General features: G+C 66.7%; 56 protein-coding genes and 1 riboswitch (2 of these 57 cut by a window edge). Of the genes, 30 read left to right on the top strand and 26 right to left on the bottom strand.

The annotated features are described in order from the left end of the window. Positions 1 to 312, top strand: partial view of a M14 family murein peptide amidase A gene (locus HTY51_RS16095; protein ID WP_174253672.1) — the end only. The gene continues 537 nt to the left of window position 1, outside the view; the window shows 312 of its 849 coding nt (coding positions 538–849); its start codon lies beyond the left edge, outside the window; the stop codon is at positions 310 to 312. A gap of 78 nt (positions 313 to 390) precedes the next feature. Here the strand turns inward: HTY51_RS16095 and HTY51_RS16090 are convergent, their stop codons facing one another. Continuing rightward, positions 391 to 813: a universal stress protein gene (locus HTY51_RS16090; protein WP_174253671.1), complete on the bottom strand. Its 423-nt coding sequence runs from the start codon at positions 811 to 813 to the stop codon at positions 391 to 393. 84 nt (positions 814 to 897) lie between these two features. After that, positions 898 to 1,851, bottom strand: coding sequence for a LysR family transcriptional regulator (locus tag HTY51_RS16085; RefSeq protein ID WP_174253670.1), 954 nt, complete (start codon positions 1,849 to 1,851; stop codon positions 898 to 900). 118 nt (positions 1,852 to 1,969) lie between these two features. Between HTY51_RS16085 and HTY51_RS16080 the strand changes: the two genes are divergently transcribed. Next, positions 1,970 to 2,500 carry a hypothetical protein gene (locus HTY51_RS16080; RefSeq protein WP_174253669.1) on the top strand — a complete coding sequence of 177 codons (531 nt, stop codon included), beginning with the start codon at positions 1,970 to 1,972 and terminating at the stop codon, positions 2,498 to 2,500. A 247-nt stretch (positions 2,501 to 2,747) separates the two neighbouring features. Continuing rightward, positions 2,748 to 3,332, top strand: coding sequence for a DUF6776 family protein (locus HTY51_RS16075; protein ID WP_174253668.1), 585 nt, complete (start codon positions 2,748 to 2,750; stop codon positions 3,330 to 3,332). 86 nt (positions 3,333 to 3,418) lie between these two features. On the opposite strand, the gene HTY51_RS16070 is transcribed toward HTY51_RS16075, so the two are convergent. Further along, the gene (locus tag HTY51_RS16070) at positions 3,419 to 5,299 is read right to left on the bottom strand and encodes a phosphoenolpyruvate carboxykinase (GTP) (RefSeq protein WP_174253667.1); all 1,881 of its coding nucleotides are present in this window, start codon (positions 5,297 to 5,299) and stop codon (positions 3,419 to 3,421) included. Positions 5,300 to 5,572: 273 nt separating this feature from the next. Between HTY51_RS16070 and modA the strand changes: the two genes are divergently transcribed. Genes modA through HTY51_RS16055 form a run of 3 tightly spaced genes read left to right on the top strand, consistent with a single transcriptional unit; the run spans position 5,573 to position 8,175 of the window. Next, positions 5,573 to 6,307, top strand: coding sequence for a molybdate ABC transporter substrate-binding protein (modA, locus tag HTY51_RS16065; RefSeq protein ID WP_254606909.1), 735 nt, complete (start codon positions 5,573 to 5,575; stop codon positions 6,305 to 6,307). Positions 6,308 to 6,337: 30 nt separating this feature from the next. Then, a complete protein-coding gene (modB, locus tag HTY51_RS16060) occupies positions 6,338 to 7,018 on the top strand; it encodes a molybdate ABC transporter permease subunit (protein ID WP_174253665.1) in 681 nt (226 codons plus the stop codon). Next, entirely contained in the window at positions 7,018 to 8,175 is a 1,158-nt protein-coding gene (locus tag HTY51_RS16055; RefSeq protein WP_174253664.1) for an ABC transporter ATP-binding protein, read from the top strand. Before modB ends, HTY51_RS16055 begins: the two co-directional genes overlap by 1 nt. A gap of 25 nt (positions 8,176 to 8,200) precedes the next feature. Here HTY51_RS16055 and HTY51_RS18760 read toward each other — a convergent pair whose 3' ends face one another. Next, positions 8,201 to 8,329, bottom strand: coding sequence for a hypothetical protein (locus HTY51_RS18760; protein WP_256406031.1), 129 nt, complete (start codon positions 8,327 to 8,329; stop codon positions 8,201 to 8,203). Positions 8,330 to 8,543: 214 nt separating this feature from the next. Between HTY51_RS18760 and HTY51_RS16050 the strand changes: the two genes are divergently transcribed. Together HTY51_RS16050 and HTY51_RS16045 are read left to right on the top strand one after the other, a co-directional pair. Beyond that, positions 8,544 to 10,874 carry an ATP-binding protein gene (locus HTY51_RS16050; RefSeq protein ID WP_174253663.1) on the top strand — a complete coding sequence of 777 codons (2,331 nt, stop codon included), beginning with the start codon at positions 8,544 to 8,546 and terminating at the stop codon, positions 10,872 to 10,874. Between the two features lie 176 nt (positions 10,875 to 11,050). Continuing rightward, positions 11,051 to 11,353: a hypothetical protein gene (locus tag HTY51_RS16045; RefSeq protein WP_174253662.1), complete on the top strand. Its 303-nt coding sequence runs from the start codon at positions 11,051 to 11,053 to the stop codon at positions 11,351 to 11,353. A 31-nt stretch (positions 11,354 to 11,384) separates the two neighbouring features. On the opposite strand, the gene recQ is transcribed toward HTY51_RS16045, so the two are convergent. Together recQ and HTY51_RS16035 are read right to left on the bottom strand one after the other, a co-directional pair. Then, positions 11,385 to 13,244, bottom strand: coding sequence for a DNA helicase RecQ (recQ, locus tag HTY51_RS16040; RefSeq protein WP_371733842.1), 1,860 nt, complete (start codon positions 13,242 to 13,244; stop codon positions 11,385 to 11,387). 39 nt (positions 13,245 to 13,283) lie between these two features. Next, the gene (locus HTY51_RS16035) at positions 13,284 to 13,679 is read right to left on the bottom strand and encodes a rhodanese-like domain-containing protein (RefSeq protein WP_174253661.1); all 396 of its coding nucleotides are present in this window, start codon (positions 13,677 to 13,679) and stop codon (positions 13,284 to 13,286) included. 70 nt (positions 13,680 to 13,749) lie between these two features. On the opposite strand from HTY51_RS16035, the gene HTY51_RS16030 reads away from it, so the two are divergent. The 6 genes from HTY51_RS16030 to HTY51_RS16005 all read left to right on the top strand — a co-directional run bounded on the left by HTY51_RS16030 (position 13,750) and on the right by HTY51_RS16005 (position 21,594). Further along, positions 13,750 to 14,799: a homocysteine S-methyltransferase family protein gene (locus HTY51_RS16030; protein WP_174253660.1), complete on the top strand. Its 1,050-nt coding sequence runs from the start codon at positions 13,750 to 13,752 to the stop codon at positions 14,797 to 14,799. Between the two features lie 241 nt (positions 14,800 to 15,040). After that, positions 15,041 to 16,012: a TerC family protein gene (locus HTY51_RS16025; RefSeq protein WP_174253659.1), complete on the top strand. Its 972-nt coding sequence runs from the start codon at positions 15,041 to 15,043 to the stop codon at positions 16,010 to 16,012. 37 nt (positions 16,013 to 16,049) lie between these two features. Continuing rightward, entirely contained in the window at positions 16,050 to 17,096 is a 1,047-nt protein-coding gene (locus HTY51_RS16020) for an RNA methyltransferase (RefSeq protein ID WP_174253658.1), read from the top strand. Between the two features lie 140 nt (positions 17,097 to 17,236). Then, on the top strand, positions 17,237 to 17,842 hold the full coding sequence (locus HTY51_RS16015) for a hypothetical protein (protein ID WP_174253657.1): 606 nt from the start codon (positions 17,237 to 17,239) through the stop codon (positions 17,840 to 17,842). A gap of 131 nt (positions 17,843 to 17,973) precedes the next feature. Then, a riboswitch (S-adenosyl-L-homocysteine riboswitch) is annotated at positions 17,974 to 18,041 on the top strand. A gap of 21 nt (positions 18,042 to 18,062) precedes the next feature. After that, entirely contained in the window at positions 18,063 to 20,786 is a 2,724-nt protein-coding gene (gene metH, locus HTY51_RS16010) for a methionine synthase (protein WP_254606908.1), read from the top strand. 151 nt (positions 20,787 to 20,937) lie between these two features. Further along, positions 20,938 to 21,594, top strand: coding sequence for a glycine zipper 2TM domain-containing protein (locus HTY51_RS16005; RefSeq protein ID WP_174253656.1), 657 nt, complete (start codon positions 20,938 to 20,940; stop codon positions 21,592 to 21,594). Here the strand turns inward: HTY51_RS16005 and HTY51_RS16000 are convergent. Then, complete coding sequence (locus tag HTY51_RS16000) at positions 21,591 to 22,799, bottom strand: MFS transporter (protein ID WP_174253655.1); 1,209 nt, start codon at positions 22,797 to 22,799, stop codon at positions 21,591 to 21,593. The two genes, HTY51_RS16005 and HTY51_RS16000, sit on opposite strands and share 4 nt — an antisense overlap. 93 nt (positions 22,800 to 22,892) lie before the next feature. On the opposite strand from HTY51_RS16000, the gene HTY51_RS15995 reads away from it, so the two are divergent. Next, positions 22,893 to 24,113 carry an MFS transporter gene (locus HTY51_RS15995; RefSeq protein WP_174253654.1) on the top strand — a complete coding sequence of 407 codons (1,221 nt, stop codon included), beginning with the start codon at positions 22,893 to 22,895 and terminating at the stop codon, positions 24,111 to 24,113. Between the two features lie 12 nt (positions 24,114 to 24,125). On the opposite strand, the gene HTY51_RS15990 is transcribed toward HTY51_RS15995, so the two are convergent. Then, positions 24,126 to 25,646, bottom strand: coding sequence for a YifB family Mg chelatase-like AAA ATPase (locus HTY51_RS15990; RefSeq protein ID WP_174253653.1), 1,521 nt, complete (start codon positions 25,644 to 25,646; stop codon positions 24,126 to 24,128). Between the two features lie 204 nt (positions 25,647 to 25,850). Here HTY51_RS15990 and HTY51_RS15985 point away from each other — a divergent pair, with 204 nt between their 5' ends. The 5 genes from HTY51_RS15985 to glcF all read left to right on the top strand — a co-directional run bounded on the left by HTY51_RS15985 (position 25,851) and on the right by glcF (position 30,941). Beyond that, a complete protein-coding gene (locus HTY51_RS15985) occupies positions 25,851 to 26,585 on the top strand; it encodes a TorF family putative porin (protein WP_254606907.1) in 735 nt (244 codons plus the stop codon). 28 nt (positions 26,586 to 26,613) lie between these two features. Beyond that, on the top strand, positions 26,614 to 26,952 hold the full coding sequence (glnK, locus tag HTY51_RS15980) for a P-II family nitrogen regulator (RefSeq protein ID WP_174253652.1): 339 nt from the start codon (positions 26,614 to 26,616) through the stop codon (positions 26,950 to 26,952). Positions 26,953 to 26,979: 27 nt separating this feature from the next. Next, positions 26,980 to 28,482, top strand: coding sequence for an ammonium transporter (locus HTY51_RS15975; RefSeq protein ID WP_174253651.1), 1,503 nt, complete (start codon positions 26,980 to 26,982; stop codon positions 28,480 to 28,482). A gap of 146 nt (positions 28,483 to 28,628) precedes the next feature. After that, positions 28,629 to 29,708, top strand: coding sequence for a glycolate oxidase subunit GlcE (glcE, locus tag HTY51_RS15970; protein WP_174253650.1), 1,080 nt, complete (start codon positions 28,629 to 28,631; stop codon positions 29,706 to 29,708). A 6-nt stretch (positions 29,709 to 29,714) separates the two neighbouring features. Further along, positions 29,715 to 30,941, top strand: a complete 1,227-nt coding sequence (gene glcF / locus HTY51_RS15965; RefSeq protein ID WP_174253649.1) for a glycolate oxidase subunit GlcF — start codon at positions 29,715 to 29,717, stop codon at positions 30,939 to 30,941. Positions 30,942 to 30,955: 14 nt separating this feature from the next. Here the strand turns inward: glcF and HTY51_RS15960 are convergent, their stop codons facing one another. From HTY51_RS15960 to lplT, 3 genes are read right to left on the bottom strand one after another with little or no spacing between them, the layout of a single operon-like run. Further along, entirely contained in the window at positions 30,956 to 31,441 is a 486-nt protein-coding gene (locus HTY51_RS15960; RefSeq protein WP_174253648.1) for a glutathione peroxidase, read from the bottom strand. Positions 31,442 to 31,475: 34 nt separating this feature from the next. Next, positions 31,476 to 32,351 carry a DMT family transporter gene (locus tag HTY51_RS15955; protein WP_174253647.1) on the bottom strand — a complete coding sequence of 292 codons (876 nt, stop codon included), beginning with the start codon at positions 32,349 to 32,351 and terminating at the stop codon, positions 31,476 to 31,478. 38 nt (positions 32,352 to 32,389) lie between these two features. Further along, positions 32,390 to 33,673 carry a lysophospholipid transporter LplT gene (gene lplT / locus HTY51_RS15950; RefSeq protein WP_174253646.1) on the bottom strand — a complete coding sequence of 428 codons (1,284 nt, stop codon included), beginning with the start codon at positions 33,671 to 33,673 and terminating at the stop codon, positions 32,390 to 32,392. 132 nt (positions 33,674 to 33,805) lie between these two features. On the opposite strand from lplT, the gene alr reads away from it, so the two are divergent. The 3 genes from alr to HTY51_RS15935 all read left to right on the top strand — a co-directional run bounded on the left by alr (position 33,806) and on the right by HTY51_RS15935 (position 36,673). Continuing rightward, the gene (gene alr / locus HTY51_RS15945; protein WP_174253645.1) at positions 33,806 to 34,921 is read left to right on the top strand and encodes an alanine racemase; all 1,116 of its coding nucleotides are present in this window, start codon (positions 33,806 to 33,808) and stop codon (positions 34,919 to 34,921) included. Next, positions 34,918 to 36,129 carry an HD-GYP domain-containing protein gene (locus HTY51_RS15940; RefSeq protein ID WP_174253644.1) on the top strand — a complete coding sequence of 404 codons (1,212 nt, stop codon included), beginning with the start codon at positions 34,918 to 34,920 and terminating at the stop codon, positions 36,127 to 36,129. The genes alr and HTY51_RS15940 overlap by 4 nt, the downstream gene beginning before the upstream one ends. A gap of 163 nt (positions 36,130 to 36,292) precedes the next feature. Next, complete coding sequence (locus HTY51_RS15935; RefSeq protein ID WP_174253643.1) at positions 36,293 to 36,673, top strand: hypothetical protein; 381 nt, start codon at positions 36,293 to 36,295, stop codon at positions 36,671 to 36,673. Between the two features lie 45 nt (positions 36,674 to 36,718). Here HTY51_RS15935 and HTY51_RS15930 read toward each other — a convergent pair whose 3' ends face one another. From HTY51_RS15930 to hpaR, 11 genes are all read right to left on the bottom strand, one after another. Next, positions 36,719 to 37,624 (bottom strand): DMT family transporter, encoded by a 906-nt coding sequence (locus HTY51_RS15930; RefSeq protein ID WP_174253642.1) that lies wholly within the window; start codon positions 37,622 to 37,624, stop codon positions 36,719 to 36,721. Between the two features lie 8 nt (positions 37,625 to 37,632). Beyond that, positions 37,633 to 38,625, bottom strand: coding sequence for a 2-dehydropantoate 2-reductase (locus HTY51_RS15925; protein ID WP_174253641.1), 993 nt, complete (start codon positions 38,623 to 38,625; stop codon positions 37,633 to 37,635). A 23-nt stretch (positions 38,626 to 38,648) separates the two neighbouring features. Then, positions 38,649 to 39,428 (bottom strand): class II aldolase/adducin family protein, encoded by a 780-nt coding sequence (locus HTY51_RS15920; RefSeq protein WP_174253640.1) that lies wholly within the window; start codon positions 39,426 to 39,428, stop codon positions 38,649 to 38,651. Positions 39,429 to 39,439: 11 nt separating this feature from the next. Then, entirely contained in the window at positions 39,440 to 40,252 is an 813-nt protein-coding gene (locus tag HTY51_RS15915) for an HpcH/HpaI aldolase/citrate lyase family protein (RefSeq protein WP_174253639.1), read from the bottom strand. A 9-nt stretch (positions 40,253 to 40,261) separates the two neighbouring features. Beyond that, a complete protein-coding gene (gene hpaH / locus HTY51_RS15910) occupies positions 40,262 to 41,083 on the bottom strand; it encodes a 2-oxo-hept-4-ene-1,7-dioate hydratase (RefSeq protein WP_174253638.1) in 822 nt (273 codons plus the stop codon). After that, positions 41,080 to 41,505, bottom strand: coding sequence for a 5-carboxymethyl-2-hydroxymuconate Delta-isomerase (locus tag HTY51_RS15905; protein ID WP_174253637.1), 426 nt, complete (start codon positions 41,503 to 41,505; stop codon positions 41,080 to 41,082). The genes hpaH and HTY51_RS15905 overlap by 4 nt, the downstream gene beginning before the upstream one ends. A gap of 9 nt (positions 41,506 to 41,514) precedes the next feature. Beyond that, on the bottom strand, positions 41,515 to 42,438 hold the full coding sequence (gene hpaD, locus HTY51_RS15900; RefSeq protein WP_174253636.1) for a 3,4-dihydroxyphenylacetate 2,3-dioxygenase: 924 nt from the start codon (positions 42,436 to 42,438) through the stop codon (positions 41,515 to 41,517). 87 nt (positions 42,439 to 42,525) lie between these two features. Next, positions 42,526 to 44,004, bottom strand: a complete 1,479-nt coding sequence (gene hpaE, locus HTY51_RS15895) for a 5-carboxymethyl-2-hydroxymuconate semialdehyde dehydrogenase (RefSeq protein WP_174253635.1) — start codon at positions 44,002 to 44,004, stop codon at positions 42,526 to 42,528. Further along, complete coding sequence (locus HTY51_RS15890) at positions 44,001 to 44,753, bottom strand: fumarylacetoacetate hydrolase family protein (protein ID WP_174253634.1); 753 nt, start codon at positions 44,751 to 44,753, stop codon at positions 44,001 to 44,003. Before HTY51_RS15890 ends, hpaE begins: the two co-directional genes overlap by 4 nt. Then, positions 44,750 to 45,421, bottom strand: coding sequence for a fumarylacetoacetate hydrolase family protein (locus tag HTY51_RS15885; protein WP_174253633.1), 672 nt, complete (start codon positions 45,419 to 45,421; stop codon positions 44,750 to 44,752). Before HTY51_RS15885 ends, HTY51_RS15890 begins: the two co-directional genes overlap by 4 nt. Then, on the bottom strand, positions 45,418 to 45,852 hold the full coding sequence (gene hpaR, locus HTY51_RS15880) for a homoprotocatechuate degradation operon regulator HpaR (RefSeq protein ID WP_174253632.1): 435 nt from the start codon (positions 45,850 to 45,852) through the stop codon (positions 45,418 to 45,420). Before hpaR ends, HTY51_RS15885 begins: the two co-directional genes overlap by 4 nt. A 124-nt stretch (positions 45,853 to 45,976) precedes the next feature. Here hpaR and radA point away from each other — a divergent pair, with 124 nt between their 5' ends. The 7 genes from radA (at position 45,977) to waaF (ending at position 51,289) form a co-directional block, all read left to right on the top strand. Continuing rightward, positions 45,977 to 47,344 carry a DNA repair protein RadA gene (gene radA, locus HTY51_RS15875; RefSeq protein ID WP_174253631.1) on the top strand — a complete coding sequence of 456 codons (1,368 nt, stop codon included), beginning with the start codon at positions 45,977 to 45,979 and terminating at the stop codon, positions 47,342 to 47,344. A gap of 44 nt (positions 47,345 to 47,388) precedes the next feature. Next, positions 47,389 to 47,796, top strand: coding sequence for a heme-binding protein (locus HTY51_RS15870; RefSeq protein ID WP_174253630.1), 408 nt, complete (start codon positions 47,389 to 47,391; stop codon positions 47,794 to 47,796). Further along, positions 47,793 to 48,626: an aldo/keto reductase gene (locus HTY51_RS15865; RefSeq protein ID WP_174253629.1), complete on the top strand. Its 834-nt coding sequence runs from the start codon at positions 47,793 to 47,795 to the stop codon at positions 48,624 to 48,626. The genes HTY51_RS15870 and HTY51_RS15865 overlap by 4 nt, the downstream gene beginning before the upstream one ends. Positions 48,627 to 48,730: 104 nt before the next feature. Further along, positions 48,731 to 49,075 (top strand): glycerate kinase, encoded by a 345-nt coding sequence (locus HTY51_RS15860; protein ID WP_254606906.1) that lies wholly within the window; start codon positions 48,731 to 48,733, stop codon positions 49,073 to 49,075. A gap of 52 nt (positions 49,076 to 49,127) precedes the next feature. Then, the gene (locus HTY51_RS15855) at positions 49,128 to 50,066 is read left to right on the top strand and encodes a branched-chain amino acid transaminase (RefSeq protein WP_174253628.1); all 939 of its coding nucleotides are present in this window, start codon (positions 49,128 to 49,130) and stop codon (positions 50,064 to 50,066) included. Positions 50,067 to 50,076: 10 nt separating this feature from the next. Beyond that, complete coding sequence (locus tag HTY51_RS15850; RefSeq protein ID WP_174253627.1) at positions 50,077 to 50,283, top strand: zinc-finger domain-containing protein; 207 nt, start codon at positions 50,077 to 50,079, stop codon at positions 50,281 to 50,283. A gap of 76 nt (positions 50,284 to 50,359) precedes the next feature. Then, positions 50,360 to 51,289 (top strand): lipopolysaccharide heptosyltransferase II, encoded by a 930-nt coding sequence (gene waaF / locus HTY51_RS15845; RefSeq protein ID WP_254606905.1) that lies wholly within the window; start codon positions 50,360 to 50,362, stop codon positions 51,287 to 51,289. Between the two features lie 247 nt (positions 51,290 to 51,536). On the opposite strand, the gene HTY51_RS15840 is transcribed toward waaF, so the two are convergent. The 4 genes from HTY51_RS15840 to HTY51_RS15825 all read right to left on the bottom strand — a co-directional run. Further along, the gene (locus HTY51_RS15840; RefSeq protein WP_174253626.1) at positions 51,537 to 51,764 is read right to left on the bottom strand and encodes a hypothetical protein; all 228 of its coding nucleotides are present in this window, start codon (positions 51,762 to 51,764) and stop codon (positions 51,537 to 51,539) included. Between the two features lie 116 nt (positions 51,765 to 51,880). After that, the gene (locus HTY51_RS15835) at positions 51,881 to 53,065 is read right to left on the bottom strand and encodes an ATP-binding protein (protein ID WP_174253625.1); all 1,185 of its coding nucleotides are present in this window, start codon (positions 53,063 to 53,065) and stop codon (positions 51,881 to 51,883) included. A 1-nt stretch (position 53,066) separates the two neighbouring features. After that, positions 53,067 to 53,777, bottom strand: a complete 711-nt coding sequence (locus tag HTY51_RS15830; protein ID WP_174253624.1) for a response regulator — start codon at positions 53,775 to 53,777, stop codon at positions 53,067 to 53,069. An 84-nt stretch (positions 53,778 to 53,861) separates the two neighbouring features. Then, positions 53,862 to 54,942 carry the 3' portion of an AmpG family muropeptide MFS transporter gene (locus HTY51_RS15825; protein WP_174253623.1) on the bottom strand. It continues 251 nt past the right edge of the window, so the window shows 1,081 of its 1,332 coding nt (coding positions 252–1,332); the start codon falls outside the window, past its right edge; the stop codon is at positions 53,862 to 53,864.

Genomic DNA, 54,942 nt, shown 5'->3' with positions numbered 1-54,942 from the left:
CAGCGCTTCAAACCCAACCTGATCGTCAGCATCCACGCGCCCTATGGTGTGCTGGACTTCGACGGCCCGATCGAGCCACCGCGTCGCCTGGGGCGGCTCTACCTGGACCAGGTGGGTATTTTCCCGGGCTCGCTGGGCAACTACGGTGGCGTGCACAAGGGCATGCCGGTGGTGACGATCGAATTGCCCAGCGCGCTGCTGACGCCACGCAATGTGGAAATCCAGCGCATGTGGGCCGATCTGCAGAAGTGGATGGGCGTGACCCTGGCCGGTGTGGTGGCCGAGCCGCAGGGAGTGCCCCTGCAACGCTGAGGGGCCAGCCGGCGGACGCAAAAACGCCGTCAACCGCCGCATGGCAGTGGTGACGGCGCGCGTGAGGAAGCGTGTGGCTTAGCGGACCAGCAGCACCGGCACGCCGCAGTGGGCCAGCACCTGGGTGGCGACCGAGCCCATGACCAGATTGCCCAGGGAGCCGTGGCCGTGCGAGCCCATGACCAGCAGGTCGAACTTGCCGGCATCGGCGACCTTGGCGATGGTTTCACCGGCGTGGCCGACTTTCCAGTTGCTCTTGGCCTCGATGCCGTGGCGGGCCAGGAACTTGGAGACCGGGCCCAGCACCTTTTCGGCTTCTTCGCTGTAGTACTTGTCCACGATTTCCTTGCCGACGGCGGCGCGGGCGCGGGGCGGCAGGGCGGGTTGCACGGTGAAGATCGTGTAGCTGTTGTCGCCGCTGAACAGCCCTTCATGGGTGGTCAGGTAGGCCAGCATCTTCTTGGTGTACTCGCTGCCATCAACGGCCAGAAGAATTTTCATGGGGGTTTCCTTTCTTTTTTCGGTGAACCGGAGTGTATCGGCAGCATCGTAGATCCGATTGACCCGGGTCAATAAGAAGGGGTATTACTTATCCCGCTGCTGCGGCAGGCGTGCCAGCACTTCACGCAACCAGGTGTGCGCACCGCTGTGCTGCAGGCGCCGGTGCCACAGCGCATCCACGTGCACCGCGGGTACCACGAAGGGCAGTTCACGCAGCACCAGCTGGTCGGCGATGCCGGTGACGCTGACGAAGTGGCGCGGCAGCACGGTGAGCAGGTCGGAGGTGGCCACCACGCGGCCGGCGGTGAAGAACTGGTTGACTGTGAGCACGATATGGCGCCGCCGGCCCAATCCGGCCAGGGCCTCGTCGATGAAGCCGTAGGGCCGGCCCGAGAAGCTGACCAGCAGGTGGCGTGCCGCGCAGTACCGGTCCAGCGTCAGCTCTTCGCGGGCCAGGGGGTGGTCGCGTCGCATCACGCAGACGTAGTTGCTGAGGTACAGGCCCTGGTGGTCGAAGGCCACGGTTTCGCCGGCCTGGGCCTGGGCGGTGAGGGAGGCCAGCACGGCCGGAAAGTAGCCGATCGCCAGGTCGGCGGCTTCCTCGTCGAGCAGGCGGCGCGGGTCGCGCGTGGTCAGCGGCACGACCCGGATGGTCACGCCCGGCGCGTCCTGGTCGATGACCCTGATGAGGCCCGGGATCAGTTCGGCGGCCGTGGCGTCGGCCATGGCCAGCACGAAGGTGGTGGTGGCCTGTCCCGGCACGAAGCGCCCGGGCGCCAGCGTTTCCTCCAACTGGCGCAGGGCCTGCTGCACCGTGGGCCACAGGGCCAGGGCGCGCGGCGTGGGCTCCAGGCCCTGGCCTTTGCGGCGCAGCAGTTCGTCGCCCAGAGTCTCGCGCAGCCGCCGCAGGGCATTGCTCACGGCCGGCTGAGTGAGCGCAAGCTTGCCGGCGGCCTTCGTCAGGCTTCGCTCGGTCATGACCTCGTTGAAGACCCGCAACAGGTTCAGGTCCAGGGTGCGGAAGTTGAGTTCGGCCATGGAGCCATCATATATCACCAGTATGAATAGCAACCATCATGAAGATAAAGTTGAGTCGCAGTAGTGAAAACCCTAATATCACCCCATTGCAGCCAATACACCAAGCAGGAGGTCCACCATGAACAACAGCTTCATTCACCTTGATTACTCCACCACCCATCCGGGCGTGGACCGTTTCGAGCGCGTGATCAGCGCAGCCGACAGCCTGCGCAAGGGCCTGAATCCGACCCGCAGTCTGGCGGCCTTGCTGCTGGCTGCCATGGTGGCCACCCTGGTCGTGGTGGCCGACCAACTCATGGATACTTGGGCCGACGGGCATCTGCTGGCGGCATGGGTGCTGATGTGGGTGATCGGCTTCAGCGCGCTGGCCCTGCTGGCGCCGACGGCCCGCAACGTCGCGGGGCGTGTCATGGAAGGTCTGGACGGCTGGTCGCAAGGCGTGGCCCGTCGCCGTGCCGACGAGCGTCTGCTGGATCTGGCCCGCAAGGATTCCCGCGTGATGGCGGACATCCAGGCAGCCGCCAGCCGCGCTGAAAGCGATGTCACCGAAGTCGCTGATGCCGTGCTTGGCACGACGGCCGCCCCGGCACTGAATTACGCTGCCGCGGCCCGCGTTGCGCGTCTGACGCAGCGTGTCTGGAACGAATAATCCGGGCCGGGCTGACCGCGACGCCAGCGCCGCGCAGGAAAAAGCCACCGCTTGCGGTGGCTTTTTCACATGTGCGAGTGCAAGTCCCGGTTGATAATCGGACGGCAGTTGCAATCAGGGCGTGCATGGCATCATGCACAGGACATCCAGCTGCGGGTGTTTCGCCAGCGGAGCAAAGATTCAGAGACACATGGGCATGACTTTTTTTATCGGTCGGACTTTGTTTGCGCGGATGCCGCCAAGCATCGTGATCAACGAACCCTTGCCACGCTGGAAGGCCATCATGCAAAGCGGCTTCAGAGTCACGGGTGTGGCACTGGTGTGCGCGGGGCTGTTCTATGCGGGCATGCACTTCGAACGTTACCGGCTGGGGCTGGAGCGGCCGGCCCAGGCAATGCCCAGCCAGCCCGAACTGGCACTGCAGGCGCCGGAGATCCCGGAACCGGCAAGACAGGACCAGGACGTGATGGCCTTGCGCCAGGAAGAAGGCCTGGACATCCAGGCCCTGAGCGTCGTCCGTGACGGCGCCGCCCCCGGCCTGCTGCGTTATGAGTTTGCGATTTCGAACGAAGGGCGTCTTTATGAGGGGACGCTGGAATTCCTGGTGCAGGGGGTCCTGGAGGGGCGCCCGACGGTCTGGACGTATCCCCCGACAGGGCAAAGAGCCGAAGGCAAGTTCCGGATGCGGGTTGGCCGCTACCTGAAGACCGATGGCCGGATACAGATGCCGGCTGGCCTGGTGCCGGAAACCGTCGCGCTCAGGCTGCGGGAGAGCTCGGGCAACATCCGCGCCAGCCGGGGTGTCAGCGTGACACCCGCCGAGCAGAACTGAAGGCCGGTTGGCCAGCCGCTGGCTGGGCTGCCCAGCAAAAAAGCCACCGCATGCGGTGGCTTTTTTTCATGTCGGCAAGAGCAGGATCAGCCGGCGGTCAGCAGCTTTTCGATGCGCTGGCGGGTGTCGCGCAGCGCCTTGGGCAGGCGCGCGTCGATCTGCTCGAACAGCGTGTCGTGCAGCTTGAGTTCCTGCAGCCACAGGGCCTTGTCGATGCTGGTCACGGCGTGGAACTGCTCGGGCGTGAAGTCCAGGCCCTTCCAGTTGACTTCGTCATAGCTCGGGGTCAGGCCGTAGAAGTGCTCCTTGCCCTGGACCTCATCCTCGATGCGATCGATCATCCACTTGAGCACGCGCATGTTTTCGCCGTAACCGGGCCAGACGAACTTGCCGTCCTCGCCCTTGCGGAACCAGTTGGTCGTGAAGATGGACGGCAGGCGGCCACCCTGGGCGGCGACCTTCTCGCCCAGGTTGAGCCAGTGCTGGAAGTAGTCGCCCATGTGGTAGCCGGTGAAGGGCAGCATGGCGAAGGGGTCGCGGCGCACCACGCCCTGTTGGCCGATGATGGCGGCCGTGGTCTCGGAGCCCATGGTGGCGGCCATGTACACGCCCTCGACCCAGTTGCGGGCTTCGGTCACCAGCGGCACGGTGTTGGAGCGACGGCCACCGAAGATGAAGGCGTCGATGGTCACGCCCTTGGGGTTGTCCCATTCAGGGTCCAGGGCCGGGTTGTTGGTCGCCGCCACGGTGAAGCGCGAGTTCGGGTGGGCCGCCTTGGCGCCGGTTTCCTTGGCGATCTGCGGCGTCCAGTCCTTGCCCTGCCAGTCGATGGCGTGGGCCGGCGCGGCGCCGTCCATGCCTTCCCACCAGACGTCGCCGTCATCGGTCAGAGCGACGTTGGTGTAGATCACGTCGCTCTTGAGCGACTCCATGCAGTTCGGGTTGGTCTTGTAGTTGGTGCCGGGGGCCACGCCGAAGTAGCCGGCTTCCGGGTTGATGGCGTACATGCGGCCGTCCTTGCCCGGCTTGATCCAGGCAATGTCGTCGCCGATGGTGGTGACCTTCCAGCCTTCGAAGCCGGCAGGCGGGACCAGCATCGAGAAATTGGTCTTGCCGCAGGCGCTGGGGAAGGCGGCGGCCACGTGGTACTTCTTGCCCTTGGGGCTGGTCACACCCAGGATCAGCATGTGCTCGGCCAGCCAGCCCTCGTCGCGGCCCATGTTGGAGGCGATGCGCAGCGCGAAGCACTTCTTGCCCAGCAGGGCGTTGCCACCGTAGCCGGAACCGTAGGACCAGATCTCGCGCGTTTCGGGGTAGTGCACGATGTACTTGGTCTGGTTGCAGGGCCAGGGGCTGTCCTGCTGGCCAGCGGCCAGGGGGGCGCCCACGGTGTGCATGGCCGGCACGAAGTCGCCGTCGGTGCCCAGCACCTCGTAGACGGCCTTGCCCATGCGGGTCATGAGTTTCATGTTGACGGCCACATAGGCGCTGTCGGAGAGTTCGACGCCGATGTGGGCGATGTCACTGCCCAGCGGGCCCATGGAGAAGGGCACCACGTACATGGTGCGGCCCTTCATGCAGCCGTTGAAGAGGGCGGGCGTGCCGTCGGCCTTGCCGTACTGCAGCAGCGCGCGCATCTCGGTGGGCTCGATCCAGTTGTTGGTCGGGCCGGCGTCGTCCTTGCGGGCCGAGCAGATGAAGGTGCGGTCTTCCACGCGGGCCACGTCGCTGGCGTCGGAGCGGCACAGGTAGCTGTTGGGGCGCTTGGCTTCGTTGAGTTTGGTAAAGGTGCCGGCGGAGACCAGTTGGTCGCACAGGCGCTGGTATTCGGCGTCGCTGCCATCGCACCAGTAGATGGCGTCGGGTTTGCACAGGGCGGCCATGTCGGCCACCCAGGCCAGCAGCCTGGCGTGTTTCACATGGCTCGGGGCATTGAGGTGTAGGCCCTGCATCACGGGAGAATTCATGGATTAGGCTCCTGGTTATGGTGATCTGTTCGAAACCGGCCCGCGTGGTTTGGCCCGCAGCTTCCGGAAAATGCCTGGCGCCTGTGGCCCCGCGAGGCGGCTGGCACCGGTGTGCGGGCCATTGTATGAACTGGATCCGGGGTTACATTCAGGTTACGAGCAAAATCCATGCAAAACATGCATAACTTTATGCCTCATCAAAACCGGGCGGCCAGAACAGGCTCAGGCCTGCGGCGGCGACACGGTCTGGGCCTGCTGGCCCTGGGCCTGACGATGCCGACCGCCTGGGCCAGCCAGCCCGTGCTGCGCGTCGCCGCAGCCAGCGATCTGAAGTTTGTACTGGCTCAGCTGCTGGAGACCTTCCAGAAGGAAACCGGCCTCAGGGTCGAGGCCAGTTTTGGATCATCCGGCAACTTTGCGCGCCAGATCCGGCAAGGCCTGCCGGTGCATCTTTTCATGTCGGCCGACGAGGGCTGGGTCTTGCAACTGGTCGAGGCCGGTCTGACGCGACGGCTGCCGGACGGGCTGGCGGATCGCGGCGTGGTCTACGGCCTGGGGCGGATTGCGCTGATCGTGCCGGCGGCCTCGACGCTGCAACTGGACCCGGAACTCAAGGGCTTGCAGGCGGGATGGTCCCGGGTCGGCAAGTTCGCTATCGCCAACCCCGAGCATGCACCCTATGGGCGGGCCGCCCAGCAAGCGCTGGAGAAGCTGGATGTGTGGAGCATGGCCAAAACCAGACTGGTGCTGGGCGAGAACATCGCCCAGGCCACCCAGTTCGTCACGACCGGCGCCGCCCAGGCCGGCATCACCGCGTTGGCCCTGGCCCTGGCTCCGGAGGTGGCGCGCCAGGTGCGGCATATCGTCCTTCCGGAAAGCCTGCACCAGCCCATGCGCCAGCGCATGGTGGTGCTGAAAGACGCCCCCCCTGCAGCCGAGCGCCTCTATGCCTACCTCCAGACGCCGTCGGCTCAGGCGGTGTTCCGGCGATATGGCTTCATGGTCTGAAGCCTAGGGGCGGCCGGACATAATCGGCGCATGGATTACCAGGCCGCCCGCGTTTCCCTGTTGCTCGCCGCAGCCACCGCGCTGTTGCTGCTGCCGCCGGGCCTGTGGCTGGCACGCTGGCTGGCGCTGAGTGCCTGGCGCGGCAAGCCGCTGGTGGAGGCGCTGCTCATGTTGCCGCTGCTGTTGCCCCCCACGGTGATCGGTTTTTACCTGTTGCTGGTCTTCGGCCAGGGCTCGGCCCTCGGCGCCTGGCTGGGCTCGACGCTGAACCTGCGCCTGGTTTTCAGCTTCGAGGGCTTGTTGCTGGCCAGTCTGCTGGTCAACCTGCCTTTCATGGTGCAGCCCATCCAGCGTGCCTTTGCCGCCCTGCCGCACAGCCTGCGCGAAGCGGCCTGGGTCTCGGGCCTGAGTGTGTGGCAGACCTTCTGGCGCATCGAGTTGCCGCTGGCCTGGCCCGGCCTGCTGGCCGGCGTGGCGCTGACAGTGGCACACACCCTGGGCGAATTCGGCGTGGTGCTGATGGTGGGCGGCAGCATCCCGGGGGAGACACGCACCCTGAGCGTGGCCATCTACGACCGGGTCCAGGCCTTCGACCTGGCTGGCGCGCACGGCATGGCGCTGGCGCTGGTGTTGTTCTCGCTGCTGGCGCTGGCGCTGGTGTTTGCCGCCGATCGCCGCCAGGCAGCGGCGCGCAGTCTGCAGGAGCGTTGATGGGCAGGCTCCAGGTCCGTCTGCAGAATCTGGCGCCCATGCCGCTGGCGGCCGAATTCGAGTGCGAGGCCGGCGAACTGATCGCCCTGGTCGGCCCCTCGGGCAGTGGCAAGACCTCGCTGTTGCGCGCAGTGGCCGGACTGTTGCGTGCGCCCCAGCTGCAGGGCACGGTACAGGTCGGGGATCAGCCCTGGTTCGACAGCGCACGTGGCATCCGCCTGACGCCGCAGCAGCGCCGCGTGGGGCTGGTGTTCCAGCACTACGCCCTGTTTCCGCATCTCAGTGCGCTGGAAAACGTGGCCGTGGCCTGCCCGTCCAGCCTGGACATCCGGCAGGACGCCTCGCTGCGCGCCCTGTTCGAGCGGCTGGGCCTGGCCGGGCTGGAACAGCGGCGGCCGGCCCAGCTCTCGGGCGGCCAGCAGCAACGTGTGGCGCTGGCCCGGGCCCTGCGCCGCATCCTGCGGCCGCAGGATGGCGCGGTTGAACAGGGCGGGGTGCTGCTGCTCGACGAGCCTTTCTCCGCGGTGGACGCGCCGACACGCCAGACGCTCTACCGCGAGCTTGCCGCCTTGCGCCAGCAGGTCTCCACGCCCATGGTGCTGGTCACGCATGATCTGTCGGAAGCGCGCCGCCTGGCCGACCGTGTCGTGATCGTCGATGCCGGCACCACGCTGCAAAGCGGGCCACCCGAGCGCGTGTTTTCCAGCCCGCGCAATGCCCGCGTGGCCGACCTGGTAGGGATTCAGAACCACTTCCGCGGCCGCTTCCGGCGTTTACCTGGCGACCAGGGCGTGCTGCGCTGGGAGGGCCGGGACGATGCCGGGCTGGATCTGCAGGTGATCGACAAGCACCGCCTGGACGACGGCGTGGCCGTGACCTGGGTGCTGGCGGGGGAGCACGTGGACGTGCTGCGGGCGGATGCTGCGCAGCCGGCCGGCGAGAAACACAACCTGCTGCGCTGCGAACTGGTGGAGGTGTTGGCTCTGGGCGAGACCAGCCTGTGTACGCTGGTGCCCGAGGGGCTGCCGTCGGAGAAGCTGACGCTCAATCTGTCGACCGCTCAATTGCGGCGACTGGGATCGGACGTGGGTGGGAAACTGCTGGTGCAGATCCCCCGGCAGGGGATCCACATCATGCCGCAGCGCACGGGCGGCTGAAGCGCCGCGCGCCGGGCGGGGGCATTCAGGCCATGAAAACGGCGATGAAGGCGAGCAGGAAAATCATCAGGCCACCCAGCACAGGGATGACCACCGGTGCCGAATGCACGATGTTCTCGATGGGATCGTCGGACTGGGACGGCTCGTGGGACATGGTATTTCCTCAATAGACGGATAAACGACAGCGCGCATTTTACATGGCGAACCCGGCACCGCCCGGGGCAGGCAACCGGCAAGGGTGTACCGGAGCGCAGCAGAAGTCAAGCACCGGCCGGCCGGGGGGGCATGGCGGGCCGGGGCTTCCCAGCGGCCGTGGACTGCGCTATCGTGAATGCGTCCAGGGAGCAGGTCCTGATGGAGGGCATTGCATGGTCAAGCGATTGACGATCGACAAGGCATACGGGCCCTTGCTGGCCTCGCCTGGCCTGCGCGATGCGCCGGTGCTGGACCTGATGTGCTCGCATTTCGTACTGACCCTGGTCAGCCGCATGGGTGGCGCCTTCAACGCGCGGCGCGACCTGCACGGCGTGATCGACCTGGCCGGCCGGCATCTGGTCTGGCCGCAGCCGGTGCTGCAACGTCTGCGTGATTACCTGGCCTGGCGCTGCGCGGGCAACGAACACTGGTCCGGTCACGAAGCCCTGGACATGGAGGGCTTTCTGGCGCGTTACGGCGACTGGCGCGGGCCCTATGAGGAGGGCACGCTGTTCTTCTACCTGGACGATTACGCCAAGAGCCAGCCGCGCGACCTGCTCGCGGTGCTGGGCGCCACGGGCGACTGGCTGCGCCAGACGCTGAAAAAGCAGTCGACGCTGGTGCAGAAGAACATCGACGCCCTGGCCAAGCTGCTGCAGCTCAACCAGGCCGAGCGCGCGCTGCTGCTCTACGGCACCCTCACGCGCTACCAGCGCGAGTTGCGCAGCCTGCTGGTGGAGTTCAAGGTCAACAACGCCGCCGAGGCCTATGCGGTGATTGCCGAGGTGGCGGGGGTCAAGGCCGAGGAGGTGGGCGAGGCCCTGCGCACCGGCTCGCGGCTGGAGCGCATTGGCCTGGTGGACAACCTGATCTCCGAGCACAACATCACCGACCTGGCCGACCTGATGAAGGTCAGCGAGAAATTGCCGCCGGTGCTCATGCGCGCCTACCGCGACCAGGCCGAGCTGATGGCCGTCTTCACCCGCCCGGCCAGCAAGAGCAGCCTGGTGCTGGAGGACTTCGCCTTTGTCGGCGAGGAGGCCCAGATGCTCGCGACCCTGCTGCGCAACGCTGTGGCGCGGCGCGAGGTGGGCGTGAATGTGCTGCTCTACGGCCCGCCGGGGACCGGCAAGACCGAGCTGGCCAAGGTGGCGGCTCAGGCCGCCGGGCTGGAGTTGTTTGAAGTGGAGTACGCTGACCGCGACGGCAATTCGCTCAGCGGGCGCGAGCGCTACCGCTCGCTGCAGATCGCGCAGGTCTTCCTCAAGGGCAGCGCGCAGTCGGCCCTGCTGTTCGACGAGGTGGAAGACGTCTTCCCGCCCATCTCCAGCGAGGCGGCCCAGCTGCTGGTGCGCGCCGAGAAGACCGGGGCGCCGGCCTCCAGCAGCGTCAGCGGCAAGGCCTGGGTCAACCAGATCCTGGAGTCCAACGCCGTGCCGACCGTCTGGGTGACCAACCGCATCGAGCAGATCGACCCGGCCTTCCGGCGCCGTTTTGCCTACCACCTGGAGCTGAAGTCGCCGCCGCCCGGTGCGCGCGAGCAGCTGGTGCACCGGGCCCTGGAGGGGGTGGCCGTGTCCGATGCCTTCGTCGCCCGGCTCGTGGCGCGCAAGGGACTGACGCCGGCCCAGATCCATACCGCCGTGCGTTTTGCCGGCCTGGTCGTCCCGGCGCAGGAGGAGGCGAACGCCCAGGGGGGGCTGGAGGCGCTGATCGAGCGGCAGCTGCGCAACGCCGATCTGGCCCTGGGCAGCCGGCGCGAAAACGCACCGGCGCGGCCCCTGGACACGCGTTACGACCTGGCCCTGCTGAATGTGGAGAGCCGTTTCGAGTTGCCGCGCATGGTGCAGGCCCTGCAGACGCGTGGCCACGGCAGCCTCTGCTTTTACGGGCCGCCGGGCAGCGGCAAGACCGCGCTGGCCGCCCACCTGGCCGAGCAGATGGGTCGGCCGCTGATGATCCGCCAGGCCAGCGACCTGGTCAGCAAGTTCATCGGCGAGACCGAGCAGAACATGGCCGCCATGTTCGCCGAGGCCGAGGCCGAAAATGCCTTGCTGCTGCTGGACGAGGCCGACAGCTTCCTGCAGGACCGCCGCGGCGCCCAGCGCACCTACGAAGTGACCGAGGTCAACGAGATGCTGCAGGGCATGGAGCGCCACAAGGGGGTTTTTATCTGCACGACCAACCTGTTCGACCGCATCGACCAGGCGGCCTTGCGGCGCTTCACCTTCAAGATCCGCTTCAAGGCGCTGACGCAGGAGCAGCGCCGCGCCATGTTCGTGGCCGAAGTTCTGGGCGGCCAGGCCGGGCAGCTCGATCCTGGCCTGCAGCAGCGGCTGGACCGGCTGGACCAGCTCTGCCTGGGCGACTTTGCTGCGGTGCAGCGACAGGCGGGCATTCTGGGCGCGGGTTTTGGTCCGCTGGAGTTCATAGAACAGCTGGAAGCCGAGCACCGCGTCAAGCCCGAAGTGCGGGAAAGCCGGGGCGTCGGTTTCATGCAATAACCCCGTGAATTTCGGGGGTTTGTTACCCCTGGACACAGCCTGTTGGTCGGGTCCGCCGGGTCTATGTCAACCGTTTACATGGCTGCGGCGTCATAAGCTCATGGCGGATGCCGGGAAAACCGGCCGGGCTGGCAAGTGCCAGAGCCCCGACGTTGGACCCGCCGCAGAGGACAGCTATGACGACTCTACGCAAAGACATCATCAAAGTGCCGGAAAAAGGTACTTACAAGTGGCAGCTTTTCAAGCAGTGGACCGACGAGTTCCGCCAGACCCAGGCCGACCACGTGGCCTACATCGCCCTGCATTTGGCCGGCGTGCTGGAGCCCTGCCGCACCAAGTTCGACAAGCTCATGCAGCACCACCGCCAGCAACTGTGCGACAGCTCCAAGATGCAGCGCCACAGCCGCGCCATCGAGCGTCTGCAGAACACCATGTCGGCGGCGGCCATGTCCTACGAAAGCAATTTCCGCCGCCACTGAGCGGAAAACCAGGGCGCCGGCAGGCCGCCCTTCAAGCCCCGTCTGCCACCACCCGCAAGACCTCGGCGCCATAAGCTTCCAGCTTCTTGGCGCCGATGCCGCTGATGCCCTGCAGGTCCTCCAGGGTCTGCGGGCGGCGTCGCGCAATCTCCGCCAGCGTGGCGTCGTGAAAGATCACATAAGCCGGCAGGTTGTGCTCGCGCGCCACCTCGGCGCGCCAGGTCTTCAGGTTGATGTAGCGCACCTGGTCGTCCACCCCCAGCGCCTGCGCTGCCGGTGCCAGGGCGCCGCTACGGCGGCTGCGCTTCGGTGAGGGCGTTGCCACCGACTCGCGCAGCTGCACCTTCACGTCCCCCTTGAGCACGGCCCGGGACCCGTCGGTCAGCCGCAGGGTGTTGAACATGCCCCCGTCCACCGCCACCGCGCCGATCGCGATCAGCTGGCGCAGCACGGCCCGCAGTTCGCTTTCGCTGGCCTCCCTGGCGATGCCGAAGGTGCTGAGCTGTTCGTGGCCGTACTGGGCTACCTTCTCGGTCTGCTTGCCGCGCAGGATGTCCATCATGTGGCCAGCGCCGAAGCTGATGCCGCTGGCCTGTTGCACGCGGTAGATGCAGCTCAGCAGCTTGCGCGCCAGTTCGCTGCCATCCTGCACGGCCGGCGGGTGCAGGCAGTTGTCGCAGTTGCCGCAGGGTTCGCTCTTTTCGCCGAAATAGCCCAGCAGACGCACCCGCCGGCAGTCCGTGGCCTCGGCCAGGGCCAGCAGGGCGTCGAGCTTGCCGCGCATGACCTGCTTGAAATCCTCGCCGGCCGGGCTTTCGTCGATCATGCGGCGCTGGTTCACCACGTCCTGCAGGCCGTAGGCCATCCAGGCGTCAGCGGCCGCGCCATCGCGTCCGGCACGTCCCGTCTCCTGGTAATAACCTTCGATGTTCTTGGGCATGTCCAGGTGGCCGACGAAACGCACGTCGGGCTTGTCGATGCCCATGCCGAAGGCGATGGTGGCCACCATCACCAGCCCTTCCTCGCGCAGGAAACGGTTCTGGTTCTGCTGCCGCACCGCCTGATCCAGGCCGGCGTGGTAGGGCAGGGCCGCGATGCCGGCTTCGACCAGGGACTGCGCCACGTCTTCCACGCGCTTGCGCGACTGGCAGTAGACGATGCCGGCATCCCCCGCGTGTTCGCGCTCGATGAAACGCAGCAGCTGGGTCAGCGCGTCCTTCTTCTCGACGATGGTGTAGCGGATGTTGGGCCGGTCGAAGCTGCTGACGAACTGTTGCGCTTCTTCGAGCTGCAGGCGCTCCAGGATGTCGGCGCGCGTCAGGGCATCGGCGGTGGCGGTCAGCGCGATGCGCGGCACGCCGGGGTAGCGCTCGTGCAAAACCGTGAGCGCGCGGTACTCGGGCCGGAAGTCGTGGCCCCACTGGCTCACACAGTGCGCCTCGTCGATGGCGAACAGGGCCACCTGCCCGCGCTCGGCCAGCGCATCGAGCTGGGCCAGGAAGCGCGGAGTGGTGACACGCTCGGGCGCCGCGTAGAGCAGGGTCAGCTCACCGCGCAGCAGGCGCTTTTCGACCTGTGCGGCTTCCTCACCCGAAAGACTGGAGTTCAGGAAGGCGGCTTCCACGCCGGCCTCGTGCAGGGCGCCGACCTGGTCGTGCATCAGGGCGATCAGCGGCGAGATCACGATGGCCGTGCCGTGCCCCGCCTGCTGGCGGGCGATGGCCGGGACCTGGTAACACAGGGACTTGCCACCCCCCGTGGGCATGAGTACGAGCGCATCGCCGCCGCCGACCACGTGCTCGACGATGGCCTGTTGCGGACCCCGGAAGGACTCGTAGCCGAAGACGCGGCGCAGGATGTCCTGGGGAGACAAGGCGGATGTGGCGTTCAAGTCAGCAAGGCGTGAGGCAGGAGCGGCCGGCCAGGGTGTTCACATCTGCTCCCAGGGCAGCCCGTCAAAGCGCCAGCCGTTGAGGGTGGAGCGCTTGAAGTGGTCGTCCAGGTCGCCTTCGAAGCCGTGCAGCACGTTGTAGATCGCGCTGAAGCCGGCCTGGGCCAGGACCTGTCCGGCATCGAGCGTGCGCTTGCCGCTGCGGCACAGCAGCACCACCGGGCGGCTTTTGTCGCCGCCGGCTTCGCGTTCGACGGCAGCCACAAAACCCGCCGGATCCGGCGTGAGGTCCGGGTACTCATACCAGGGGATGTTGATCACGCCCGGGGGGCGCCCGACATAAAGAGACTCGATTTCCATGCGCACGTCGACGAACAGCGTCGTCGGCTGTTGCTGCAGGAACTCCCAGGCTTCCTTGGGCAAGAGGTGTTTCATGGGGCTCTATTGTCCCGGGTTTTGGGTTCGCGCCGGGCCTGCCAGGCCGGCCTTTCTACAATAGAGGCCTATGAAGTCGCTGCACTACACCCGCGCCCAAACCCTGCCCGGTATCCTCGCCCGCCGCATCGCCGTCCTGGACGGCGCCATGGGCACCATGATCCAGCGCTTCAAGCTGAACGAGGCCCAGTACCGCGGCGAGCGCTTCAAGGATTTCCACAAGGACGTCAAGGGCAACAACGAGCTGCTGTCCCTGACGCGCCCGGACATCATTCGCGACATCCATGAGGGCTACCTGGCCGCCGGTGCCGACCTGGTCGAGACCAACACCTTCGGTGCCACCACCGTGGCCCAGGCCGACTACGACATGGCCCATCTGGCGCGCGAGATGAACCGGGCCTCGGCCCGCATCGCGCGCGAGGCCTGCGACAAGTACAGCACGCCGGACCATCCGCGCTTCGTGGCCGGGGCCCTGGGCCCCACGCCCAAGACCGCCAGCATCAGCCCGGATGTGAACGACCCGGGGGCGCGCAACACCAGCTTCGAGGAGTTGCGCGCGGCCTACTACGAGCAGGTCGAGGCCCTGGTCGAGGGTGGCGCCGACGTGCTGCTGGTGGAAACCATCTTCGACACGCTCAATGCCAAGGCGGCGCTGTTCGCCATCGACGAGTACTTCGAGAAATCCGGTGAGCGCCTGCCGCTGATCATCAGCGGCACCGTGACCGATGCCTCGGGCCGCATCCTCAGTGGCCAGACCGTCACCGCCTTCTGGCACAGCGTGCGGCATGCCCGGCCTCTGGCCGTGGGACTGAACTGCGCCCTGGGCGCGGCGCTGATGCGTCCCTACATCCAGGAACTGGCCAAGGTGGCCAGCGATACCTACATCAGCTGCTACCCGAACGCCGGCCTGCCCAATCCCATGAGCGAAACCGGCTTCGACGAGACACCCGACGTCACCAGTCGCCTGCTGCGCGAGTTTGCAGCCGAGGGCCTGGTCAACATCGTGGGCGGCTGCTGCGGCACCACACCCGAGCACATCGCCGCGATCCACGACGCGGTGTCGCCGCTGCCGACCCGGGTGCTGGGCAGCGCCGGCCCCTTCTACCGCGAAGCCGCCTGAAACCGCAGCGGCTTGATCCCCAGACTTGCTGGGGAAATGAGCCAGGCGGCACAATCAGGCTTCCCATCAAGGGGAGTAGTCAAGCAGACCGCCGGGCGTGCATGCCCGCGCAGCCTGCGGGGGTCACGTCAATACGCCGCTGGAAAACAGCGGCCGGGACCCTCAGCCACCGGCAGTGCAAGCAGGTGGTCCGGCAAGACCTTGCGGGTGTTCTTCAACACTGGCAAACGAGGTCTTGATCATGCAAAGCATTGCGCCACTCTGGCTGTGGATCGTTTTTGTCGCCTTCGTCCTGGCGGCACTCTTCGTCGATTTCGTCGTCCTCAAGAAACAGGGCGCCCATGCGGTGGGCGTCAAGGAAGCCCTGAACTGGTCGATCGTGTGGGTCGTCCTGAGCCTGCTCTTCAATGGCCTGCTCTGGTGGGCGGTGCTTGAAACCTCGGGTTCCCGCGAGGTCGCCAACGAGAAGTCGCTCGAATTCCTCACCGGCTATCTCATCGAGAAGAGCCTGGCGGTCGACAACATCTTCGTCTTCCTGATGATCTTCACCTACTTCGCGGTGCCGCCGGCCTACCAGAAGCGGGTGCTGATGATCGGCATCATCGGCGCCATCGTGCTGCGCACGGTGATGATCCTGGTCGGCAGCTGGCTGCTGACGCAGTTCCACTGGATCCTCTACGTCTTTGGTGGTTTCCTGGTGCTCACCGGCATCAAGATGTGGTGGGCCGCCGGCAAGGAGGGCAGCCTGGACGACAACCCGGCGCTCAAGCTCCTGCGGCGTGTGATGCCGGTGAGCCGCGAGTTCGACGGCGAAAAGTTCTGGACCGTCGAGAATGGCAAACGCATCGCCACGCCGCTGCTGATGGTGGTGGCCCTGGTGGGACTGACCGACGTGATTTTTGCCGTCGACTCGATCCCGGCCATCTTCGCGATCACGCAGGACCCCTTCATCGTGCTGACCAGCAATGTGTTTGCCATCCTGGGCCTGCGTGCCATGTTCTTCCTGCTGCAGGCGGTGGCCAGCCGCTTCCACCTGCTCAATTACGGGCTGGCCGTGATCCTGGTCTTCATCGGGACCAAGATGATGCTGATCGACATCTTCAAGATCCCGGTGGCGGTCTCGCTGGCCGTGGTGGTGGGCATCCTGGCCGTGACCATGGTCTGGAGCGTGCGCACGTCCTCCAGGCAGCCGGCGGACAAACGGGTAAGCTAAGGGCGCGGGCCCGGGTCAGGGCCCGGAGCCCTTAGCCATGCAGATCGAAGAACTGCGCCAGCGCCTGCGGGCGCTCGGCGCCAACCCCCGTCACGAGCATCGCGTGCTGCGCCTTTGGTCGCAGGCCTTACCGCAGACGCACGGCAGCCGGCCGATCGAGAATTTCTTGCCCACCACGCTCAGGCAGGCCTTGCCGGAGCTCGAGCGGGAGCTGGCGGCGCTGGCGACCGTGCATTCGGAGCACCCGGGCGAGGACGGCTCGCAGCGCCGCGTCGTGGCGCTGGCCGACGGCCAGCTGGTGGAAAGCGTGCACATGCCGCCAGGCCGTACACCGGCTTTGTGTGTCTCCACCCAGGTCGGCTGTGCCGTGGGCTGTGTGTTCTGCATGACCGGCACCACCGGACTGATCCGTCAGCTCGGCAGCGCCGAGATCGTGGCCCAGGTGGCGCTGGCGCGCCAGCGCCGCCCGGTCCAGCGCGTCGTGTTCATGGGCATGGGCGAACCGGCACACAACCTGGACAACGTGCTGGAGGCCATCGACCTGCTGGGCACGGCCGGCAACATCGGCCACAAGAACCTGGTCTTCTCCACCGTGGGCGATCCGCGTGCTTTCGAGGCTTTGCTGAGCCGCGGCGAAGGGCAGGTGAGGCCGGCGCTGGCGCTCTCCTTGCACACCACGCGGGCCGAGTTGCGCGCCCGCTTGCTGCCGCGTGCGCCACGCATGTCGCCCGAAGAGCTGGTAGACGTGGGCGAACGGTATGCACGCGCCAGCGGCTACCCTATCCAGTACCAGTGGACGCTGCTCGAAGGCATCAACGATACGGATGAGGAAGTCGAGGGCCTGGTGCGCCTGCTGCATGGCAAATACGCCATCCTCAACCTGATTCCCTACAACACCGTGGAAGGCATGCCCTATCGTCGACCCGACACGGCGCAGGCGGTCGAACTGGCGCGCCAGCTGCACCAGCGCGGCATCCTGACCAAGCTGCGCCAGTCGGCCGGGCAGGATGTGGACGGTGGCTGCGGTCAGTTGCGGGCGCGGGCTGCGGGTGAGCGGCGTGTCATTTCCGTGCGTTCAACGTAAGCCCGTGCTGATGGATGCGGTGCATCCGGGTGGTGGCTTAACAACAAATTGCGGGCCCTGATGCGTGTATGGCTTGGACCGCTGCGACAGGCATGGAAAAATCACTGCGAGATTTTTAATGATATCCAGGGAGGAAATCCATGAAGAAGAGTCTGATCGGGCTCGCGCTCGCTTGCGCCGCCGTGGTCGCGCAGGCCGATGCACCCACACTGCGTTTCTTTGGCAGTGTTGGTTATGCCGTTGGCGGGGATCCGGTACTCAGCGGAACTTGGCTCCCTTCCGGCGAGCCCTGGAATCTGAGGGCCGGGCGAGGTGGAACGTTGGCCTTGGGCGGGGATGTTCGCTTGTCGGACCGGTTTGCAATCCAGGGCAGCATGGGTTACCACCGAGACAGCATAGATGGCGCGGACGCCAACTTCGTGTTCTCCCGTGTACCTCTGGAATTGCTGGGCTTTTATTCAGTGACCGAGCAATTCCGGCTGGGACTCGGTGCGCGTAAATCGCAAAGCGCCAAGATGCAGGGCGGCGGCACGTACGAAGGTTTGCACAAGGCGTATGAAAGTTCCACGGGCGCGGTGGGGGAGGCACAGTATCTCTTCGGCGCACCATCCAAGTCTGACCGACAGCCTGTGATCGGGATGTACCTGCGCTACGTGAACGAGAGTTTCAAGGCCAAGGATGCAAGCTGGGACACGAGAAAGCGTGATGGCAGCCATGTCGCGCTCGGTCTGATGTTCTACTACTGAAGCTTGGTGGCCCGCCCCCATCGCCGGGGGCTTACGCGCGGTGCAGTGCCTCAGTGAGGCCGGCCTTGCGTGCCCAGGCCTCATTCAGCACCCCCACCGCGCCTGACGCATACAGCGCGTAGAATCACGGCTCTTCCAAGGAGCGTTGCAGCGGCCGCCGTGTCGTCAGGCTTGGATGACTCAACGACGCTCACCTGTTTCATGTTTTCCAGGTGAGCCCATGTCCGAAATTTCCGTCCCTCCCATGAAGCTGTCCGGCCTGGAGCCGGTGCTCATCGGCGCCGACAGCCTCTTCGTCAACATCGGCGAACGCACCAACGTCACCGGCTCCAAGGCCTTTGCGCGTTTGATCCTCAACGGCCAGTTCGAGGAAGCCCTGGCCGTCGCGCGCCAGCAGGTGGAAAACGGCGCCCAGGTCATCGACATCAATATGGACGAGGCCATGCTGGACAGCCAGGCCGCCATGGTGCGTTTTCTGAACCTGATCGCCAGCGAGCCCGACATCGCGCGCGTGCCCATCATGATCGACTCCTCCAAATGGAGCGTGATCGAGGCCGGCCTGCGCTGCATCCAGGGCAAGGGCATCGTCAACTCCATCTCCATGAAAGAGGGTGTCGAGGAGTTCAAGCGCCAGGCCCGGCTGGTCAAGCGCTACGGCGCGGCCGCGGTGGTCATGGCTTTCGACGAGAAAGGCCAGGCCGACACCTATGCACGCAAGATCGAGATCTGCGAGCGCGCCTATCGCATCCTGGTGGAGGAGGTCGATTTTCCGCCCGAGGACATCATCTTCGACCCCAACATCTTTGCCATCGCCACCGGCATCGAAGAGCACAACAACTACGCCGTGGACTTCATCGAGGCCACGCACTGGATCAAGCACCACCTGCCCGGCGCCAAGGTCAGCGGCGGCGTGTCCAACGTCTCCTTCAGCTTCCGCGGCAACGACCCGGTGCGCGAGGCCATCCACACCGTGTTCCTGTACCACGCCATCAAGGCCGGCATGGACATGGGCATCGTCAACGCCGGCATGGTGGGCGTCTACGACGATCTGGAGCACGCCTTGCGCGAGCGTGTGGAAGACGTGGTGCTGAACCGCCGCCCTGACGCCGGCGAGCGCCTGGTCGAGATCGCCGAGACCGCCAAGGGCGCGGCCAAGGACGACAGCAAGAAAAACGAGTGGCGCAGCGGCACGGTGGCGCAACGCCTGAGCCATGCGCTGGTGCACGGCATCACCGACCACATCACCACCGACACCGAAGAGGCCTACCAGGCCATCCTGGCCCAGGGCGGGCGCCCGCTGCACGTGATCGAAGGGCCGCTGATGGACGGCATGAACATCGTCGGCGACCTCTTTGGCGCCGGCAAGATGTTCCTGCCCCAGGTGGTCAAGAGCGCGCGTGTGATGAAGCAGGCCGTGGCCCACCTGATCCCCTACATCGAGGAAGAGAAGCGCCAGCAGGAAGCCGCCGGCCAGGACGTGCGCGCCAAGGGCAAGATCGTGATCGCCACCGTCAAGGGCGACGTGCACGACATCGGCAAGAACATCGTCACGGTTGTGCTCCAGTGCAACAACTTCGAGGTCATCAACATGGGCGTCATGGTGCCCTGCCACGAGATCCTGGCCATGGCCAAGGTCGAGGGCGCGGACATCGTCGGCCTGTCCGGGCTCATCACCCCCAGCCTGGAGGAGATGCAGTACGTGGCCGCCGAGATGCAGAAGGACGACCATTTCCGCATCCGCAAGATCCCGCTGCTGATCGGCGGCGCCACCACCAGCCGCGTGCACACGGCGGTCAAGATCGCACCGCATTACGAAGGCCCGGTGGTCTACGTGCCCGATGCCTCGCGCAGCGTGAGCGTCGCGCAGGGCCTGCTGAGCGAGCAGGCGGCGCAGTACATCATCGATCTGAATGCCGATTACGACAAGGTGCGCCTGCAACACGCGAACAAGAAGCAGACGCCGCTTTGGAGTCTGGACCGTGCGCGTGCCAACAAGACGCCCATGGTCTGGGACGGCTACGCGCCAGTGAAACCCAAGTTCATCGGCCGGCGTGTGTTCAAGAACTTCGACCTGGCCGAGCTGGCGAAATACATTGACTGGGGTCCCTTCTTCCAGACTTGGGACCTGGCCGGCCCCTTCCCGGCCATCCTCAAGGACGAAGTCGTGGGCACGGAGGCGCAGCGTGTTTTTTCGGATGGCAAGCGCATGTTGCAGCGCCTGATCGAGGGCCGCTGGCTCACGGCCAATGCCGTGCTGGGCCTGTACCCGGCCAACAGCGTGAACGACGACGACATCGAGCTGTATACCGACGAGAGTCGCCACAACGTGGCCATGACCTGGTATGGCCTGCGCCAGCAGACCGAAAAGCAGCTGATTGACGGTGTCATGCGCCCCAGCCGCTGCCTGGCCGACTTCGTCGCGCCCAAGGACAGTGGTGTGGCCGACTACGTGGGGGTGTTTGCCGTCACGGCCGGCATCGGCGTGGAGAAGAAGGAGAAGTACTTCACGGACGACCATGACGACTACTCCGCCATCATGCTCAAGGCCCTGGCCGACCGCCTGGCCGAAGCTTATGCCGAATGCCTGCACCACCGGGTGCGCACCGACCTCTGGGGTTATGCGCCCCATGAGGCGCTGAGCAACGAGGACATGGTTGCCGAGAAGTACCAGGGCATCCGCCCGGCACCGGGTTACCCGGCCTGCCCGGACCACAGCGTCAAGCGCGAGATGTTCGAGCTGCTGCAGTGCGAGGAGATCGGCATGGGCATCACCGAGAGCCTGGCCATGACACCGGCGGCCAGCGTCAGCGGTTTTTACCTCGGACACCCGCAGAGCGCCTATTTCAACGTGGGCCGCATCGGCGAGGACCAGCTGCACGACCTGGCGCGCCGCCGCGGCATGAGCGAACAGCAGCTGCAACGCCTGCTGGCGCCCAATCTCTGAGCCCCTTGCGTTTCGCTTCTTTACGCAGTTTTACACCTGCGACGCCCGGGATTCGCAGCACCTTGTCTACCATCCCCTGCGTGCCGCGTTGAAGAGGAAGGCGGTGGCGTTGCCACCGTTCTTCAAGGCCATGCCAAGCAGGAGGAAACAGATGAGTGACGTGACAAGCACCGGCGCCGTGGTCGCCGGAACCAAGGGGTTGTGGGTCGCCGTGGGCGTGCTGGGGCTGGCGGTGGTGGGCCTGGGCGGCGCCCTCTATTCCACCCTGCAGCCGAAAACGGCCGCCGAGGTGGAAGTCGTGAGCGCCTTGCCGGAGATCGTTGCGCCAGCTCCCGTCGCGGAGAAGCCGGTCGTGGTCGAGCCGGCACCCGTGACCAAGCCCAGGCCTCGTCCGGTTCCCGTGAAAAAAGCCCAGGCGCCTTCCGAAGCCAGTCCCACGCCGGTCGCCATGCCGACGCCTGCGGCAGCACCGGTCTGCATCGACTGTGCCACCGTGACGGCCGTCACACCCTTCGAACGCGAAGTTCCCACCAGCGGTGTTGGCGCGGTGGCCGGTGGCGTGTTGGGCGCCATCGTCGGTAACCAGATTGGCCAGGGTTCGGGCCGCGACGCGGCACGGGTGATCGGTGCCATCGGTGGCGGCATTGCCGGCAACCAGATCGAGAAAAACAGGAAGAAGGTACAGGCCTGGCAGGTCGAGTTGCGCATGGACGACGGCAGTCGTCGCAGCCTGGAGCTGGATACGCCCATCGCCGTGGGCGAGCGCGTGCGCTACGACGGCAGCAAGCTGGAGCCGCTCTCCCGCTAAGGCGATGGATGGGGGGCCGCCAGCCGCTGGGCCAGCACCAGGGCCAGCACACCGAGCACGCTCAGGCCCAGCATCAGCCACAGGCCGCTGCTGTAGGCGGCCTCGGGGGTCCACATCAAACCCAGCAGCCAGGGCGCGGCGGCGCGGCCCAGGGCCATGGGCAGGCCCAGCGCGCCGTTGAGACTGGCGGCCTGTTCACGGTTCACGTACTCGGCCACCGCCGTGCCCTTGACGATGGTGAGCATGCCATTGCCCATGCCGTAGACCGCGACGAAGAGCACCACCAGTGTGATTTGCAGTGTGCCAGCCCAGGGCGCCAGCAGCAGGATGAGCAGGCCTGTCGGGATCAGGCAGGGGATCAGCCGGTTCACCTGATGCAGGTTCAGGTGGTGTTCGAAGAAGAACAGCAGGGCCCGGCCGCCCACCTGCAGCAGGCCTACGGCCGCCGGCACGGCGATGACCCAGGTCTCGGACAGGCCGTAGCTGCGCAGCAGGCTGACCATGTGCGCCGGCAGGGCCGCGGTCACGCCCATCAGCAGCACGATGAAAAGACCCACCAGCAGGTAGGGCGCGCTCAGCAGATGGCGGTGCAAGGGTGCGCGAGGGGCATGTGCGCTCGTCTTCAGGGGCGGCGGCGCCTTGCGCAGCACCGTGGCATGGATGGGCGCGCACACCAGCAGGTGCAGCGCGGCCAGCGGCCACAGGGCCAGCCGCCAGCCCAGCAGGCTCATGAGCCAGGCGATCAGCGGCATGAAGACCGTGCTGGCCAGTCCGCCCAGAAAAGTGATGACGATGATGGCGCGGCGGAAGTCGTTCGGGTAACGACGGATGACCACCGCAAAGGCCGGCGGATAGAGCGTGCCGGCCAGGCCCACGCCCAGCAGGATCCAGACACCGTAATAGCCGGCCAGGCTGTCGACCTGTGTATGCAGGGCCAGGCCCAGCGCCACCACCAGGGAGCCCAGGGTCATCACCAGGCGTTCGTGCCCGCGGTCGATCAGTCGGCCCACGGGCCAGGCCAGCAGGCCTTCGGCGAGCAGGGCCAGGCTGAAGGCCAGGGAAGCGTCCGCCCGGCTCAGGCCCAGTTCGCGCTCGACCGGCTCCAGCAGCAGGGCAAAGAGATAAAACACGCTGCCCCAGCTGATGAGTTGCGTCAGCGAAAGCCAGCCTATCAGTGAGGGAGACTGGGCTGAGCGCTTGAGCATGGCGACGATTATGATTCAGTACGCTTCTTGTGATTCCTTCCGCAAGCCCGGGCGCGTCTGCCCTGCCCACCGATTCCCACACCACCTTCCCGCATGAGCTCCGGCACCGTCACGATTTCCGCCTCCACGCGCCGTTCCGTCCTGTTGTTGTCTTTTGCCACCTTTGCCAGCATGGCGGTACAGCGTTTGTGTGACGCCATGCTGCCCGAACTCGCGCGCGAGTTCTCCGCCAGCCTGGGCGAGGTGGCGAGCGTGATCTCGGTTTTTGCCGTGGTCTACGGCCTGTGCCAGTTGTTCTACGGCCCCCTGGGCGATCGCCTGGGCAAGTTCCGCATCGTCACCTGGGCCACGCTGGGCTGCAGCGTGGCCAGTGTGCTCGCAGTGTTTGCGGCCAGCCTGGACATGCTGGTGCTGGCGCGCATGCTGGTGGCATTGGGCGCGGCGGCCATCATTCCGCTTTCGCTGGCCTGGATCGGTGATGCGGTGGCCTACGAGTTGCGCCAGGAGACGCTGGCGCGCGTGGGCCTGGGCACCACGCTGGGCATCACCGGTGGCCAGCTGCTGGGCGGGGTGTTCACCGACACCCTGGGCTGGCGCTGGGCCTTTGTTTTCATGACGCTGCTGTTCGGCGTGGTGGGTTTGCTGCTGTGGCGTGACGAGCGGCGCCAGCGCAGCGAGGCAGCGGTGACGCACAATCCCGTGCCCGAGGTGCGCCCCGGTTTCGTGCAGCAGGCGCTGCAGATCGTCACCGGGCGCTGGTCGCGCATCGTGCTCATCGTGGCCCTGTTCGAAGGCGCCTCCGGTTTTGGCGTGCTGGCCATCTGGGCCTCGCACCTGCACCATGAACTGGGCCTTTCGCTCTCTGCGTCGGGCGCCATCGTCGCCTTGTTTGGCCTGGGCGGCATGGCCTACATGGCCGTGGCGCGTTTCATGATCCAGCGCCTGGGAGAGCACGGGCTGGCGCGCGCGGGTGTCACGCTGCTGGGCCTGGCCTCGCTGGTGATTGCCTTCACGCCCGTGTGGTGGCCCAGCGTGCCCGCCAGCCTGCTGGCCGGCTTCGGCTTTTTCATGTTCCACAACACCATGCAGGCCAATGCGACGCAGATGGCGCCGTCCGCGCGCGGCACGGCGGTGTCCCTGTTCGCCTCGGCCCTGTTCATGGGCCAGTCCATCGGTGTGCTGCTGGCGGCCGCGCTGGTGGGGCGCATCGGCTCGACGGCCGTCATCGCGCTGGGTTGCAGTGTGCTGGTGGCGGTGGGCCTGTACTTCGCCAGCGCACTGCGCCGGCGTGCCGACCTGATGCAGCTGGAGTGAGCCCTGCGGGCTTCAGGCCCGCGCCGCTTGCCGGTACTGCAGCGCTTCGGCGACATGCTCCAGTGTGATGCGTGGTGCATCGGCCAGATCGGCAATGGTGCGCGCTACCTTCAGCGTGCGGTGCAGGCCGCGTGCCGACCAGCCCAGCCGCACCGCGGCCGTGTCCAGAAAACGCAGGGCGTCTTCTTCGGGGCGGGTGTGTGTGTCGATCTCCTGGCTGGTGAGCGCATGGTTGGGTTTGCCCTGGCGTGCCAGGGCGCGTGCGTGCGCCGCCGTGCAGCGCGCACGCACGCTGGCCGTGTTTTCGCCGGCGCTTGCCTGCAACAGTTCGGTGCTGGGCAGGGCGCCCACTTGCACATGCAGGTCGATGCGGTCCAGCAGGGGGCCGGAGAGCCGCCCCTGGTAACGCGCCACCTGGTCGGGCGTGCAGCGGCAGGCGCGCTGGGCCGAGCCCAGGTGGCCGCAGGGGCAGGGGTTCATGGCGGCCACCAGCTGGAAACGCGCCGGGAACTCGGCGCGCCGCGCGGCGCGCGCAATGGTGATGCGGCCGGATTCCAGCGGCTCACGCAAGGCTTCCAGCGCGGCCCGCGGAAATTCCGGCAGTTCATCCAGATAAAGCACGCCGTGGTGGGCCAGCGAGACCTCGCCGGGGCGTGGTGGTGAACCACCGCCCACCAGCGCCACCGCGCTGGCCGAGTGGTGCGGGCTGCAAGTGGGGCGTTGGCCCCAGTGGGCGATCTCGAAGCGCCCGGCCAGGCTGGCGATGGCGGCGCTTTCCAGCGCCTCGTCGGTCGACATGGGGGGCAGCAGGCCGGCCAGACGCTCGGCCAGCATGGACTTGCCGGCACCCGGCGGGCCGCTGAACAAAATGCTGTGGCCGCCGGCAGCTGCGATTTCGAGGGCCCGCTTGGGGGCGGCTTGGCCCTTCACATCGGCCAGATCGGGGCCATCCCACCGGATATGGAGCGGCTGCGGGGCCAACGGGGACCAGATGGGTGCATCGGGGTGGGCCGGGCCCCGGCCGGGCAGGAACTGTTGCACCAGGTCCAGCAGGTGGGTCGCCTTGTAGATGGTGATGCCTGGCACCAGGGCGGCCTCCTCGGCACTGCCCGGGGGCAGCACCAGCTTTGTGGGTACGGCGCGCAGGGCCAATGCCATGGCCAGGGCGCCACGGACCGGGCGCAACTCACCCGAAAGGGACAGCTCCCCGGCGAACTCATGACCGGCCAGGGCGGCTGGGTCGATCTGGCCACTGGCCGCCAGGATGCCCAGGGCAATGGGCAGATCGAAGCGCCCGGAGTCCTTGGGTAAGTCAGCGGGTGCCAGATTGACCGTGATGCGTTTGTTGTGCGGGAACTCCAGCCCGGCGTTCAGGATGGCCGAGCGCACGCGCTCGCGGGCTTCCTTGACTTCGGTTTCCGCCAGGCCGACCAGCGTGAAGCTGGGCAGTCCGTTGGCGAGGTGGACTTCCACGGTGACCGCGGCGGCGTCCAGGCCCAGCAGGGCCCGGCTATGCACCAGTGACAGGCTCATGGCAAATTCCTCCACAAATCGGTGCAAGTCTTGCACTTGTCATCCAGAAGGCGCACACTATTGGTGCATTCTGTATGTTTGTACAGTTATCTTAACGTATCTTGTGCAGATACGTGTACATATTCATGTGGAATTTCTAAGGTAGGAGTTGGCACGGTCCCTGCTTATTCGGTTCGTCCCTTTAACCCTCTGATGGAGTACGACATGAACCTGAAATCCAAGATCGCCCTCGCCGCCCTGGCCCTGACCGCTGGCTCTGCCGCCTTTGCTCAAGTGGCCTACAACGTGGGTGTGGTGAGCGAGTACCGTTACCGTGGCCTGTCCCAGACCAATGGCGATCCGGCTGTGCAAGGCGGTGCCGACTATGCCCACGCCAGCGGCTTTTACCTGGGTGCCTGGGGCTCCAACATCTCCTGGATCAAGGACTCCGGCGCGAAGGACAGCAGCTTTGAGCTGGACCTGTACGGCGGCTACAAGGGTACGGCCGGGCCTATCGCCTACGACGTGGGTTACCTGCGTTATGAATACGTCGGCAACAAGCTTGGCGATGTGAGCGGCTTCAAGAACGCAAGCACCGACGAGGCCTATGTTGCCGGTACCTACGGCCCGTTCACCCTGAAGTACTCCTACGCATTCTCCAACCTGTTCGGTACCCCCGACAGCAAGGGCTCGACCTATACCGACCTGTCGGCCACCTTCGATCTGGGCAAGGGTTTCGCGCTGGTGCCGCACGTTGGTCTCCAGGATTTCAAGAGCAACAACGGCACCAACAACGACAACTACGACTACACCGACTACGCCCTGACGCTGACCAAAGACTTCGGCGGTGGCTATACCGGCAGCCTGTCCTATGTTTCCGTCGATCAGAAGACCGCAGGTACCTGGGCTCGCAATCTGTCCAAGGACCAGGCCATTGTGGGCGTGAAGTACAGCTTCTAAACTCTCAACTCAACCCAGAGGAGAACCCATGAAACTCGTTACAGCCATCATCAAACCGTTCAAGCTCGATGAGGTGCGAGAAGGCCTCTCGGCCATCGGGGTGCAGGGCATCACCGTCACCGAAGTCAAGGGCTTCGGCCGCCAGAAAGGCCATACCGAGCTGTACCGCGGCGCGGAATACGTGGTCGATTTCCTGCCCAAGGTGAAGATCGAAGCCGCCGTGTCCGACGAACTGGTCGACCGCGTCATCGAGGCCATCGAAGGTTCGGCCCGTACCGGCAAGATCGGCGACGGCAAGATCTTTGTCTACAACCTCGAGCAGGTCGTGCGTATCCGCACCGGTGAAACCGGCAAGGAAGCGCTCTGAGCCGCCCACAACAGAGAGAACACTGACATGAAAAAACTACTTGTCTCCTTCGTGCTGGGCCTGGGCCTGCTGGCCGGCTCGGCCGCCGTCTGGTCCCAGACTGCTCCGGCCCCGGTTGCCGAAGCCGCCGCTCCCGCAGCGGCTGCTGCTCCGGCCGCTGCCCCCGCAGACGCCGCCCCGGCGGCTGCCGTGCCCGTGCCCAACAAGGGCGATACCGCCTGGATGATGGTCGCCACCCTGCTGGTGATCATGATGACGGTGCCTGGCCTGGCCCTGTTCTATGGCGGCCTGGTCCGCAGCAAGAACATGCTGTCGGTGCTGATGCAGGTCATGGTGACCTTCTCGCTGATCGTCGTGCTGTGGTTCATCTACGGCTACAGCCTGGCGTTCACGGAAGGCAACGCCTTTGTCGGCGGCTTCGACCGCTTGTTCCTCAAGGGCATCTGGGACAACGCCGCGGGCACATTCGCCAACGGCGCGACCTTCAGCAAGGGTGTCTACATCCCCGAGATCGTGTTTGCCGCCTTCCAGGCGACCTTCGCGGGCATCACCTGCGCACTGATCGTCGGTGCCTTCGCCGAGCGCATGAAGTTCTCGGCCGTGCTGATGTTCATGGTTCTGTGGTTCACCTTCAGCTACGCCCCGATCGCGCACATGGTCTGGTTCTGGATGGGTCCGGACGCCTATGCCGCCAAGGAAGTCGTCGATGCCATGAACGGCAAGGCCGGCTACATCTGGCAGATGGGTGCGCTGGACTTCGCCGGCGGTACCGTGGTGCACATCAACGCCGCTGTTGCTGGCCTGGTGGGTGCCTACATGGTGGGCAAGCGCATCGGCTACGGCAAGGAAGCCATGGCCCCGCACAGCCTGACGCTGACCATGGTCGGTGCCTCCCTGCTGTGGGTGGGCTGGTTCGGCTTCAACGCCGGCTCCGCCCTGGAAGCCAACGGCTTCGCCGCCCTGGCCTTTGCCAATACCTTCGTGGCCACGGCCGCTGCGGTGCTGGCCTGGAGCGTGGGTGAGGCGCTGCTCAAGGGCAAGTCCTCCATGCTGGGTGCTGCCTCTGGTGCCGTTGCCGGCCTGGTGGCCATCACCCCGGCTGCCGGCAACGTCGGCATCGGTGGCGCGCTGATCATCGGCCTGGTCGCCGGTTTCGCCTGCCTGTGGGGCGTCAGCGGTCTGAAGAAGATGCTGGGTGCCGACGACTCGCTCGACGTGTTCGGCGTGCACGGTATCGGCGGCATCGTCGGTGCCCTGCTGACCGGCGTGTTCAACAGCCCGGCCCTGGGCGGCCCGAGCCTGGTCGGTGACTGGGTCACGGTCGGCATGGTCACGGCGGCCGATTACTCGATCGCCACCCAGGTCTGGACCCAGCTCAAGGCTGTGCTGATCACCATCGTCTGGTCCGGTGTGGTTTCCTTCATCGCCTACAAGATCGTGGACCTGACCATCGGCCTGCGCGTCAGCGAAGAAGACGAGCGCCAGGGTCTGGACATTACCGCCCACGGCGAAACCGCCTACAACCGGTAAACGAGCAATGGACGGCAGCTGAACTTCATCAGGGTCCGGCTGCCGCACCAGGGCAACGAGAGTCTCCTCTGGTTCAGGCCCGCAAGAGCGCAAGCTCGAGCGGGCCTTTTTTCGTCTGCACGGTCGCCAGCCGTTAACATGGCGGTATGGATACAGCCCTGCAACACATCACCGAAATCGTGCGCCAGGCCGCCGCCAACCGCACCCCGCTGCGCATCCGCGGCGGTGGCAGCAAAGACTTCTATGGCCAGACCCTGCAGGGCGACGTGCTCGACACGCGCCCCCTGCAGGGCATAGTCAGCTACGAACCCAGTGAACTCGTCATCACCGTGCGCGCAGGCACCCCGCTGGCCGAGGTGGAGGAAGTGCTGGCCGAGCGCGGCCAGATTCTGCCCTTCGAACCCCCACACTTCGCCGCCAGCGGCGCCATGGCCACCGTCGGCGGCATGGTCGCATCGGGTCTCAACGGCCCGGCCCGTGCCAGCGTGGGTGCCGTGCGCGACTACGTGCTGGGCCTGGAGTTGCTCAACGGCAAGGCGGAGTTGCTGACCTTCGGCGGACAGGTCATGAAAAACGTGGCGGGTTACGACGTCTCGCGCCTGATGGCCGGCGCCATGGGCACCCTGGGCCTGATCACCGAGGTCTCGCTCAAGGTGCTGCCGCGCGCCGTGGCCGAAAGCACCCTGGTCTTCGAGCTGGACGAAACCCGCGCGCTGGCGCAACTCAACAGCTGGGGCGCGCTGCCCCTGCCCGTCAACGCCTCCTGCTGGTTTGAAGGCGCCCTGATGGTGCGCCTGCGCGGCGCGCAAGCCGCCGTGGCGGCTGCCCAGAAGAGCATGGGCGGCACCGTCATGGACGCCGGCCAGGCCACGCTCTTGTGGAATGCACTGCGCGAGCAGACCGCACCGTTTTTCCAGCTGGCCGAGGGCGAATCCTTGATGCGCCTGAGCGTGCCCGACACCGCGCCGCCACTGGGCCTGGGCCCCACGCTGATCGAATGGGGCGGCGCCCAGCGCTGGCTCAAATTGCCGCTGCCACGGCGCCCCGACATGAGCGAGGTGCTGGACAGCACCGCCGGCCATGCCACGCTGTTCCGCGCCACCGACAAGAGTGCCGGTGTCTTCACACCGCTGGCCGCGCCGCTGGACCGCATCACCCGCGAACTCAAGAAGCAGTTCGACCCGGCCGGCATCTTCAACCGCGGCCGCCTCTACCCCGATTTCTAAGCCGTCATGCAAACCAACCTCGCCCCCGAGTTCAAGCACACGGCCGACGGCCAGGCGGCCGAAGCCATCCTGCGCAAGTGCGTGCACTGCGGCTTCTGCACCGCCACCTGCCCCACCTACCAGCTGCTCGGCGACGAACTCGACGGTCCGCGCGGCCGCATCTACCTGATCAAGCAGGTGCTCGAGGGCGAAGCGCCCACGCGCAAGACCCAGGCTCACCTGGACCGCTGCCTCACCTGCCGCAATTGCGAAAGCACCTGTCCTTCGGGCGTGGACTACGGGCATCTGGTCGACATCGGTCGCAAGATCGTCGACGAGAAAGTGCCGCGCCCCGCCAATGAGCGTTTTGTGCGCTGGGCGCTGAAAGAGGGCCTGACCTCGCCGCTGTTCGCTCCGGCCATGAAGATGGGCCAGCTGGTACGCGGCCTGATGCCCGCCAGCCTCAAGGCCAAGGTGCCGGCCGCGCAAGATGCAGGTCAGTGGCCCACGCGCAGCCATGCGCGCAAGGTGCTGATGCTGGCCGGCTGCGTGCAGCCGGCCATGATGCCGAACATCAACAGCGCCACGGCCCGCGTGCTGGACGCCGCCGGTATCCAGACCGTGGTGGCCGCGAAAGCAGGCTGCTGTGGCGCCGTGAAGTTCCACCTGAACGACCAGGACGGCGGCAAGACCGAGATGCGTGCCAACATCGACGCCTGGTGGCCGCACATCGAGAGCGGCGTGGAAGCCATCGTCATGAACGCCTCGGGCTGCGGCGTGACCGTCAAGGAATACGGCCATATCCTGCGCGACGACCCGCAGTACGCGACCAAGGCCCAACGCATCAGCGAGCTGACCAAAGACCTGAGCGAGCTGCTGCCCGCACTGGTGGACCCCTTGCGCGGCAAGGTCGGCGCCAAGGCCGGCCAGATCGCGTTCCATCCACCTTGCACCCTGCAGCACGGACAGAAGCTGCGCGGTGGTGTGGAAGAGCACATGGGCGCGCTGGGCTTCAAGGTCAACACCTGCCGCGTCGAGCCCCACCTGTGCTGCGGCTCGGCCGGCACCTACTCGGTGCTCAACCCCAAGCTGGCCTACGAATTGCGCGACCGCAAGCTCAGGAACCTGGGTGAGATGCAGCCTGAGCAGATAGCCTCCGCCAACATCGGCTGTATCACGCACTTGCAGAGCGGCACCGGCACGCCGGTGAAGCACTGGGTGGAGCTGCTGGACGAGGCGCTGGCGCAGGCCTGAAGCCGGCCAGGAGATCAGGCGGCCAGCGCGGCCTCGATGTCGTGCTGCAGCCGCCGCGGATCGGTGTAAGGCGCATACCGCTTGCGCACCGTGCCGTCCTTGCCGATCAGGAACTTGGTGAAGTTCCATTTGATGGACTTCGTTCCCAGCACTCCCCGGGCCTCCCGCACCAGCCACTGGTAAAGCGGGTGGGCTTGCGGCCCGTTGACCTGGACCTTGGCCATCATGGGGAAGCTCACGCCGTAGTTGAGCTGGCAGAAGCTGGCGATCGCGGTGTTGCTGCCGCGGTCCTGGGCGCCGAACTGGTTGCAGGGGAAACCCAGCACGACCAGTCCCTGCGGGCCGTAGGCCTGGTGCAGTTCCTCCAGCCCGGCAAACTGCGGCGTGAAGCCGCAGGCACTGGCGGTGTTGACGATCAGCATGACTTTCCCCCTGAACTGGCTCAGGGCGACGGGCTGGCCGGCGATCTGTTCGGCTTCGAAATCGTAGACGGAGGGCATGCTGGAGAGAGGGTGCGCGTGCGGAGCTTGCGTGCTAGCACCGCGGCTTTGCCGGCCAGGCCGCCCACAAGGCCGCCAGCAGGATCAGGGCCCCGCCCAGCAGCGTGCGTGGCTCCAATTCCGCTGCACCGAGCAGCACCGAGGACACACTGGCAAACACCACCTCGGTCAACATGACCAGGGCCGTGGTGGCCGCCGGCAGGCGCGCCGCGCCGTACTGCAGGCCCAGGTTGGAGGCCAGGAAGGCCAGGCTGGTCAGCAGCACCAGCCCCATCCAGCTGGCGCCAACTGCCGGCAGCGCGGGCACCAGGCCCGAGGGGGTGCCCAGCCCGGCCGTGGCCAGGGCCAGCAGCGCGCCGCCGGCGAACATGGCGACCATGCGCGCCTCTTCGGCCGTGTCCCTGAGCTTGAGAAGCAGCACATTGGTCAGCGCAAAGCAGAAGCCGCCCATCAGGGCCAGCCAGTCGGGCAGGCTGTGCGGCAGCGGCCAGGGCGAGCCCGGTGTCTTGAGCACGATGACCACGCCGGCCAGGGCCAGCCCCAGGCGCAGCAGCGCGCTCAGGCCCGGGCGTTCACCCAGCAGCCCCCAGGCCAGCAGCACCGACCACATGGGCATCAGGTAGAACAGCAGCACCACGCGCACCACGTCGCCCACGGTGACGGCCCAGTTGAAGCCCACATTGGTCAGACCGGCGGCCACCAGCAGCAGAAGAAGCATGGGCTGGCGCAAAAAGTGACGCCAGGCCCCCGGGCGCCAGGCCAGCAGGGCCAGCAACGCCAGCGCGTAGATCAGGAAGGTGGACCACAGCGGGTGCAGGCCTTGTGCTTCCAGCAATCGGAAGGGGTACCAGGAGACGCCCCAGATGAAGGCGTTGAGCACCAGGGCCCAGGCGGCGAGTTGTCGATTCATGGGATCACCACCGCCATGCGCTTGCGCAAAGGCCACAACTAGCCGTGGAGGTGGTCGTTGCGGGCGATCTCGATGAGGTGCTCCACCTCCTCGGGATAGTTCTTGCAGTTGTTCTCGTGCCAGCGCTTGATCAGCCACATGAACCCGGCCACCAGGATACCGAAGCCGGTGATGGCGGCGAAGGCCGACAGGCCCATGCCGGTGGAGAAGCTGTAGAGAAAGCCCAGGCCCAGGATGCAGGCCTGTTCGTTGAAGTTCTGCACGGCGATGGAGCGGCCGGCGCCCATGAGGTTGTGGCCGCGGTGCTGCAACAGCGCGTTCATGGGCACCACGAGGAAACCGCCCAGGCCGCCCAGCAGGATCAGGAAGGGTGCGGCCACCCAGACGTTGTCGATGAAGTTGAGCAGGATGACCAGCAGGCCCATGGCGATGCCCAGGGGCATCAGGCGCGGCGCATCTTCCAGCCGCATGCGCACCGAGGCCACCACGGCGCCCACGGCGGTGCCGATGGCCACCACCCCGACCAGCGAGGAAGCCTGCGTGACGCTGTAGCCCAGCGCGGCCGCGGCCCAGGCCAGCACGATGTAGCGCAGGTTGCCGCTGACGCCCCAGAAGAGCGTGGTGGTCGAGAGCGAGATCTGGCCCAGGCGGTCCTGCCAGAGCCGGGTGTTGCATTTCCAGAAGTCGGGCAGCAGGGCCAGCGGGTTCTTCGGCATGGGGCGCATTTCCACGCCGGTGTGCGGGATGCGGGTGTTGAACCAGGCGGCCAGCAGATAGACCAGGATGAGAACGCTGATGGCGGCTTCCGGCGCGCTGTCGATGCCGGTGTTGATCAGCGGCAGGTCAAAGGAGAGTAGGGAACTGGAGATGGCCGCACCGACCAGCTGGCCGCCCAGCAGTACGCCCAGGATGATGGAGGCGATGGTCAGGCCTTCGATCCAGCCGTTGGCCTTGACCAGCTGCGAGGCCGGCAGCAGTTCGGTGAGGATGCCGTACTTGGCCGGCGAATAGGCCGCCGCGCCCAGGCCGACGATGGCATACGCCATCAGCGGGTGGGTGCCGAAGAGCATCATGAGACAACCGATGATCTTGATACCGTTGCTGACCAGCATGACCTTGCCTTTGGGCAGGGCGTCGGCAAAAGCGCCCACGAAGGGCGCCAGGATCACGTAGAAGAGGGCAAACATGGGCACCAGGGCCGCCTGTTGCCATTCGGGCGCGCCCTCGCTGCGCAGCAGCTGCACGGCCCCGACGAACAACGCGTTATCAGCCAGCGAGCTGAAGAACTGCGCCGACATGATGGTGTAGAAACCGCGTTTCATGGGCAGGGGGGACCGGGGGGCTCGTACTTGTTATGAAAATCCAATCGACGCCGGGTTATAGCATGGTGGGCGATGTCACAATTCAAGCTACGGGGTTGACGAAAACCCCGCCCAGAGATAGTTCGCACCAGCATGTCCCGCCCGATCCAAGCCCAGATCCACGTCGAAGCCCTGCGCCACAACCTGGCGCGGGCGCGCCAATCCAGCCCTGACGCCAGGGTGTGGGCGGTGGTCAAGGCCAATGCCTACGGGCACGGCATCGAGCGCGTCTACGAGGGGCTGCGTGGTGCCGACGGCTTTGCCCTGCTGGACCTGACCGAGGCTTCAGCGCTGCGGGCCCTGGGCTGGCGCGGGCCCATCCTGCTGCTGGAGGGCGTGTTCGAGCAGCGCGACCTGGAGCTGTGTTCGCGCCTGGACCTGTGGCACGTGGTGCATTGCAGCGAGCAGATCGACATGCTGGCCGTGCACAAGACGCATGCGCCGCACCGGGTCTTTCTCAAGATGAACAGCGGCATGAACCGCCTGGGCTTCAAGCCGGATCAGTTCCGCGCCGCCTGGCACCGCCTGAACGCGCTGCCGCAGGTCGATGAGATCTCGCTCATGACGCACTTCAGCGATGCCGACGGCGCCAAGGGCGTGGCGCAGCAGCTGGCCGCTTTCAACACCGCCACGCAGGACCTGCCGGGCGAACGCTCGGTGAGCAACAGCGCCGCGGTCCTGCGCCACATGGGGCCGCAGGCCGCGGCCAGCCTGCGTTCGGACTGGATCCGCCCCGGTGTGCTGCTCTACGGCGCCTCGCCCGATTTCCCCGAGCACAGCGCCGCCCACTGGGGGCTGCAGCCGGCCATGACACTGCGTTCGCGCATCGTCGGTGTGCAGCAGCTGGCCGCGGGAGACAGCGTGGGCTATGGCTCTGCCTTCACGGCTGCCCAGCCCATGCGCATCGGCGTGGTGGCCTGCGGTTATGCCGACGGTTACCTGCGCGCCAGCGCCGGCACGTCCGGGCGCGGCACGCCGGTGCTGGTGGACGGCGTGCGCACGTGCCTTGTGGGACGCGTCAGCATGGATCTGATCACGGTGGACCTCACGCCGGTGCCCGCTGCGGGCATGGGCTCGGAAGTCACGCTCTGGGGCCGCGCCTCCAACGGGACCCTCCTGCCCATCGACGAGGTGGCCCAGGCCGGGGGCAGCGTGGGGTATGAGTTGATGTGCGCGCTGGCTGCGCGCGTGCCGGTGGAGCTCGCATGAAGTACGTGCCCATCCCCATTGCCATGCTGCCGGTGGGCAAGCCCCTGCCGGTCAATGTATGGAACCCCGACGGCCTGCTGCTGCTGCGCAAGGGCCAGCCCATCGTGTCCGAGCAGCACCGCGACAAGCTCTACGCCCACAACGCATCGACCACCGAGGCCGAGGCGCAAGCCTGGCAGCGCTCCTACGAGCGCATGGTGCACACCATGCTGATGGAAGGGGTGGAGGTCGAGCAGATCGCGCGCCTGCCCATGCCCAGCGCCATCCGCGAGCGCGATTACATGGTGGGCGAGCAGCTCAACGGCGGCTGGATGGATCTGCAGGAGGTGCTGCGCGGCATCCTCTACCAGGGGGGGCTGGCGCTCAATCCCCTGCCGCGCCTGGCAGCCCTGGAGAACAAGGCGCGTGCGCTGCTCCAGGCGGACGCCGACGACAGCCTGTTCTGCCTGTTCCAGGCCCTGGCCGACAGCAGCCTGGGCTATTGCGCCACGCATGCCCTGCTGTGTGCCTGCGTCTGCGAGCTGGCGGCGCAAAAGCTGGGCCTGAACCCGCAGCAGCGGCAGTCGCTGATGAGCGCGGCGCTGACCATGAACATCGGCATGGCCCGCGAGCAGGACGTGCTGGCTCGCCAGAACGAGGCCCCCACGCCCGAACAGCGCCAGCTGATCCAGGACCATCCGCAGCTCAGCCTCAAGATACTGGTCTGGCTGGGCATCGAGGACGTCGAGGAGCTGGACCTGGTGCGCTGGCACCACCAGCCCGACAGCGCCGAAGGCCTGCCGCACAACCTGCAGGCGCGTCGGCTGCTGAGCATGACCGACGTCTTCGTCGCCAAGATGGCCGCACGCCGCACGCGTGAGGCGCTCTCGCCGCTGGAGTCGGCCAAGTCCATCTACCTGCAGACCGAGAAGGAAGTCACCGCCTCGGTCGGTGGTGCCTTGACCGCGGCGGTCGGTTTCTATCCGCCGGGGACCTATGTGCGTCTTGTCAGTGGCGAGACGGCGGTGGCGGTACAGCGCGGCCTACGCGCGAACACGCCCTGGGTCATCGTCATCGTCGACAAGAACGGCATGCCGGCCTTCAACTACCACTGCCTCGACACCGCGGACCCGGCCTACGCCATCGCCTCCCCCATGCTGTTTCGCAGCGGCAAGGTGGCGATCAACGTCGAGCGCGTGCGGCGCGCGCGCGAGAAGATCCGGCGCTGAAGGCGCGCCCTGCACGCCACGTTCCGTGGCCGTGACATTTTTCACACACGAGATACCCCTCAGGGTTAGTCCGAGGTGGGCAGACCGCAGGGCCGGGCTAGAGTGCCTGCGGGCCCAGCGGCCCTCCACTTTTGCATCTCAACCTAGCTGACCAGGGAGTACCATGAATTTCAAACGTCTCTTGAGCATCGCGGCCTGTTTGCTGGTCGTGACCGTGAACGCACACGCCCGAAACCCGGGCGAGAACGCTCAGCGCTGCGTCGATGTGAGCGAGCGCAATGGGCGCGTCACGTTCACGAATACCTGCAACAAGCAGATCTTCGTGATCTGGTGCGGTGACCTCAAGTACACCAAAAAGCGTTGCGGTGACGGTCCCAAGGGCGGCTTCTATACCCACTCCGACAACCTGAGGCCGGGCGCAGAAAAAGAGATCGTGGTCGAGGGACAGTACCGCTACGCCGCGTGCGTCGGCGGCATCAGCTTCGGCAACAGCGGCGAATACGAAGACGACGCCCGCGGACGTTATCGCTGCCTGCCCAGGTGATCGATCCGGGATGGCCGGGTGTGCGGCCTGGCCTGCTGCGCGCGCTCAGCGCTTGCGCAGACCCAGCGCCATCACGGTCCCGACGACGATGAGGGCGCCAGCCACCTGCACCGGCGCGATAGCCTGGCCCAGCAGGGCCCAGGCCAGCACCAGCGCGGCCACCGGCTCCACGTTCATGATGGGCGAGCTGCCCACCACGCCCAGCCTGGGCAGCAGCGTGAACATGATGGTGAAGGCCGTGCCGTAGCACAGCGTCAGCCCGGCCAGGCCCCACCAGCCGGCTGCTGCCTGCGGCAGGTGCAGGCCGCCCTGCAACGGCACCACGACCAGCGCCAGCAGGCCGACCAGGGCCATGGTGATGGTCGTGCGCAGCCGCCCGTCCACGCCGGCCGCCTCGTGTTGCGTGAAGACCAGCGCCGCGCCGAACACGGCGGCCGCGGTCATGGCAAAGGCCACGCCGGCGCCGATGCGACTCCATTGCCCGGCAGCTCCCAGGCCCGAGGCCGCGCCCAGCGCATCGAGCGCCAGGGCCAGGCCGAAGAGCAGCACGGGCATGGCCAGCAGCACCGCGCGCTCCGGTCGGTGGCGGTAGAGCAGCCAGGCAAACAGCGCCGTCCAGAGCGGGTAGGTGTTGAAGGTCAGCAGGGCCAGGGCCACGGGCAGGCGTACCACGGCGGCATAGAGGCACAGGCTCTGCACGGCCACCAGGGCGCTGATCAGCAGCAGGAAACCGCGCTGGCGCGGTGTGATGCGCAGGGGCACGCCTTGCAGCCAGACGATGCCGCCCACCACGGCGGCGGTGACGAAACTGCGCACCAGCACGGCAGTCGCCACGTCCAGTCCGTGGTTGAAGGCCAGGCGTGCGGCCACGTGGTTGGCGCCGAACAGGCAGGCCGTGAACAGCAGGGTGAAGAAGGCGGCGCGGCTGAGCGCCAGCGGAGCAGGCAGCATGAGGGGGCTCAGTAAAGGCCGCGTACGCGCGCCTGCAGGCGGCTCATCCCCAGCAGGATGTCGGTGCAGGGGGTGGGCACGCCGGTCAGCGCACCCAGTTCCTGCACCACGGTGACCAGGGCGTCGATCTCCATGGGCCTGCCGGCTTCCACGTCCTGCAGCATCGAGGTCTTGAAAGCGCCCAGTTTCATCGTGACGGCGTGGCGGTCTTCGGGCTGCTGGAAGATCGGGATGCCGATGCGCGCACCGATCTCCTTGGCTTCGAGCATGATTTTCGAGATGAAATCGCGCACCAGCTTGTCGCCCAGGATCCTGTCGGTGGTGGCGCCGGTCAGCGCGCTGACGGGGTTGACCGTCATATTGCCCCAGAGCTTGTACCAGATGTCCTTCTGGATCTGGGCCGAGAGCTCGACTTCGAAACCCGCCTGCCCCAGCAGGGCGATGAGCTGCTGCACGCGCTGGGTCTTCTGGCCCGAGGGCTCGCCGATGATGAGGCGGTTGCCGAAGTGATGCTGCGCGCAGCCCGGCTCTTTGATCGAGCAGCTCGCATGCACCACCCCGCCGACGATCTGCGCCGCCGGGATGTGGGCGGCGATCTCTCCCCTGGGATCGATGGCCTTGAGCTGGGTGCCGGAAAACTTCTCGCCAAAACCCTGGAAGAACCACCAGGGCACACCGTTCATGGCGGTGAGCACCACGGTGGAAGGACCGAGCACGGGCTTGATCTGGCGCGCCACCTCGGGCAGGGACGGGGCCTTGACTGCCAGGATCACCAGGTCCTGCACGCCCAGGTCGGCCGGGTTGGCGCTGGCCTGTACGGGTACGCTGAGCAGTTCCTTGTCGATCTGGCAGCGTAAGCCGTGCTGTTGCAGGGCATGGAGCGTGGCGCCGCGCGCGACCACGCTGACCTGGCAGCCGGCACGCGCCAGCCGCACCCCCATCCAGGCGCCAATGGCGCCGGCACCGTAGATGCAAACCTTGCCGTAAGGCGTGTCGTTCATGCTGTCCCTCTCCCCGTGGGCCCTTAGTTCTTGTAGCTGGCGTCCAGACGGTCCACCTGCCGCACCAGTGCGTCGAACACGTCCTGTCCGGCGCCATGGTTCGGATTGAACTGTAGCGCGTCGCGCGTGCATCTGGCCGCAATCGCCTCGGGCACGGGGATGGCCGGGCCCATGCTCAGGGTGGCCAGCTGGATCTCGCAGGCGCGCTGCAGTGTCCACAGGATGGCGAAGGTCTGCGGCAGCGTGGCACCCCAGGCCAGCAGGCCGTGGTTGCGCAGGATCACCGCCGGTCTGCTGCCGATGCTCTTCAGGAGGCGTGGCGCCTCCTCGGCGTGGATGGTGATGCCCTCGAAGTCATGGTAGGCCACCATGTCGTGCAGCTGCGCGGAATAGAAGTTGTTCTGGGCCAGCCCGCCCTGCTGGCAGGCCACGGCCACGCCGGCCGTGGTGTGGGTGTGCATGACGCAGTGCGCGTCCGCTATCCCGGCGTGGATGGCCGAGTGCACGGTGTAGCCGGCCGGGTTGATCGGATACGTGGAGCCGTCGAGCACACGGCCCTGCAGGTCGATCTTCACCAGATTGCTGGCGGTGACTTCGCTGTAGTGCAGGCCGAAGGGGTTGATCAGGAACTGTTTCTCCTGGCCGCTCACGCTCTCGGGCAGGCGCAGCGTGATGTGGTTGTAGATCATCTCGGTCCAGCCCAGCATCGCGAAGATGCGGTAGCAGGCGGCCAGTTGGAGGCGCGCGGCCCATTCGTCGGCATGCATGCCGGTGGGCGTGATCGGGTGTTGCAGGGCATTCATGGGCGTGCTCCTCAGTAGACCTTGTCGCCGGCGGCCAGGGGCTTGATGTCACCTTTGTAGAGTGCGGCCAGGGCCGAGGTCTGGCGCACCAGGATCTGCGTGTCCAGGCCCACGGCGACGAAGCTGGCGCCGATCGCCAGGTAGTGGCGCGCCAGCGTCTCGTCGCTGATCAGGATGCCCGCGGCCTTGCCGCATTTCACGATGCGGCGGATGGCATCGTCGATGGCCTTCTGCACTTCGGGGTGCGTGGCCTGGCCGATGTAGCCCAGCGAGGCCGAGAGATCGGCCGGGCCGATGAAAACGCCGTCCACGCCGGGCGTGCTGGCGATAGCCTCCAGGTTGTCGAGTGCGGTGCGCGACTCGGCCTGCACCAGCAGGCAGACCTGCTCGTTGGCCTCCTTGCCGTAGTTGGGGTAACGACCCCAGCGCGCCGCGCGTGTGCCCGCCATGCCGCGCACGCCCTCGGGCGGGTAGCGCATGGCCTGCACCAGCGCCGCGGCCTGCTCGGCCGTGTCCACCATGGGCACCAGCAGGGTCTGGAAGCCCAGGTCCAGGAACTGCTTGATGGTGGCCGTGCCGGCCTCGCCGTGGCCCAGCGGCACACGACCGATCGGGTGCGAGCCCGGATAGGCCGCGATGGTCTGGAGCTGCGAGAGCAGGGTGGGCAGGGTGTTGGGCGAGTGCTCGGCGTCGAGCAGCAGCCAGTCGAAGCCGGCGCCCGCGCAGATCTCGGTGCTGACGGGATGGCCCAGGTTGACCCACAGGCCGATCTGGGCCTGCTGCCTGGCGATGGCCTGCTTGAAGGGGTTGACGGGTGTTTTCATGCGGAGTCCTCAGACAAAACGGAAATTCAACGGACCGAGAGGGCCGTAGTCGGCCTCGAACAGGTCGCCGGCCTTGCCGGGCACCGGGCGCGTGAAGGAGCCGGCCAGCACGATCTGCCCGGCTTCGAGATGTTCGCCCCAGGGGGCCAGCTTGTTGGCCAGCCAGGCGATGCCGATGGCCGGGTGGCCCTGCACGCCGGCGGCCAGGCCGGTCTCTTCCACCACGCCGTTCTGGCGCAGGATGGCGCCGACCCAGGGCAGGTCCACCTCGGTTGGCTGGGCGCGCGCGGCGCCGACCACGATGCCCGCGTTGGCCGCGTTGTCGCTGATGGTGTCGTAGACCTTGCGCATGACCTTCGTATGGCGGTCGAACTGCTCGATGCGCGCGTCGATGATCTCGATGGCCGGGGTCACGTAGTCGGTGGCGGCGATCACCTGCGCCTGCGTGACGTTCGGGCCCTTGAGCGGCGCCTTGAGCACGAAGGCCAGTTCCACTTCCACGCGCGGCGCAATGAAGCGCGAAGCCGGGATGTCCAGCACCTGGCCTGGCGTGCAGGTATACAGCATGGAGTCGAGCAGGGTGCCGTAGTCGGGCTCGTCGATCTGGCTGGACTGCTGCATGGCGCGCGAGGTCAGGCCGATCTTGTGGCCGATGACCTGGCGGCCCGCGGCGAGCTGCAGGGCGACCCAGGCGCGGCTGACGCGGTAGCCATCCTCGATGCTCATGCCGGCAAAACGCCTGGAGAAATGCTCCAGTTGCGTGCGCGTGTCCTGCGCCTGCTGCAGTTCGGCGGCCAGTTGTTGGGTGAGTTCTGCAGTGAAGGCGCTCATTTGAAGAGAGGATGCAGGTTGCTGTGCTTGGCGTCGAAGACCTCCGGGCCTTCGTCGATCTGCAGCGTGACGCCGATGTGGCGCTGCGAGAAGAGGGGCTGGAAATGCGCCTTGGTGGCCATCAGCAGCGCGTCACCCGCGCGCTTGTGGACCGCGGGGGAGCGACCACGGCCCATGCGCAGATTGAGGTAGACGAAGGCGTAGTCGCCGCTGCCGCCCGCTGCCCTGCCGGCCGTGCCGTCGTCGGCCACGGCATAGTGCGCGGCCGGGTAGGCCAGCACGCGCGTGCCGCCGGTGGGGAAGACCGGCTTGTCGTTCTCGTCGTGTTGCACCAGCATGACGTCGGCCAGGCTGCGGCACAGCGCCGTCATGTCGGTCTCTTTTTCGAGGTTGTTCGTGTAGAGGATGACGAGGTGAGGCATGGCGTACTCTCAGAGACGGGGAAAGGCGCGGTAGCCGGTGGCACTGGAGGCCTGGGCCGCCGGGATGGCGCGGCCCTGCACCGGCAGCACCGGGAACACGGCATTGAGCTGGCCGGTGCCGGAAGCGCCGAAGTAGGGTGTGAGGATCTCGGCCCGGCCCGTGTATTCGGACCAGCCCAGCGCGCCCAGCAGCATGGCCGTGTCGTGCATGAAACCCTCCCCATGGCCCTTGCTGGCGTACTCGGGCAGCATCTCGCAGAAGGCCGGCCATTCGCCGCCCTGCCACATGCGAATGACGTCGCGGTCCAAACGTTCGAGCAGCGGGCTCCAGATCTTGTGCGCGTACTCGGGCGCCAGACCGTTCTGCGCGAAGCGGTGGCTGAGCGAGCCGCTGGCGAAGAAGGCGACGGTGCCGTCGTAATGCTCTTCCACCGCGCGGCGCATGGCCCAGCCCAGGCGCGCGCTGTCGTTGAGGTAGTGCACCTGGCACAGGGCCGAGACCGAGATCACCTTGAAATGCTGGTCCTCGTTCATGTAGCGCATGGGCACCAGGGTGCCGTACTCGGGCGCCAAGGTGGTGGCCGGATGGGCCAGGGTCTCGACGCCGTGTTCGCTGCAGACTTTCGCCAGCAGCTGGCCCAGCGCCGGGTTGCCCGGGAATTCGTAGGCCAGGTTGCTGATGAAGTGCGGCAGTTCGTTGCTGGTGTACAGGCCCTTGAAGTGCGGCGCGCAGTTCACGTGGTAGTTGGCGTTGACCAGCCAGTGCGTGTCGAACACCACGATGGTGTCCACGCCGAGTTCGCGGCAGCGCCGGCCGATTTCCTTGTGGCCGTCAATCGCGTCCTGCCGCGTGCCCAGTCGCGGGCCGGGCAGCTCGCTGAGGTAGATCGAGGGGACGTGGGTGATTTTGGCGGCCAAGGCGAGCTTACCCATGAATGGTCTCCTGGACTCGTGGCCCGCCCCTGGAAGGGGAGGGTCGGGGTGGGGTGAGTGTCATGACACCCCTGGTGGGGAAGGGCTTCATGCCCTTCCCCAGTGTGGGATGTGGTGATGGCCCATGCTCACCGCGACGTTCTTTGGCTCCAGGAACACCTCGTAGCTCCAGGTGCCGCCCTCGCGCCCGGTGCCGCTGGCCTTGGTGCCGCCGAAGGGCTGGCGCAGGTCCCGCACGTTCTGGCTGTTGACGAAGCACATGCCGGCCTCGATGGCGCCGGCCACGCGGTGCGCGCGGCCCAGGTTCTCGCTCCAGACATAGCTGGAGAGGCCGTATTGAATATCGTTGGCCAGGCAAATCGCGTCGGCTTCGTCCTTGAAAGGGATCAGGCAGGCCACGGGGCCGAAGATCTCTTCCTGCGCGATGCGCATGCGGTTGTCCACGTCGGCAAACACGGTGGGCCAGACGTAGTTGCCCTTGTTCACGCGCGCCGGCAATTCGGGTGCGTAGGACGGGCGATCCAGCCCGCCGCACAGCAGCGTGGCACCTTCCTTGGGGCCGAGTTCGATGTAGCTGCGTACCTTGGCCAGATGCTTGGCCGAGATCATGGGGCCGACGATGGTCGCATCAATCTGCGGGTCGCCCACGGTAATGCGTTTGGCGCGTTCGGTGAACTTCTGCACGAAGTCCGCGTAGATGCTTTGCTGCACCAGGATGCGGCTGCCCGCGGTGCAGCGCTCGCCGTTGTTGCTGAAGATCATGAAGACCGCGGCGTCGAGCGCCCGGTCCAGGTCCGCGTCGTCGAAGATCACGAAGGGGCTCTTGCCGCCCAGCTCCATGCTGAACTTCTTCAGGCCCGCGGCCTTGACGATGCGGTTGCCGGTGGCCGTCGACCCGGTGAAAGAGATGGCGCGCACGTCCGGGTGGGCGCACAGCGGCTCGCCGGCTTCCTGGCCGTAGCCGTGCACCACGTTGAGCACGCCGGCCGGGATGCCGGCTTCCAGCGCCAGTTCGCCCAGGCGTGCCGCGGTCAGCGGCGAGAGCTCGCTCATCTTGAGCACGGCGGTGTTGCCGAAGGCCAGGGCCGGCGCCACCTTCCAGGTGGCCGTCATGAAAGGCACGTTCCAGGGGCTGATCAGCGCACACACGCCCACGGGGTGGAAGAGCGTGTAGTTCAGGTGCGTGGGCGTGGGGTAGGTGTGGCCGTCCACACGCGTGCACATCTCGGCGAAGTAATGGAAGTTGTCAGCCGCGCGCGGGATCAGCTGCTTGCCGGTCTGGGCGATGACCTGGCCGGTGTCGTCGGTCTCCATGCGCGCAATCTCGGGCACGTGCTGCGTGATCAGGTCACCGAGCTTGCGTATGAGTTTGGCGCGCTCGGGGGCGGGCAGGCCGGCCCACTTGGGGAAGGCATCCTTGGCGGCGGCCACGGCCGCGTGCACTTCGGCCGCGCCACCGGCGGCCACTTCGGCCAGCACTTCCTGCGTGGCGGGGTTGACGGTTTCGAAGTAATCGACGCCGGCGACCGGCTTGCCCTTGATGAGGTGGTTGATGACGGTGTTCATGCGGTGCGGATGGTGTTGACGAGGGCGCCGAGGCCCTCGATCTCGGTGACGATGACATCGCCGGGCCGGCAATCGACGATGCCGTCGGGCGTGCCGGTCAGGATCAGGTCGCCGGGGTTGAGTGTCATGAAGCTGCTGAAATACTCGATCAGATAGGGCACGTTGAAGATCATGTCGCGCGTGTGGCCCGATTGCGTGAGCTTGCCGTTGACCGTGGTGCTGAGCGCCAGGTTCATGGGGTTCGGAACATCGGTCGTGTCAACGAGCCAGGGCCCCAGCGGCGTGCAGGTGTCGCGGTTCTTCACGCACAGGTTGGGGCGGTACCAGTTCTCCAGGTAGTCGCGGATGGCGTAGTCGTTGGCCACCGTGTAGCCGGCGATGTAGTCATAGGCGTCGGCGCGTCGGACCTTCTTCGCTGTCCGGCCGATCACCACGGCCAGCTCGCATTCGTAGTGCATGTAGTCCACACCGGCCGGGCGCACGGTATGCGCGCGGTGACCGATCAGCGAGCCTTCACCCTTGATGAAGACCAGCGGCTCCTCGGGGGCCTTGAAGGCGAGCTCTTTCGCATGGTCGGCATAGTTCAGGCCCAGGGCCAGCACGGTGCGTGGCCAGGGTACGGGGGCCAACGGTGGCAGCCAGGTCACGGCATCGAAGTCGACCAGACGCCCATCGGCCAGCAACAGACGACCATCGCGCTCGGTGGCGTCGTGGATGGCGCCGTCGCAGGCGACACGTGCGTGTTTCATGCCTGCTCCTTCACCAGCGTGTTCGTCAGCACGCCCAACGCCGGTACGCCGCCGGCACGGATCTCGATGCGCTGTCCAGCGCGCGCCAGCGGCCGCTTGGCCCCCAGGCCCAGCAGCAGCACGTCGCCGTGGCGCAGGGTCATGAACTCGCTGACATCGGCGATCAGCTGCGCCGCCGGGCGCAGCATGCGCCCCAGGTCCACGGTCTGCTGCAGCCGGCCGTCGATGCGCACCTCCAGCCGCAGCCGGCTCGGGTCGCCCACTTCATCCAGTGTGGCGCAGCGCGGCCCGATGCCAAGGAAACCGTCGAGGTTCTTGTACTTGACGGGCGGGCGGTAGTAGCTGGCGTGCGGCAACGAGAGGTCGTTGACCAGCACGTAGCCGGCCACGTGCTGCAGGGCGCCGGTGGCGGTGACCTGGTGCGCAGCGGTGCCGATCACCAGGGCCAGGCTGGCACCGACTTCCACCTCGGGCGCGTGGCCGGGTACCGAAATGGTGGCGTCGCAGGCGCTCCAGGTGTTGGCCGTCTTCACATAGAGCACCGGCGCCTTCGGCGGCGCCTTGTAGGGGGGCTCGCTCATCCGCCCAGCCCAGCTGTCCCACTCATCTTTCGAGTTGAGCAGCACGCCGTAGACGGTGCCGGCAGACCAGACAGGCGCCATGCTCATGCCGGTTCCTCCAGGGCGATCAGTTCATCGAGCAGCCCGTAGAGCTGGCCCAGTTTTTCCTTGCCCAGCGACTTTTCCATCCAGGCGTAGTGCGCCTCGATGCTGTGCGAGAGCGTGTCCACCAGCCGGCGGCCCTGGTCCGTGGCCTCGACCACGGTGCGGCGCTGGTCGGTGGCATCGCGCGCACGGCGGATCAGGCCGTCGCGTTCCATGCGCGTCAGCACCCCGGTCAGGCTGGGGCCGAGGATGTAGGCCTCGCGCGCCACCCTGCCGGTCTCCACCACGCCGTGTTCGCCCAGCACGCGCAGCACACGCCACTGCTGGTCGCTCAGGCCGTGGGCGCGCAGGCCGGGGCGGGTGTGCGCCATCACGGCTTCGCGCGCCTGCAGCAGCAGGCGGGGCAGGTTGCGGTGTCGAAAGGACGTGGACATGGGTCGGCCTTGATTTATTTAATATGTTAAATGTTTTGCGGCCGTGTTCAAGCCCGGTCGGCACCCACAGGCCCCGGACTTACCCGGGCTGTAAGTTCATACAGTATTCGGGTACGATGCACGGATGGCGAAAGACAAGACCATCTACACCTGCAACGAGTGCGGCGGCATCAGTCCCAAGTGGCTGGGCAAGTGCCCGCATTGCAATGCCTGGAACTCGCTGATCGAGTCCGTGGCGGAGAGCGCCGCGCCGACCAAGAATCGTTTTGCCGCGCTCGCGAAAACCGCCGAGGTGGTCGCCCTGGCCGACATCGAGGCTTCCGATGTGGAGCGCACACCCACCGGTCAGGACGAACTGGACCGGGTGCTGGGCGGCGGCATCGTCGAAGGCGGGGTGGTGCTGATCGGTGGCGATCCGGGCATCGGCAAGTCCACGCTGCTGCTGCAGGCGCTGGACGCGCTGCAGCGCGCCGGCCAGAAGACGCTCTACGTCACGGGCGAAGAAAGCGGCGCCCAGGTCGCCCTGCGCGCGCGCCGCCTGGGGCTGGACGGCTCGCGGGTGCAGGTGTTGGCCGAGATCCAGCTCGAGAAGATTCTGGCCACGCTGGATGCGCACCAGCCGGCGATAGCCGTGATCGACTCCATCCAGACCGTGTATTCCGACCAGCTCACCTCCGCGCCCGGTTCGGTGGCCCAGGTGCGCGAATGCGCGGCCCACCTCACGCGCGCCGCCAAGGCCAGCGGCACGGCCATCGTGCTGGTGGGCCATGTCACCAAAGAGGGTGCGCTGGCCGGCCCGCGTGTGCTGGAGCACATGGTGGACACGGTGCTCTACTTCGAGGGTGATACGCACAGCAGCTTCCGCCTGATCCGTGCCATCAAGAACCGCTTTGGCGCCGTCAACGAGATCGGCGTCTTCGCCATGACGGAGAAGGGCCTGAAGGGTGTGAGCAACCCCAGCGCCATCTTCCTCTCTCAACATGCCGAGCCCGTGCCGGGCAGCTGCGTGATGGTCACGCTGGAAGGCACGCGCCCCATGCTGGTGGAGATCCAGGCGCTGGTCGACAGCGGCGGGCCGTCGCCCCGGCGCCTGTCCGTGGGCCTGGACCGCGACCGCCTGGCCATGCTGCTGGCCGTGCTGCACCGCCATGCCGGCGTGGCCTGCCTGGACCAGGACGTGTTCGTCAATGCCGTCGGCGGCGTGCGCATCAGCGAACCGGCGGCCGATCTGGCGGTGATGCTGGCTATCACCTCCTCGCTGCGCGGAAGGCCCCTGCCCAAGGGTTTCCTGGCCTTCGGCGAAGTGGGCCTGGCCGGCGAGGTGCGGCCCGCGCCGCGCGGTCAGGAGCGCCTGAAGGAAGCGGCCAAGCTGGGCTTCAGCGTGGCCGTGGTGCCCAAGGCCAATGCGCCCAAGAAGGCCATCGAAGGCCTGACCATCCACGCGGTGGAGCGCGTGGAAGAGGCGCTGCAGGTGCTGCGCACGCTGGAGTAGGGCCTGTTCCTACAATCCTGTGCATTGAATGCTCAGGAGCTGTCATGTCCAACCTTACCCTCGCCATCGCCCGTGACCTGATCGACCAGGCCATGGCGCATGCCGAACAAAACTTCAAGAAACCGGTCTGCGTCTCGGTCTGTGACGCCACAGGCCTGCTGCTGGCTTTTGTGCGCATGGAGGGTGCACCGCTACGCAGTGTCGCCATCTCGCAAGGCAAGGGTTACAGCGCGGCGCGTTTGGGCGTCACCACCCAGGCCGTGCTGGAGCGTCTGCACCGCGAGAACATAGCGATCGGCTACTTTTGTGACCCGCAACTCACGGCCCTGCCCGGCGGCTCGCCGCTCAAGGACAAGGACGGCGTGCTGCGCGGTGCCATTGGCGTCAGCGGCCTGACCTCGGCCGAGGACCAGCAGGTCACCGACTTCATCGCTGCCAAGTTCGCGGCATGAAGCAAGTCCGTTTACCTTCGGGTGAACTGGTGCCCGCCCTGGGCCAGGGCACCTGGTACATGGGCGAGGACCGCAGCGCGCGCCAGGCAGAGGTCGCGGCTCTTCAGATCGGCCTGGACCTGGGCCTGACGCTGATCGACACGGCCGAGATGTACGCCGAGGGCGGGGCCGAAGAGGTGGTGGGCGAGGCGTTGGCCGGGCGGCGCGAGCAGGCCTTTGTGGTCAGCAAGGTCTACCCGCACAACGCCTCGCGCTTGGGGGCCATCGCCGCCTGCGAGCGCAGCCTCAAGCGTCTGAAGACCGATTGCATTGATCTCTACCTGCTGCACTGGCGCGGCCAGCACCCGCTGGCCGAGACCGTCGAGGCCTTCGAAGCTTTGCAGCGCGTCGGCAAGATTCGCCACTGGGGGGTGAGCAATCTGGACCTGGACGACATGCGTGAGCTGTGGGACGTGCCTGGCGGCTCGGCCTGTGCAGCCAACCAGCTGCTCTACAACCTGGGCCGCCGCGGCATTGAGTGGGCGTTGTTACCCTGGCTACGCGAGCGCGGCATGGTCACCATGGCCTATTCGCCCATCGAGCAGGCCCGCCTGTTGCGCCAGCCGGGGCTCAAGGACTTTGCGCGCCGTCACGGCGTGACGCCGGCCCAGGCCGCGCTGGCCTGGCTGCTGGGGCAGGAGGGGATGATCGCCATCCCCAAATCGGCCAGCGTGGCCCATGTACGTGAGAACGCAGCGGCGGGCGGATTCACGCTCGAAGCTGTGCAACGGGCCGAACTCGACCGCCTGTTTCTCCCGCCTGCCGGGCCCTCGGCTCTGGACATGCTCTGAGACAATCGGGGCATGCAACTACAGAAAATCCTGATCCCTATCGGCGCCGTGGTGCTGGTCGTGGCCGGCTACCTGGGGGGGGCTGGGCTGGCGTGGCGCTGGCCGTGGGTGCCCTGACCTTCTGGCTGATGCTGCACTTCACGCGCCTCATGCATGTCCTCAAGCGCGCGGCCGACAGCCCGCTGGGTTATGTGGGCAGCGCGGTCATGCTGCAGGCCAAACTCAAGCCGGGCATGACGCTGATGCACGTGATAGCCATGACGCGCTCGCTGGGTGTGCAGCTCAGCCCGCTTGGCAGCCAGCCCGAGCAGTTCCGCTGGACCGATCCTTACGAGGCCTCGGTCACCTGCGACTTTGCCGACGGCAAGCTGCTGCGCTGGGAGTTCTGCCGCCCGGACGCGACCGACCCCGGCTCCACCACCATGCCGGGCCTGCCGCCGGCCCCGTAAAATCAGAGTTTTGGCCCGGCCGAACGGGCAGCCCCTACTTAGGAAAGAACCGATGAGCCCCCTACCGACCTCGATGTCCGACCGCGACGGAAAAATCTGGATGGACGGCCAGCTGGTGGAATGGCGTGACGCCAAAATCCACGTGCTGAGCCATACCCTGCACTACGGCTGCGGCGCTTTCGAGGGCGTACGGGCCTACAACACGGTCAACGGCACGGCCATCTTCCGCCTGCAGGAGCACACCGAGCGCCTGTTCAACAGTGCCAAGATCCTGCGCATGAAGATCCCCTTCAGCATGGAGCAGGTCAACGAGGCGCAGAAGGAAGTGGTGCGTGCCAACAAGCTGGAGAGCTGCTACCTGCGTCCGCTGACCTGGATCGGCGACAAGAAGCTGGGCGTCTCCCCCAAGGGCAACACCATCCACCTGATGGTCGCGGCCTGGGCCTGGGGCGCCTACCTGGGCGAAGAGGGCATGAAACGCGGCATCCGCGTCAAGACCTCCAGCTATACCCGCCATCACGTCAACATCACCATGACGCAGGCCAAGGCGGTGAGCAACTACACCAACTCCATCCTGGCCAATATGGAAGCCACGGACGACGGTTACGACGAGGCCCTGCTGCTGGATTCGTCCGGTTTCGTCTCCGAAGGCGCGGGCGAGAACATCTTCGTCATCAAGAACGGCGTCATCTACACCCCCGACCTGTCGGCCGGCGCGCTCAACGGCATCACGCGCAACACGGTGTTCCACATCGCCAAGGACCTGGGCCTGGAGATCGTGCAAAAGCGCATCACGCGCGACGAGGTCTATATCGCCGACGAGGCTTTCTTCACCGGCACCGCCGCCGAAGTGACGCCGATCCGCGAGCTGGACCGTGTCGAGATCGGCAGCGGTTCGCGCGGCCCGATCACGGAGAAGATCCAGAGCGCCTTCTTCGACATCGTCAACGGCCGCAATCCCAAGTACGCCCACTGGCTGACGAAGGTTTAAGGAACAAAAGATGAGCAAGTCCACCATCGAACTGCTGGCCACGGACCTGAACGCCCAGGGGGGTGTCTACTGCCCCAGCCCCAAAGCCGACATGAAGCTCTGGAACAGCCATCCCAAGGTCTATCTTGACGTGGGCCATACCGGCGAAGCTAAGTGCCCGTATTGCGGCACGGTTTACAAGCTGAAGGCCGGTGAGCATTTCGCCGCGCACCACTGACACCAAGGGCCGCGACACCGCGGCCCTTGTCATTGCGCCGCAATGGATCGGCGACGCGGTCATGACGGAGCCTTTGATGCGCCGCCTCGCCGCGCGCGGCGAGCGGCTCACCGTCGGGGCCCTGCCCTGGGTGGCGCCGGTCTACCGGGCCATGCCCCAGGTGGCCGAGGTGATCGAATTCCCCTTTGCGCACGGTGGCCTGCAGCTCAAGGCGCGGCGTGCGCTGGCCCGGCAGCTCGAAGGCCGCTTCGGCGTGGCCTACGTGCTGCCCAATTCCCTCAAGAGCGCGCTGCTGCCTTTCCTGGCCAGCATCCCCAGGCGCGTGGGTTATCTGGGCGAGGCGCGCGTGGGCCTGCTGACGCACCGTCTGAAAAACCCGTCCAAGGGCAAACGCCCGCCCATGGTCGCCTTCTACTCGGCCCTGGCTGGCGAACCCGGCATCGAAACCGACCGCCCGCAGCTGCAGCTGGCCCCGGCCCAGATCGATGCCGTGCTGGCGGCGCAGGGATTGGCACGCGGCGGCTACTACGTCTTCGTCCCTGGCGCCGAGTACGGCTCGGCCAAACGCTGGCCGGTGGCGCGGTATGCCGAACTCGCCCGCTCGCTGGATGCGCCGGTGCTGGTGCTCGGTTCGGGCAAGGAGGCACCCCTGGGTGTCGAGATCTGCGCCCTGGCCGCAGGGGCCGACTGCCGCAACCTGGCAGGGGCCACCAGCCTGGCCGAGGCCTTCTGCCTGATCGCCGGTGCGCGCCGGGTCATCAGCAACGACACCGGGCTGATGCACGTGGCCGCAGCCCTGGACGTGCCCCAGGTGGCGATCTTCGGTTCCAGCAGCCCCGAGCACACGCCGCCGCTGAGTGCTTTAGCTCGCGTGCTCTGGCTCAAGCAGGACCCGGCCTACCAGCCCCCGCTGGACTGCGCCCCCTGTTTCGAGCGCGAGTGCCCCCTGGGCCATCTGCGCTGCCTCAACGACATCACGGCTGATCGCGTGCGCGCTGCGCTCTGACGGCGCGGCCCAGCCGAAAAAAAAGCCACCCTTGCGGGTGGCTTTGAAAAGTCCTCGAAAGGACGTCGTTGGGATCGGTAGCCTGCCCCCTCTTGTTGTCTGGCCGGGGGACTGGCAATAAGCTTGAAAACTTGACTGTGACAGCAGTACGAAGGCAAATATAGCGAGCTGGCTGCCTCAGGCATATCCCACAAATTGGGGATATGGCGCCAGAAGTGTCGCGAAATAAGACATTCAGGATGCGTTTTCACGCGGCCCGGGCTTGCGGGCCGGCGTTGAACAGGGCTTCGAAGGCCATATCGAAGGCCTCGGGCCGGGAATCGGAGATGAACAGGCCGAACTGGTCCAACTCCACGACATACATGGTGAACTGGCTCAGCAGGTTCTGCTCGACCTTCAGGCCGCGGTAGCTCTGGTGCCGCGTGACGAGGGTCGAGCGGTCAGGCTGCGGTGGACGGGTGTGGGCGGTGTTCATGGTGCGTTTCCCCTGGTCAGTCGTAACCATAGGAAACAAGGGCCGATTGCGCCAGTCCCCAGGGGGGCGCCGGCGTGCGGTTTTTCACGCCCGGGGCATTTGCCTGAGGTGCGGGCTCAGCCGGCCAGCGGCAGGCGCAGCAAGAAGCAGGCGCCGCCGCCCGGGCGCTCTTCGCAGTGCACCGTGCCGCCGTGGCGCTGGGCGATGGAGCGCACCAGGGCCAGGCCCAGGCCCACGCCACCCTCGCGCTCGGAAGCACCGGGCAGGCGGAAGAAGGGCTCGAAGATGCGCTCGCGCAGGGCTAGCGGCACGCCCGGCCCCTGGTCGCAGACCCGGATCTCGACCTGTGCCCCCTGGGTCTGCAGGGTCAGGCTCACGGCACCACCGCCGTGCCGGCGGGCGTTTTCCAGCAGGTTGCGCAGGGCGCGGCGCAATAGCCGGGACAGGCCGGTGACCAGCACCGTGGTGGTGCCGGGGGGCGCTTCCAGTTCGGCACCGGTACGGGCGCATTCCTCGGCGCACAGGCCGACCAGCTCCACCGGCTCCAGCGGGCCCAGATCGTCGGGGCTGGCGTCCAGCCGGCTGGCCAGCAGGATCTCGTCGATCAACTGGTCGAGTTCGTGGATATTGCGTGCGATTTCAGCGTGGGTGGCCGGGCTGGGCTGGACCTGCATCAGTTCCAGGCCCATGCGGATGCGCGCCAGCGGGGAACGCAGTTCGTGCGAGGCATTGGCCAGCAGGGCCTTGTGCGAGAGCAGCAGGGCCTGCACGCGGGCGGCGGCGATGTTGAAGCGTTGCGCCAGGAAGGCCACTTCGTCCTGCCCGTCCTCGGGCAGGCGGCGCGACAGATCGCCTGCGCCCCAGCGCTCCACACCCTGCTGCAGGGTTTCGAGCCGTTTGGTCAGGCGCCGCACGATGGGATAGGCACCCAGCGCCACGGCGGCGGCCACGAGGATCAGCATGGCCAGCAGGTTGTAGGGCGGACGCCACCAGGAGGGCGCAGGCTGCGGGGGCGGGCGGTTGCCGGGCCGTGGCAGCTGCACGTAGACGGTCTGCCCGTCGCGCAGGGGCACTTCGAACTCCCAGCCCTGGCCTGGCACGCGGTTGCCACGGGCCTGGGCCTGGCCCAGTATTTCGCCCTGGGCGTTGCGCAGCACGATCTCGCGGCCCGGGCGCTGGGCGCGTTCGCGCTCGGCATCCTGGCGCCAGATCCAGCCGAAGATCAGCGTCAGCAGCACGATGGTGGCCACCACGGCCAGCCAGATGCGGATGGAGAGGCGCTGGGCCAATGGTGTGGACATGTCAGTCCTGTTGGCGGGCAAAGACGTAACCCACGCCGCGCACGGTCAGGATGCGCTTGGGGGCTTTGGGGTCGGCTTCGATGGCCGCGCGGATGCGGCCCATGTGCACGTCGATCGAGCGGTCGAAGGCTTCCAGTTCGCGCCCGCGCACGGCTTCCATGATCTGGTCGCGCGTGAGCACGCGCCCGGCGCGCTCGGCCAGCGCGACCAGCAGGTCGAACTGGTACGAGGTCAGTTCGCTGGCCTGGCCGTTGACAGTGACGGTGCGCGCGTCGCGGTCGATGGCCAGCGAGCCGAAGCGCAGCTGGCTGGCCGGTGCCGGGCCGTTGCCGCCGCGGCGGCGCAGCACGGCACGGATGCGCGCCAGCAACTCGCGCGGCTCGAAGGGTTTGGCCAGGTAATCGTCGGCGCCCATTTCCAGTCCGATCACGCGGTCCATGGGGTCGCCCTTGGCGGTGAGCATCAGGATGGGGGTCTGCGCCAGGGCCGAGGGCAGGGCGCGGATGCGGCGGCAGATTTCCAGCCCGTCCATGTCGGGCAGCATCAGGTCGAGCACCAGCAACTGGGGCGCCGGATGGGTAGCCTGCAGCCGGGCCAGGCCTTCTTCGCCGCTGCCCGCGATCTCCACGCTGTAACCGGATTGCGCCAGGTACTCGCTGACCATGGCGGCCAGGCGGGCGTCGTCTTCGATCATCAGCAGGGGCTGGCTCATGTCAGCAAGTCTATCGCTCATGTCGCCATGGTGGGGGCGCGCGGTCAGCCGCGCTTGTCGCGGCTGTAAAGATAGGTAAACGCCTCAGTTGCGGGCCCGCTGGGCAGCGCGTGCCGCCAGCCCCACCAGCAGCAGCACGGGCAGGCCCAGCAAGGCGGTGGAGACGAAGAACTGGCTGTAGCCGTAGGCATCCACGTACTCGCCCGAGAAACCGGCGATGAATTTGGGCGCCAGCAGCATCATGGAACTGAACAGGGCGTACTGCGTGGCCGAGTAGCTGATGTTGGTCAGGCTGGAGAGGTAGGCGATGAAGGCCGCCGAGGCGATGCCGCTGGAAAGGTTGTCGGCCGAGATCACGAAGATCAGCGCCGTCACGTCATGCCCGCGCGAGCCCAGCCAGGCGAACAGCAGGTTGCTGGCCGCGCTGAGTACGGCGCCCAGCATCAGCACACGCATCACGCCCAGGCGCATGGCCAGTACGCCGCCCACGAAGGCGCCCACCAGGGTCATGATGACGCCGTAGATTTTGGTGACCGCCGCCACCTCGTCCTTGCTGTAGCCCATGTCCACGTAGAAGGGGTTGGCCATGATGCCCATGACCACGTCGCTGATGCGGTACACCGCGATCAGCGCCAGGATCAGGCCGGCCTGCCACTTGTAGCGGCCCAGGAAGTCGGTAAAGGGTTCCACCACGGCACCCTGCAGCCACTCGCCTGCGCTACGCGCCGGCGGCAGTTCATGCCGCCTGGGTTCGGACGAGAACAGCACGGTCAGCACACCGGGCAGCATGCTGGCGGCCATGACCAGGTAGGCTGTGGCCCAGGCGGCGTTCTGGTAACCCGTGGTCTGGATCTCGGCGCGCGCGGCCAGCCACAGCACGCCGGCGCCGGCCCAGATCATGGCCATGCGGTAGCCGGTCTGGTAGGCCGCCGCCAGCGCGGCCTGGCGCTCGGCCCCGGCCGATTCGATGCGGAAGGCGTCCAGCGCGATGTCCTGCGTGGCCGAGGCGAAGGCCACGATCAGCGCGCACCAGACCACGGCTTGCAGACCATTTTGCGGATGGCTCAGGGCCATGCCGGCCAGCCCGGCCATGATGGCTGCTTGCGAGAGCAGCAGCCAGCTGCGGCGCAGGCCCAGCCAGCGGGTCAGGCCCGGCAGGGGCAGG

It is taken from the genome of Rhodoferax sp. BAB1 (assembly GCF_013334205.1).
Lineage (GTDB): Bacteria > Pseudomonadota > Gammaproteobacteria > Burkholderiales > Burkholderiaceae_C > Hylemonella.
The sequence above is the reverse complement of the archived record's forward strand: the minus strand, read 5'-3'. Positions and strand labels throughout refer to the sequence as shown.

Coding starts and splice junctions, on each gene's coding strand:
- HTY51_RS16090 (WP_174253671.1), bottom strand. CDS start 813: ATGAAAATTCTTCTGGCCGTTGATGGCAGCGAGTACACCAAGAAGATG.
- HTY51_RS16085 (WP_174253670.1), bottom strand. CDS start 1,851: ATGGCCGAACTCAACTTCCGCACCCTGGACCTGAACCTGTTGCGGGTC.
- HTY51_RS16080 (WP_174253669.1), top strand. CDS start 1,970: ATGAACAACAGCTTCATTCACCTTGATTACTCCACCACCCATCCGGGC.
- HTY51_RS16070 (WP_174253667.1), bottom strand. CDS start 5,299: ATGAATTCTCCCGTGATGCAGGGCCTACACCTCAATGCCCCGAGCCAT.
- modA (WP_254606909.1), top strand. CDS start 5,573: ATGCCGACCGCCTGGGCCAGCCAGCCCGTGCTGCGCGTCGCCGCAGCC.
- modB (WP_174253665.1), top strand. CDS start 6,338: ATGGATTACCAGGCCGCCCGCGTTTCCCTGTTGCTCGCCGCAGCCACC.
- HTY51_RS16055 (WP_174253664.1), top strand. CDS start 7,018: ATGGGCAGGCTCCAGGTCCGTCTGCAGAATCTGGCGCCCATGCCGCTG.
- HTY51_RS18760 (WP_256406031.1), bottom strand. CDS start 8,329: ATGTCCCACGAGCCGTCCCAGTCCGACGATCCCATCGAGAACATCGTG.
- HTY51_RS16050 (WP_174253663.1), top strand. CDS start 8,544: ATGGTCAAGCGATTGACGATCGACAAGGCATACGGGCCCTTGCTGGCC.
- HTY51_RS16045 (WP_174253662.1), top strand. CDS start 11,051: ATGACGACTCTACGCAAAGACATCATCAAAGTGCCGGAAAAAGGTACT.
- HTY51_RS16035 (WP_174253661.1), bottom strand. CDS start 13,679: ATGAAACACCTCTTGCCCAAGGAAGCCTGGGAGTTCCTGCAGCAACAG.
- HTY51_RS16030 (WP_174253660.1), top strand. CDS start 13,750: ATGAAGTCGCTGCACTACACCCGCGCCCAAACCCTGCCCGGTATCCTC.
- HTY51_RS16025 (WP_174253659.1), top strand. CDS start 15,041: ATGCAAAGCATTGCGCCACTCTGGCTGTGGATCGTTTTTGTCGCCTTC.
- HTY51_RS16020 (WP_174253658.1), top strand. CDS start 16,050: ATGCAGATCGAAGAACTGCGCCAGCGCCTGCGGGCGCTCGGCGCCAAC.
- HTY51_RS16015 (WP_174253657.1), top strand. CDS start 17,237: ATGAAGAAGAGTCTGATCGGGCTCGCGCTCGCTTGCGCCGCCGTGGTC.
- metH (WP_254606908.1), top strand. CDS start 18,063: ATGTCCGAAATTTCCGTCCCTCCCATGAAGCTGTCCGGCCTGGAGCCG.
- HTY51_RS16005 (WP_174253656.1), top strand. CDS start 20,938: ATGAGTGACGTGACAAGCACCGGCGCCGTGGTCGCCGGAACCAAGGGG.
- HTY51_RS16000 (WP_174253655.1), bottom strand. CDS start 22,799: ATGCTCAAGCGCTCAGCCCAGTCTCCCTCACTGATAGGCTGGCTTTCG.
- HTY51_RS15995 (WP_174253654.1), top strand. CDS start 22,893: ATGAGCTCCGGCACCGTCACGATTTCCGCCTCCACGCGCCGTTCCGTC.
- HTY51_RS15990 (WP_174253653.1), bottom strand. CDS start 25,646: ATGAGCCTGTCACTGGTGCATAGCCGGGCCCTGCTGGGCCTGGACGCC.
- HTY51_RS15985 (WP_254606907.1), top strand. CDS start 25,851: ATGAACCTGAAATCCAAGATCGCCCTCGCCGCCCTGGCCCTGACCGCT.
- glnK (WP_174253652.1), top strand. CDS start 26,614: ATGAAACTCGTTACAGCCATCATCAAACCGTTCAAGCTCGATGAGGTG.
- HTY51_RS15975 (WP_174253651.1), top strand. CDS start 26,980: ATGAAAAAACTACTTGTCTCCTTCGTGCTGGGCCTGGGCCTGCTGGCC.
- glcE (WP_174253650.1), top strand. CDS start 28,629: ATGGATACAGCCCTGCAACACATCACCGAAATCGTGCGCCAGGCCGCC.
- glcF (WP_174253649.1), top strand. CDS start 29,715: ATGCAAACCAACCTCGCCCCCGAGTTCAAGCACACGGCCGACGGCCAG.
- HTY51_RS15960 (WP_174253648.1), bottom strand. CDS start 31,441: ATGCCCTCCGTCTACGATTTCGAAGCCGAACAGATCGCCGGCCAGCCC.
- HTY51_RS15955 (WP_174253647.1), bottom strand. CDS start 32,351: ATGAATCGACAACTCGCCGCCTGGGCCCTGGTGCTCAACGCCTTCATC.
- lplT (WP_174253646.1), bottom strand. CDS start 33,673: ATGAAACGCGGTTTCTACACCATCATGTCGGCGCAGTTCTTCAGCTCG.
- alr (WP_174253645.1), top strand. CDS start 33,806: ATGTCCCGCCCGATCCAAGCCCAGATCCACGTCGAAGCCCTGCGCCAC.
- HTY51_RS15940 (WP_174253644.1), top strand. CDS start 34,918: ATGAAGTACGTGCCCATCCCCATTGCCATGCTGCCGGTGGGCAAGCCC.
- HTY51_RS15935 (WP_174253643.1), top strand. CDS start 36,293: ATGAATTTCAAACGTCTCTTGAGCATCGCGGCCTGTTTGCTGGTCGTG.
- HTY51_RS15930 (WP_174253642.1), bottom strand. CDS start 37,624: ATGCTGCCTGCTCCGCTGGCGCTCAGCCGCGCCGCCTTCTTCACCCTG.
- HTY51_RS15925 (WP_174253641.1), bottom strand. CDS start 38,625: ATGAACGACACGCCTTACGGCAAGGTTTGCATCTACGGTGCCGGCGCC.
- HTY51_RS15920 (WP_174253640.1), bottom strand. CDS start 39,428: ATGAATGCCCTGCAACACCCGATCACGCCCACCGGCATGCATGCCGAC.
- HTY51_RS15915 (WP_174253639.1), bottom strand. CDS start 40,252: ATGAAAACACCCGTCAACCCCTTCAAGCAGGCCATCGCCAGGCAGCAG.
- hpaH (WP_174253638.1), bottom strand. CDS start 41,083: ATGAGCGCCTTCACTGCAGAACTCACCCAACAACTGGCCGCCGAACTG.
- HTY51_RS15905 (WP_174253637.1), bottom strand. CDS start 41,505: ATGCCTCACCTCGTCATCCTCTACACGAACAACCTCGAAAAAGAGACC.
- hpaD (WP_174253636.1), bottom strand. CDS start 42,438: ATGGGTAAGCTCGCCTTGGCCGCCAAAATCACCCACGTCCCCTCGATC.
- hpaE (WP_174253635.1), bottom strand. CDS start 44,004: ATGAACACCGTCATCAACCACCTCATCAAGGGCAAGCCGGTCGCCGGC.
- HTY51_RS15890 (WP_174253634.1), bottom strand. CDS start 44,753: ATGAAACACGCACGTGTCGCCTGCGACGGCGCCATCCACGACGCCACC.
- HTY51_RS15885 (WP_174253633.1), bottom strand. CDS start 45,421: ATGAGCATGGCGCCTGTCTGGTCTGCCGGCACCGTCTACGGCGTGCTG.
- hpaR (WP_174253632.1), bottom strand. CDS start 45,852: ATGTCCACGTCCTTTCGACACCGCAACCTGCCCCGCCTGCTGCTGCAG.
- radA (WP_174253631.1), top strand. CDS start 45,977: ATGGCGAAAGACAAGACCATCTACACCTGCAACGAGTGCGGCGGCATC.
- HTY51_RS15870 (WP_174253630.1), top strand. CDS start 47,389: ATGTCCAACCTTACCCTCGCCATCGCCCGTGACCTGATCGACCAGGCC.
- HTY51_RS15865 (WP_174253629.1), top strand. CDS start 47,793: ATGAAGCAAGTCCGTTTACCTTCGGGTGAACTGGTGCCCGCCCTGGGC.
- HTY51_RS15855 (WP_174253628.1), top strand. CDS start 49,128: ATGAGCCCCCTACCGACCTCGATGTCCGACCGCGACGGAAAAATCTGG.
- HTY51_RS15850 (WP_174253627.1), top strand. CDS start 50,077: ATGAGCAAGTCCACCATCGAACTGCTGGCCACGGACCTGAACGCCCAG.
- waaF (WP_254606905.1), top strand. CDS start 50,360: ATGCGCCGCCTCGCCGCGCGCGGCGAGCGGCTCACCGTCGGGGCCCTG.
- HTY51_RS15840 (WP_174253626.1), bottom strand. CDS start 51,764: ATGAACACCGCCCACACCCGTCCACCGCAGCCTGACCGCTCGACCCTC.
- HTY51_RS15835 (WP_174253625.1), bottom strand. CDS start 53,065: ATGTCCACACCATTGGCCCAGCGCCTCTCCATCCGCATCTGGCTGGCC.
- HTY51_RS15830 (WP_174253624.1), bottom strand. CDS start 53,777: ATGAGCCAGCCCCTGCTGATGATCGAAGACGACGCCCGCCTGGCCGCC.